The organism is Bacillus sp. S10(2024) (assembly GCF_050473865.1).
Taxonomy (GTDB): Bacteria; Bacillota; Bacilli; order Bacillales; family Bacillaceae_G; genus Bacillus_A.
The window spans coordinates 1,555,078-1,612,748 of sequence record NZ_JBFLUR010000002.1; the positions used below are offsets into that span (position 1 = coordinate 1,555,078).

Consider the following 57,671-nt stretch of genomic DNA (forward strand, 5'->3'; position numbering starts at 1 on the left):
TTTCGTATGCAAGTTGAACTTTATCTACATTCGCACCTGCATATTGTAACATCATCGTTACTGATGTTATCTCACAACCGGATACTAAATTTCTTGATGGAATATAAGGATCACGTTGACTAATAATTGGTACATCCAAATATGGGTAAGTAGAACCTTTTACAACCGCTTTACTATCTATCCAATTTAAATTACCACTAGAATTTTTAAAACCATACCATGTTACACCGTTATAGTTTATAGATAATTTTACATTCAAGTTTTTATTAGTAAAGTCTGAAGCCGAACCTACATATGAAGCATTTTGCATTCCGTAAGGTCTAGTCCATACTGTATGACCTTGATTATTTTCCACATGATAAGTCTCATTCATTTCTATTATGTTAGATGCATTAGAAACTGTTTTAGAGTCAATCCAACCAACTTCTTTACCGTCTACCATAAAATGATACCAAACTGTTTGTTCCCTAGTTAAACTACCAATTACTTTAATAGGTTTATTTACATAGTTATTTGCAGAACCAACATATTTAGCGTTCTCTTCACCATAAGGTAAAGTCCAAATTGCATGACCGTATGTATCTCCTAATAATACAATTTTATTTTCATCATTAATCACAAGATTAGATAATGTTCTTGAATCAACCCAACCTAGTTCTTTATCCCCTAATTTGATTTTACTCCACACAACATTATTTTTCTTTACTTTTTGGATAACTTTAACTTGTTTAAAGCTATAATCACTAACTGATGCAATCCAGTTAGCACCATATTCTCCATATGGTACACTCCAAACACCGTCAGAAGGTTTTGCTGAACCACCAATTAGTACTGAACTGTTTTCGATAGGTAAATTTTCCAAGTCAGTTACAGCTTTATCACCATCTATCCAACCTATTACCCCTTTATCATTTTTAACTTGATACCAGTTTGTAGCTCCCTTTTTAACTGTCTTTATTACTTGTAATGTTTGATAAGCATAAACATTAGTAGAACCTATGTATTGAGCACCCATCACACCATAAGGTTTTGACCATATCCCATTACCGTTGGTCGTTCCAATTGTTACAGAGAAATTAACAGGTTTTACCTCATCTTTTGCCAATGCCTTTGAATCAACCCAACCGATTACTTTACCATCTACACTAAATTGATACCAAGTTGTATCTCCAAACATTGCTTTTTCGGTTAATTTAATGCTATCATATGCATATTTATCTGAAGTATCTACATAGATTGCACCCTTAACGCCATATGGTAAAGACCAAATGCCATTATTATATGTCGCACCCATTATAGCGTCTTGATTTATTTCTTGTATGTTGGATAATTTACTTAATACTTTACTATCTATCCAACCTATTGTTTTACCATCTATACTAAATTGATACCAAGTTGCATTGTTTACTATCATTTTTTGAATCAGTTGAACTGATTTTCCTGCATACTTATTAGTAGAATCAATATAGTTTGCACCTTGTAATCCATATGGTACAGACCAAATACCATTACCTTGTGAAAACTCAATAATTTGAGTCTCTTGTACATTTGTTGTGCTAGGTTGTGAGTTAGATGATTTAGCACTGTTATCTTGTTGGCTATTTGATTCTACATCTATACCTTGTACATTTTCGGATTTAATATTACTATCTTGTGGGTTTTGCGGATTATTCGATTTCACTCCGTCAGTTAGTGAATTATCTGTTGTAAAACTATTATCTTGTAAATTATTTGATTTAATATCTTTACTTTGTAAGTTATCACCAACTTGATTATCTTGTACTTTTATATTATTAGATTGTAAGTTTTCAGCTTTTATAAACGTTGGTTCTGATAAAAATAAACATATCCCAGTTACTCCTATTACCGCAACTGATTTGTTACATACCTTTAACGTGTTACTTTTACTCATTATTCTTATCCCCTATTAAATTTATAAGTTAAGTTGATTTGTTATTGTTTTATTCGAATCTTTAAAGAGTATAAAATATTTTGTATAAATGAACAAAGACGTATAAAAGAAGACCTTTTCTTCGTAGAATTGATCTCCCCCACCAAATTCACAGAAAAGAATCTTTCCTATAAATCAGTTTACATCAAAAATTACTAAACCACTAGCCCAAAAACAAGATATTACAGTGATTTTCATGAGCACTTAGAAAAAGTAGTGAATACACTACTAGTAGCAGAATTAAAAGCGTTTTTATACTATGAAAAATATAATCGTATTGTTTCCAATTCGCGCAATATACATAATAGTTTTTGTGCCAAAGCTACGGCACTTCAGTCAACTATAAATGCTTTAAATCCCTTTATTTCGGATTCGGAAACGACGAAGAATTCTGCAAGCATCTGATTAAACGTTCTCATACGGATTGAGAAAAAATAATCTCGTTCCTTTGAATGTTATCTTCCCTTAAAAGCTTAATGTGTTTCTCTTACCCCAAGCTTAATAGGACATTTGTCATATACAACACTTTATAAATACTGTATTTTATAAAGTGTTGTGAAATCATAGAAGGTATTTTGTGTAAAGTCTAGCCTTTGCGCTTTGACGTATAAAGGTATCTTAAATGAGTACGTTGATAAGACTTTTTATAAAAGGCGGCTACAAAAACTAACTATATTTGGAGGATTACTATGAAGTACGAAGTTATAATATTTGATGCAGATGAGACGTTATTTGACTTTAAAAAATCAGAAAAAGACGCTCTTAAAAATACGATGCTGGCATGTAATATAGAATATGATGAAAGTTATCATTTGAAAGTATACAAGTCTATCAATACAGCCATATGGAAAGAGTTAGAGAATGGAGTTATTACTCAGAAAAAATTAAATGTTGAAAGATTTAAACGGTTATCAAATCAATTAGATGATGAGTTTGACGAAGTTGAATTCGCACAATTATATATGAAACATTTATCTAATGCATCTTTTTTATATGATGAGAGTATAGACCTTGTAGAGAGTCTACATCAAGACTATAAACTTTCTATCATTACCAATGGCCTTAAAGATGTTCAAGATACTAGAATCCGGAAATCTGTTATAGCAAAATATTTTGAAGATATAGTAGTTTCTGAAGATGTTCATGTATCAAAGCCAGATTCTAAAATATTTGAATACGCTTTAAACAAATTAAAACATACTGACAAGAGCAAGGTATTGATGGTAGGCGATAGCTTAACTTCTGATATACAAGGTGGAATCAATTTTGGTATCGATACGTGCTGGTTTAACCCTAATCAAATCGTAAATACATCCGACTTAAAACCCACTTATGAGATTTCAAATTTGCTGGATCTTAAAAATATACTAAAAAGATAAATATATACAAAGAAGAGAAAGGAATTGATTCATATTAAATCCCTTTCTCTTTTACGTCTGTTACATCTCCTCAGGCGCTTCCATCCCAAGTAAACGCAAACCTTCTTTCAACACAACTGCCGCCGCATATACGAGCGCAAGTCTGCTTTCTCTCTCTGCATTTTCTTCTAAAATACGAACATTTCCGTAATATTTATTAAATGCTTGCGCTACGTCTAATAAATATTTCGCAATATGAGATGGCTCATATTTGGCAAACGCTGTTTCAATGACTTGCGGAAAACGATGCAACAGTTTTATAACAGTCCAGCTTATATCGTCTGTTAACTGTAACTCTTGTTTTTCAATATCGATATCGCTTTTTTTCAATAACGAACAAGTACGTGCATGTGTGTATTGTACATATGGTCCTGTTTCTCCTTCGAATTTCAACATATTTTCAAGTGAAAATTCGATGTTATGCATGCGTTCATTTTTCAAGTCATGGAAAATAACTGCGCCAACCCCAACTTGTCTTGCTACTTCATCTTTGTTCTTTAAGTTCGGATTCTTCTCTTCAATATTTTGTTTTGCTAGCGTAATTGCTTCTTCTAACACTTCTTCTAATAAAACAACTTTCCCTTTACGAGTAGACATTTTCTTCCCATCTTTTAAAATAAGTCCGAATGGAACATGAGACATGCCTTCTACCCACTGAAATCCTAGTTTCTTTAGTACAGTGAAAAATTGTGAGAAATGTAAGCTTTGTTCATCTCCAACGACATATAGTGCTTTATCAAACTTATACGTGTTTTGACGATATAGTGCAGCCGTTAAATCACGCGTTGCATAGAGTGTAGCACCATCTGACTTTTTAATTAAACATGGCGGCATTCCTTCCGCTTCTAAATTAACAACTTGTGCTCCGTCTGATTCTTCTAGTAAATCTGTTTCTTCTAGAAGCTTAACGAAATCATCCATCTTATCATTATAAAATGCTTCTCCTTGAAAATTAAAGAATTCTACGCCAAGCAGCTCATAAATGCGAGAGAACTCTTTTAACGATTCGTGACGAAACCAGTTCCACAAATATACCGCTTCTTCATTGCCATCTTCTAGCTTCTTAAACCATGCACGCCCTTCTTCTTCGAGCTCTGGATACTCTTTTACTTCTTCATGAAAGTGTACGTACAACTTAAATAACTCACGAATCGGATCTTCTCTAACAAGCTCTTCATCGCCCCATTTTTTATAAGCAATAATGAGCTTACCAAACTGTGTTCCCCAGTCCCCAACGTAGTTAATACCTACAACTTCATAACCACATTTTTCACATATCTGTTTTAATGCATTTCCAATCATTGTCGAACGTAAATGCCCCATCGAAAATGGCTTCGCGATATTAGGAGATGAATAGTCAATGACAACCGTTCTTTCTTGCCCAAAGTGTAACTGCCCATATTCTTCCTTTTCGTCTAGTATTGTATTTAACACTTCATTACTTACAGTTTGACGATTAAAGAACACATTTACATATGGTCCAACCGCTTCAACTTTTGTAAAAAATGGGTGTGATAATTTATCTGCTAGTTCCTGTGCAATAACTGCCGGTGCTTTTTTATATTGCTTTGCTAATGTGAAACAAGGAAAAGCAGCATCTCCAAACTCATCTTGCTTTGGTGTTTCAATTAAAACGGTAATTTGTTCTAATGATAAACCTGGTTCTAATACGTCGAATACATGCTGTGCGAACTTCATTTTATATTCCATCAGTATCTTCCTCCTTTTTATCAATAAAAAAACTCGCCTCTTTTCTAAAAAAAGAGACGAGTTTACACCCGTGGTACCACCCTTGTTGTTCATAATGAACCACTTTCCCGTTTATAACGAGGTTAGGGAGCCCCGGCTTACTCTACTACACTGTTCAAGCAGCATCTCCGAAGTGCGCTTCATTATTTTCTCTGCACTAGGCTTTCACCATCCCTAGCTCGCTTTTGCTTCTGAAAATAATTACTCTCTTCATCCAAGATTTCCTATAAAATTTATTATAATCCATTATACATCTTGCCAAATAATTAGCAAGTTTCAATTACACCAAAATGAAATTTTGCGCTTTTTCGTTTATAGACAAAGAAGTTATGTTTTTCAAAACGCATACTGCGAAAATGATCCTTTAACACAACACGTTTTCGTGCTACACGCTTAGCCTCTTTAATTGTTTCGTCCGTAATATCGTTGTACAACGCAAAATGTTTTAAACCACGAATACCATCTGATTCTAATACCGTTTCTTCAAACATCGGATCTAAATATACTACATCGTAGCTATGATCTTCACATTGTTGTAAAAAAGATAAGTGTTCCGTATTCTTAACTGTAATTCGCTGCATTGCTTCGTTCATTTCTGTTACACTTGTATCCCACTGCTGAAGACCTTTTTCAATCAAATATGCCATATAGCAATTACCTTCTAATCCAGTGATTTCTCCCGCTTCTCCTACAGCATAACTTGCCACAATGCTATCAGATGCCATACCGAGTGTGCAATCTAACACTTTCATCCCTTCTTCTAGCTGCGCGGCTTGCAGAAACGGATCATGTTCACCGCGCATTAATCGTTTCACGCGAAACATAGCTGAATTCGGATGAAAAAAGAACGATTCTTCCGTTCCTTGCGGATAAATTGCTAATCGATTTTTCTGGGCAACAAGTATATCTTGTTTATATTGTTCATGTAATTCATAAATAGGACGGTCATTTCTCACAAGAAAAGAGCTTTGCAAGTCGGTTGCTATTTTTTTTGCATATGCGGTCATTTCTTTATTTGTTCGGCCTGCTGTCGTTACAATCATTCTGTCACCTCATTACAAAGAAAAAGGGAGAAAATCTCTCCCTTTTTAGCAATACTTTTCAAAAGCTTGTTCTAAGTTGTGAATAATCTCTTCCATTGTTGCACCTTCAATTTCATGACGATGAATAAAGTGAACAACTTCTTTTCCTTTTAATAGTGCCATTGATGGTGAAGATGGCGGGATATCATCAAAGTAAGAGCGCATCATCGCTGTTGCTTCTTTATCTTGACCTGCAAATACAGTGACAAGATTATCAGGTTGCTTCTCAGAACGTACAACCGCTTGACCAGCTGATGGACGTGCTAAGCCTGCCGCACAACCACAAACAGAGTTCACAACAACTAATGTTGTCCCTTCTGCATTTTCCATGTATTCTTGTACATCTTCTGCTGTTGTTAATTCTTTAAATCCCGAGCGTACTAATTCTTGACGCATCGGAATTACCATTTGGCGCATATATTCTTCGTATGCATTTGTCATGTTACCAATCTCTCCTTCAACTTTCATTCCAGATTCATCATATCACGCTCTAATACTAGACGCAAAAGAAACATGTTGACTTTCTTATTTTTCCCTTTGGATTTCACAAGCACCATTTTTACAATGTCCAACAGGAACAATTTCTCTCTTTGTCGCAATATAATCATATAAGACGTGACCAAACCCGAAAAGAATCGATAGTTTAATAAAAGGTACGATTGCCCAGTATGCAGGAATTCTTTTCGCTAAGACATATATACTTTGAATCCCTTTATACCAGCGGGCATCCTTATAAATGTATAAATGTTGTTCCATGTTTTGCTGCATCTCTTCTGATAAACAATAGTGCCGAACAATTTCATCTTCACGAAAAGAAACAAATATTATTTTTCCCTTTTTATCTAGTTCCTTCGTTCGATTTGCAACCTTTGTACACATCGGACACCAACTATCGTAAAAGACAATCATAGTTATTATTCTCCTTTTCGGTACTCTGTCATTTGCTTCCAAACAGAACCTTTTGCTTCTTCACCGCCCTCAATGCGTTCAAGTGCTAAACGCGCTTGCATTGCTACTTCAAATTCCGGATCCTCTTGTGCTACGCGAAGTGCTGGGATTGCACTTTCATCACCAATTTCAAATAGAAACATTGCCGCGCGCCAGCGTACAAGTTTACTTGAATCTTTTAATGTCTTAATCATCACAAACATTGCTGCAGGGTCACCGATATCTGATAAGCAATCACCTGCTGTGCGGCGTACACTGACTGATTTATCTAATAATGCCTTATAGAGTAAAGGTAAGACACGATCCCCTTTAACCATTCCTAAATAAGCAGTTGCTAAGCGACGAATCGATACTTTTTCATCTTCTAACGCTTTCTCTAGTACAGGAATATCTTCTTCTGTTGGATCCATTTGTTCTAGTGCTGCATAGCGTTTTGTCCAATCAGAATCTTTTATCATTTCCTCTGTTACTTTATATGGCTCACGCTTTGTAATCGTTACTTCTACCTCTCCTGCTTGCTCTAATAATTCTTGGACAATCGCATCTACACGATCGGCTGGATATGCCGCAACAACCTCTTCCACAACTTCTTTTCCAATCTCTTCAAAACTACCATAACGCGTACTTTGCTCCACCCATTTACGCTCTTTCACAACATTTGGCGCTGACATTTGCACTTTCATAATTGCTTCCTTAAAACGATCTGGTAGTCCGACGCGTTCTTCAGTTGTACCATCGGTTAATTTCACTTGCATCGGGATCGTAAAGAACATTTGAATGAATACTTTCACTTCGCCAAAATGGGCATTCTGTTCTTGTTCACTCTCCGTTACGACTTCTTCACCAAAGACTGCGCGAACTTGCTGTAAAATATGTTTCCAGTCATATTTCGCATTACGCTCTACTGCTAAAAAGTCCGCTACATGATATACACCTTTTACACCTTCAATTTGCAAAATTTGCTGTACTCTCTCTGGAGCCTCTATTACATTATTACGCGTATAATTGTTACGTGCTCCTGCTGGTAATACTTCATTTAAAATAACCTTCATTGTATTTGGGCTCGGTGTCGGTTCAATTCCTTTAATCTTCACGTAAATTGTCTCTCCTTTATTGCTGTTCTTAGCTGTATTGTAACATGTTCTTAAATAAGACTCCTACTGAGGTGCTTGCTCTTTTTTCTTCTCTAAAAATGTAATTCTTTCAATCACAACTTCTGTCTTATATATTCTCTTACCGCTCTCATTATTATATTGACTCGTATGAATATGTCCTGTTATACCAACAAGTTCCCCTTTTTTACAGTACATCGTTACATTTTCCGCTGATTTCCGCCAAATCATGCAATGAATAAAATCTGCTTGTTGCTCTCCTAAACTGTTACGAAATCCTCTATTTACCGCAACACATATACGTGCATAAGCAATTCCTTGTTTTGTATAGAATAACTCTGGATCTTTTGTTAATCTGCCAATTAACGCAACTCGATTCATCATACGGTTCATGCCACCTCTTCGTTTTTTCTTTATTGTAGAAAAAACGAAACGTGTAGTAAAAAATGTAAAAAATTATTTTTTACTACGAAAAGCCAACTTTCTCTCTATAAATTTTCAAAAAGAAATCCTGCATGTTACAATCATGCAGGATTTCAATACGTTAATCATTTTTTACAAAATAAGAAACGAAGCGTAAAATTTCTAAGTATAACCAAACTAATGTCATCATTAAGCCCATCGCACCGTACCACTCCATATATTTTGGAGCGCCGCCACGTGCACCGCCTTCAATGAAATCAAAGTCTAACATTAAGTTTAATGCAGCAACAACAATTACAACTGCGCTGACAATCATACCAATTGTTCCACCTTGATGTAAAAATGGAACTGGTACGCCAAATAGTTGTAAAACTAAAACGATTAAATACATAATCGCAATTCCAAACGTCGCTGCCATCACACCCGTACGAAACTTATCTGTCACCTTCACAACACGCGTTGCATATAACACTAACATTGCTAGTAAAATAGAAACTGTTAATAATACTGCGTGTAAAATAATATAATCACCAAATTTCATTGTATATACAGCAGAAATACTTCCTAATACAATCCCTTCTACTGCTGCATAAATCGGTGCTGTAATCGGTGAAATACGCGGTACAAAGATCGATACAAATGCAATAATTGCCGCAATAATTAAAGCACCAATTAACACTGGCATTTGCATTTTATTTTGTATCATCTGCATATATGCGTACACTGACGTTCCTAATAACAAAATAAGCATAATGAACGTTTTCGCAACTGCACCACCGACTGTCATCGCTGAAGTGCTTACGCCTTCTTTACGAAACGCATCTTTTTTTAACATTGGATTAGATGTGCGCATGATTTCCCTCCTAAAATAGTTTCTACCAATAGTGTAAAGATTTTCCCTTTACATTTCAACATATGCGGCTTGTTTTTACTTTAATCCTTCAACAATGTCAGATAATTCACTCCAACGCTCCATTGTCCGTTCTAATTCTTCTTCTGTTCGCTGCTGCTCTTCAGAGAGTTGCTGTGCTTTCGTATAATCAGCACCCACTTTTTCTAATTCTTCTGTAATACTTTCAATTTTCGCTTCTAATTCTGCAATCTTATCTTCAATCGTTTCCCATTCACGCTGTTCATTATAGGAAAGCTTACGTTTCCTTTGTTGTTTTGGCGCTTCTTCTACTTTCTTTTCTTTCTGAACTTCTGCTTTTACCAGTGCTTCTTGTGCTTTTTTCTCATCTAAATAATCGCTATAGCTGCCAAAGAAGATGCGAACGTTTCCGTTCCCTTCAAATACAAACAGTTCTTCTGCAATTTTATCAAGGAAGTATCGATCATGCGATACAGTAAGGACAACACCAGGAAACTCTTCTAAATAGTCTTCAAGCACTGTTAATGTTTGCGTATCTAAATCGTTCGTCGGCTCATCTAAAAGTAAAACATTCGGCTCTCCCATTAAAATACGTAATAGATATAATCTTCTTTTTTCACCACCTGATAATTTACTAAGCGGTGTACCATGTGTATGCGGTTCGAATAAGAAACGTTCTAACATTTGCGATGCACTAATCATTTTTCCATCTGTCGTATGAATAACCTCAGCTGCTTCTTTAATATACTCAATCATCCGCTGATTTAAATTCATGTCTTCATTTTCTTGCGTATAATATGCGATTTTTACCGTTTGTCCAACTTCAATTTCACCGCTGTCTGGTGTGATTTTACCAGCAAGCATGTTTAATAGAGAAGATTTCCCGCTACCATTCGCACCGATAATCCCAATGCGATCTCCCGGTTTCACAATATATTGGAAATGATGAAGAACAGTTTTATCACCAAATGTTTTTGTCACATCTTTTAATTCTAGTACTTTCTTTCCTAATCGGCTGCCTCCAAGCGCAATATCAACGTTTTGTTTTGCACTTGGTCCATCTTGCTGTTGCAATTCTTCAAAGCGCTGAATACGTGCCTTTTGCTTCGTAGAGCGTGCCTTCGCACCGCGGCGAATCCAAGCAAGCTCACGGCGATATAAGTTTTGGCGCTTTGCTTCCTGTGCCATTTCTTGTTCTTCTCGAAGTGCTTTCGCTTCTAAAAAAGCACCGTAATTTCCTTCATAGCTATATAACTTACCATTATCTAATTCAAAAATACGGTTCGTTACACGATCTAAAAAATATCGATCATGCGTAACAAGTAAAACGGAACCTGTATAACGTGATAAATATTCTTCTAGCCATTCTACTGTTTCATGGTCGAGATGGTTCGTCGGCTCGTCTAAAATTAATAAATCTGGTGTTTGAATGAAACATTGCGCCATCGCAACGCGTTTTTTCTGCCCACCCGATAAATTTCCTACTGCTGCAGAAAAATCAGTAATGCCGAGCTTCGTTAGCAATGACTTTGCATTTGCATTCGCTTCCCAAGCATTCATTGCATCCATACGCTGCTGCACTGCAAATAATGCCTCCTGCGCTTTTTCACTTGTTGGATTTCTTTCTAAGTTCAATAATGTTTGCTCATACTCACGAAGAAGACGAATTAACGGTGTATCCCCATGAAACACTTGCTCCAGTACAGTTAAATTTTCTTTAAAATCAGGTTGCTGTGATAAATAACTAATTGTATATCCACGTGTATGCGTCATTTCCCCTGTATCTGGAATTTCCACACCCGCAATAATTTTTAATAGCGTTGATTTCCCTGTTCCATTTACACCGATAATACCAGCACGCTGCCCCTCCGCAATACTAAAAGATAGACCATTAAATAATGGTTTGTCTCCATATGATTTCGATACATTTTCGACTGTTAACATTCTCATATTTGTGCATTCCACTCTTTCATAAATTGATCAATAAATTGTTCCATATAGCGATGACGCTCTTCTGCCTCTTCCTTCGCTGCAACTGTATTCATTAAATCTTTTAACTTTAACAGTTTTTCATAAAAATGATTTAGCGATGGTTCATCGTTTTTTCGATATTCTTCTTTCGTCATCGTTTCACGCGGTAGAATGTTTGGGTCATACAGTAAACGGCCCTTTGCCCCTCCATAAGCAAAAGTTCGTGCAATCCCGATTGCTCCAAGTGCATCAAGACGATCTGCATCTTGAACAATTTTACCTTCTAACGTTGCCACAGTTCCGCCGTTTCCACCTTTATAAGACATATTTGCAATAATATGAACAATATGCCGTGCCTCTTCTTGATGAACCCCTAATAGTTCAAGCCAATCTGTTACTTTCTTCATGCCAGTTTCTTCACTCTCATTTAACTTCTCATCTGCAACGTCGTGAAGTAAAGCCGCCATTTCAATAACAAAGCGATTCCCACCTTCTTTTTCAAACAATGCAATCGCTAATTTATGTACGCGTTCAACATGATACCAATCGTGACCACTTGCATCCTTTTCCAATATGCTTTTAACAAATGTAATCGTTTTTTCAATTTGTTCTTGTTTATTCATAATATCTTCACCCAATTTAATATTGTAACACGCTCTCATTTTTTCATCACATATTTTCTTGTCCGCCCATACTATATGCTGTAACTAGTATCTTGAAGGAGGAAAAAAAATGTTTTATAACTCGCAACAGCCTTATCCGCAGCAACCCTATTATCAATCACATCCTGATCAACAGCCATACTATCAATACAATCCACGTTTCCCTCAAGCCGGCCCTACAATGCCAACGGAACCAACTGAACAACAAATCCAACAATACGCTGCACAATTTCAACACTTAAAACAACCCGTATTAAGCCTCGTTAAACCTTGGGTAGAATATGGTGTAAAAGAAGCAAAATATACATCCGTATCACACGCAATGACGGAAATTGCTGCAATCACATACTTAATTGGAAAAGGTTACAATCCAACAGTTGCTCATTACATTGTTGAATCTTGGGAGAAGAATGAACAGTTTTAAATCTATTTATTTTGTAGCACATACAAACGATAAAAGTGCCAAAAAACCTTAAATATAGGGATTTTGGTGCTTTTTCTTTCTATAATCTATTTTATCACAAAAATATTCCCCATATTTTCCGTGTTCTTAATCCGTTTATTCGATAAATAATAAAACAGAATCTTACAAATAAAAAAGAGGACCCGATTTAGTGGATGCTCTCAATGCGACAAGGAGTGTAAATATTGATTAGAACAAGCGGTTAGCTTGTCCTAATCAATATTTGACAAAAGCACCCATATTGGATGCTCTAACTTCTACTATTCTTTTATCTAATCAACATACGATATGTGAAATTTCATTCTTTTCCTAGTCACCTAATGTTGGTTTATATTTTGCAAGTCGAACGATACGACATCAAGTGATTAAGATAAGAACAAAAGCAAACTTATAAAATGCTCCCTTTTATAAAATAAGAATTTTATTAAGCTTTGTTTAACTTATTTAAATTAATTGCTGATTCTATCCGATAGCTCACGATGAATTCCACGTTTACATTTTGTAATTGCTCTTCTGTATAATCGTAAAAATCCACGGCTACACGTTTTGCGAACCTCTCTGCATATTCATCTTCTTTTACAGGAACTGAAACTATAAAGCTCATATGCTCGTTATATACATGGTACTGATAATTAGCGTTAGGCATCTCACCCTTCCTTCCTGTCAAATAACTATTTGGTTAAAATTCAGGCTAAACAATAATACATTATATTAGTTATTTGTTGTTTCTAAAATAAATTAATTTAATAACATAAGAATGAGATATCTATTAAAAAGATTTTATCTTACTAATTTTTTAACACATAAGCGAGGTGATTTTGATAGAAAACATAGATCCAAAAAACAAAGATTTTTTCAATGATCTCCTATTTATGGATATCAATAAAATAATTCTTCCTCATTTGCCACCTGGACCTGCCGGCTCTACTGGTGCTACTGGACCTGCCGGATTAGGATTAACAAACTACCTATATACTTTTGATACTACTAACCAGTCAGTTGCAGTCGGTAGTAATGTTACCTTTAATACAAATGGGCCTATAATAGGAACTGCTCTTACTCATATAGCAGGTACAGGAAATATTATAATTAATACACTAGGAACATATTTAGCAGAATTTCAATTAATGGCCACTCGTGAAAATCAATTTTCCTTTGAGTTAAACGGTACACCAATTTCAGGTGGAAGATATGGAACAGGTTCACCGCATGCCCTAAATCAAGGTATTGTCGCTTTTACAGTAACAGCTATACCTTCAACATTAACTTTAGTAAACAATATTTCTTCATCTGGTACCATTACTCTCTCAAATACTGATGGAGGTTCTTTAACAGCTGTATCTGCGAGTATAAGTATTTTTCAAGTAGCATGATTAATTGGATTAGAAACGGAACAAAGAATAGCTACTATACGTAGCTTTTGTGGTCATGAGATTAAGGTTATATATTTAAACTTTTTTCTTTTGTAGCATAAATACCCATCTAATCACTACAGACATGCACAACACAGTTTTTGTGCATGCTCTTTTCATTTTGATTAGTTGCGATAGGTAAGACTTTGAAGTTATCTCCATCTTTTCCCCCGCTTAGCACTGTACGTGCGACTTTCATCGCATACAGCGCCCCATCTTATCCTTTTATACTAAAGTAACTAGATTACAAACTTTACGAAGTTTGTTTATTTTCTTCAATTGACTATCACTTAGTTGAAGTAATCTCATATATTTTCTAATCGTCTCTACATTTGTAGCGTGTATCAGTCTGTGGACAAATTCATACACAATAATTAGGTTGTTGAATTCATCAGTTCCTCCCATATCTCTTGGTAGTTTATGATGGCAATGCACATCTTCAGCTAGTAAAAAGATTCCTGTGACGGCGCATTTGCCATTTTGCATGGAATATCTTGATATTCTGTTATCTGTGTATTCCACGCTCTGCCCTTTATTGGGGGATAGCAACATCTTCTGCATTTCATTGGCAATGTTACCTTTTAGGCTTTTGATGAGCTTTTGTCTTCCTTTTATAGTGTAGTTGCATATGTCTTGACTGAAACTTTGAGGGAATCTTGTTTGTATGTCCGCTAGTGGATATACATGATTACCTGCTATTTCAAAGGTTCTATAATTATTCCTGTGAGTTCTTTTGTATAATGCATTTGCATTGGTAGGAATCTTATATTTCCCTATTGATTTTAGACGATTAAACAAAGTTTTCGAGAGACGAAAGGCTATTTCAGCAAAGTCTATAGTTACATGTGTTGCAATTTTGTAATAGTTTTTAATGCCAAGCACGTAAGAGTTATAGTCCTGCACTGTTTTCCCTGATGGATTCTTTTGAATTGCTTTAATCCTTATTTTTGATTTTTCAAGGATATCCTTTTTCTTTTTCTCGCTTACATGTGTGTTTGCCACATATCTTTTGCGCTTTTTAACGAATTTAATAGAGAACCCCAGAAAATCCGAAGATTTTCTTTTTAGGTTAGTTATAGTTGATTTTTCATTAGATATGTTAAGGTTTAATTGATTCTCGAGATAACCTTCCACTGCATGGAATATTTTAGTTGCAGATTTGTGATTGTTTGTAAATATTTTAAAATCATCTGCATACCTAACTATATACATTCTCTTCAATTTTGTTTTTGATAGATGATAGTTTTTATTTGGTAGTGTATATGGTTTTCTTGTTTTGATATTATCCCACTGACTAGATATCCACCAATCTAGGTCATTCAATACAACATTACTTAGTAATGGGCTTAGAATTCCTCCTTGCGGAGTGCCTTTTGTAGGAATGCCTTCTCCTTTGATTGGTGCTTTTAACATTTTCGAGATGATTGTCAGCACTCTTCTATCAGTTATACCTATGTTATATAGTTGTTTTAGTAATTTGGAGTGGTTTACGTTGTCAAAGAAACCTTGTATATCAATATCAACTACGTGACTATATCCCCCACGGTTCATCAAGAATTGACACCTAGCCATCGCATGATGTGTTGACCTATTGGGTCTAAACCCATATGAATGCTTGTAGAATTTTGCTTCGCATATTGGCTCTAGAATCTGTTTGAACATTTGTTGAATCAATCTATCTCTCATTGTAGGTATTCCTAATGGGCGTTTCTTTCCATTTGGTTTGGGTATTTCTACCCTACGTACCGCGTTTGGTTTGTAGTCTATAAGAGCATTTCTTATGTTATCAACGAAAGAATCTACGTCTTTCATTTTATAATGGTCGATTGTGATACCATCTGTTCCTTCAGTTTTAGAGCCAGTGTTAGCCTTTATGTTTCTATATGCCAGTAGAATATTTTCTTTTGATATGATGTGTTTATATAAATTTATTCCTTTAGTAGCATTGTTTTTGCTACGTTGATATAAATCATCGAACACTTTTTGCATATCGTAGTATTCTGCATGTCGTAATGTTGTACTCACCGATGTATTAAATCCCCTTTCTTACGAAAAGTCCCATCATCTTACTCGATCCTGTGAGTTACATCTAGTTAATTTAGTTTTCAAAGAACAAGACTAGGGACTATCCCTCCACATTTGTTACATGCTTCGTCGGTACTGTGTCCCCACCTTCACAAGAATGAAGTATTTTCGGTTCGTTAGAACCTTATATACACCTGTCTGTTAGTAGACGTTAGTGACAGTTTCTTGCTTACCACGTTCCGATTGACTTAGCTATACATATATCCTTAGGTGCTTGCTTTAAGCCTGTTATCTTTACATCCTCATTGTTAGATGTTCCGAATTTCATATTAATTACTCTTACTTTTCGGTAGATAACGTCGTCATTGACGACATACACATTTCTAATGTATTAAGCGTTTAGACCCGTACATTCGCAAGTTTGCCAGTCCATTTGGACATTCTCACCATAGATATTTTGTAGCATCCCGACCTATCCATTACCATATGATTTCTCACTTAGGTTTTGTTCAGCCGACTTCACCTAGCTTCATACAATTTATGACTACTATCACGCCTTGCATGTAGGAGTATCAGATAAGTAGTTTCAGCTCAACCTGACGGCTTTCATTCCTACTTTCAGTCAATCAGTTGTTGTTATCAAATTGATAACCCTCCTATTTCGTGTTTACACACTTATGAGGAAACGTGTCGCACAAATAACGCTTTTGTTATAAAGTTACTTCTTCGACTAATGAACAATTTTAAACTTGTTCGGTTCGTAAAACATACAAACTATGAAAGTGCCAATTTACCGTCTCATACTAGGTTCATTGGTACTTTTTCACTGTACAAAATAATAATTCTTCTTCATTTTTATGTAATTTATAAATAAAGTTCTAAAAAATCAATTAAGTCAACTTTTTACTCTTTTATGTAAGTATCATCGAGTTAATAATGGATATTTGTATATAAAAATCATCCAGTACTTTAATTTATAAACTACACCATTTCTCCTTTCAATTATTCGTAAGAAAAATAGCATCTACTTTCTTCAACACCAAATTCATTAATTATTTCACCATATTTTTTTCAATGAGCTTATAATGATGCTCTTCATGTATCGCTAAAAGGTGAATACCTTGAATTAAGTTAGGATAGTTCGCAAGCGGATCCAAAAATATAATATGTCCAGCAATATCCTCTTCAATATTCGCAACTAATTCTCTCAATCTATTCGTTTCATTTAACAGCAACTCTATTAACTCTTCTTTATCCAGAGCATAAATCACCTTTTTCGGCGGCACCAATATAAAAGGAGCTTTCATCCCTTTTCCACGCTTTTCTTTATATTCAGCATATATATCATGAATTTGATTATGAAATGGTTTCTTCCTTCTCATTTTTGCATACGGAATTAGAACAAAAGAAAGTTTTGTCGCAACTTTAAGCATTCTTATAATTAAATATAAATGATATAAATGCTCTCCAATCGACCATTTCCCTTCTTTTTGATGCCATAGTTGTTCACTTGAAATATCTTCTATTTTTTGAAAGAAACAATGTCGCTGCTGTTGTAAAGTTTGAAAATGGTGTGATATACTTTCAGATTTCATCTCATACTCCCTTCATTTTAACTATAAATTTGATTCATACACATATATTGTAAAATTATACCACGATTATTTTTTATAAACAAAACGAACAAACATGTTGAACGAAACCACAAGCTGCTCCAGCTCAAAGCAATGGAAATGTATATTATAAAAATTGCTCAGAAGTAAAAGCTACTGGAAAAGCCCCTTTACACGCTGGTGATCCTGGCTACAGTAGTAAGTTAGATAGAGATGGTGATGGTATTGTATGTGAAAGATAATGTACATATGTGAAATTTTAAAGTGAGATTTTGGGGCTTATATTCATCTCGTTGAAGTTTTTTACCAAGTATAAAATTAATGAATAATAAAAACCCCGATGCCTTCCCAAGCATCGGGATTTTCATTATTTTTTTTCTTCTTCTTTAATAGCTGTTTTGATCGTTCCTGATTTTACTTTATTTCCATCAAAGAAGCGTAGCAAGTCACCTTGAATAATACTATCGGACATTTTCAATTCTGTCTGCGCTCGATCAATAAGTGATTTCGCCTCTTGCTCTGGTACTTGAACGACTTGGCCATTTTGACGATTATAGAATGTGTTGTTGTAATAAATATATTTGTCTGTAATAAAGCTTCCATCACGTTCTACAACAAATGGTTTGCGTTCTGGTGAAAATAAATCATGACCAAACTCAATATCATTAGAAGTATCAACTCCTAATAAGTGAAGAATCGTCGGTTTTACGTCTACTTCACCAGCAGGAGCAGTCATTGTTTTCCCTTCTGTTTGACCTGGAACGTGAATAAATAATGGTGTACGTTGCAGTTGCATGTGGTCATATGGATTAATTTCATTTTTCCCTAAGAATTGTGCCATTGCACGATTATGGTTATCTGAAATACCGTAGTGATCACCGTAAAATACGATAACTGAGTTGTCATATATTCCTGTTTCTTTTAAGCGTTCAATAAAACGTTTTAAAGCTTCGTCTTCGTAACGTGCTGTAACAAAATAGTTATCTAAAGTCTCGTCACCTGAATTAAATGGTTCAATCATTTTAATGCTGTCATCATACGTAAACGGAAAATGATTCGTTAAAGTAAGAAAACGAGTATAGAACGGCTGTTGTATCTTTTGTAATTTATCCACAGATTGATCAAAAAATTCTTTATCCTTTAATCCCCATCCTATTTTATTCTCTGGAGTAACTTTATAATCTAATTCATTGTAGAATCGATCATATCCTAAAGACGGATACATCATATTACGATTCCAGAACGTAGCGTTATTCGCATGGAATACAGCTGTATAATAGCCTTGCTGATGTAAAATTTCTGGAGTTGCCTCATATTCGTTTCCAGCATTCGTAAAGAATACAGAACCACGATCTAACGGATATAAAGAATTATCAATCATAAACTCGGCATCAGATGTTTTTCCTTGTCCTGTCTGATGATAAAAGTTTTCAAAATAATAACTTTCTTTTTTAAATTGGTTCAAAAACGGTGTAACTTCTTTTCCATTCACTTTAGAATCAATTAAAAACGACTGCGTTGATTCTAAAGAAACAACGATAACATTCTTTCCTTTTGCCATACCAAACATATTTGGGTCAGGCTTCGTGTCAACTGTTTTCATATAGTTCTCAGCTTCTTGAATTTTACTTCCATCCGCAAATACCTTTTGTGAACTTGTTTTTGCTTGTAATCCAAGATCGTATAATTGATGAACATATAATCCAAGGTTTTTCACAAGCATCACGCGGTCAAATGAACGAGTTAACAATTCAGGGCGTTCTTTTTCCGCAAAACTAAGATTTACCATGAAAATGGCAATACAGATTAAAAAATAAAGTGACTTCATAGAGCCAGAAACACGTTCTGTTTTTGCAAAGTTTGGCTTCTTTTTAGCAATGTAAAATAAAACGATAATATCTAAAAACATTAAGATAAATTTAACGTTTAACAACGCTTTGACACTAGATCCTAATCCATCCATATTCGATGTTTGCATTAGTACCGGAAGTGTAACAAAGTCATTATAAAAACCATAAAACATTACATTACCGATTAAGATAATGGTCATAATAAGGTTAATAACGATAGCTATATAATTTCGTTTTTGACCCTTTGCAAATAATGCAAGTCCAACTAACACTAAAGAAGACGCTAATGGACTAATAAACAGAATCCATTCTTGCATAGTAGATTCTAGCTTTAAATCAAAACTAGTTCGCGTAACAATATATGTTTTTAACCAAATCAAAACAGCGACTAATAACGGAAAGCGCATATTTTGAAATTGTTTTTTTAACGCTTCTTTCATTTTTCTCTCCCTCTCTGACTGAACAGCAGTAGTATAATACTTTTTCATTATATTTATGGCTTTTTTCTCACCGCCACATTGTATCGAATACATTTGTATTCCGTGTGAACTTTTTCTTTTTTTTTTGTAAAATGAACACAGTAAAAAGAAGCTTTTCTATATGAGCATCTTTTTACTATAGTTCCTTCAAATTCCAGCCTTTTAGAAATTTACAATCATCTCCAAAACGAAGAATCATCTTACTTATTACGCGCATATTAATTTTTCTTTGCTTCTATTTTTTCTTTTACTTTTTCAGCTTTATCTAAAGATTCTCCGATATCTTTTTGTTTTTCCCTTATTTCATCAATGCTATCTACCGCTTTAATTGCTTTATCAATTCCTTCTTCTTCTATTTTCTTTCTCTTTTCTTCTCTCGTTATTTCTTTTTTCTCTATATCTTTTGCCTTTTGCAACATATCTTCAGCATTGGACTTTACAGCTTTTTCAAGTGTCGCATCTTTTTTTATATCTATCACTTGATTTGAGTCTTCCAGCGCTTGTTTATAATCTCCATCTTTTAACGCTTTCGCACCATATTCCATCCAATTTGCAACTTTCATATATGTTTTGGTTTTATCTGTAGATTTTTCTTGGTCGGCTTTTTCAAACCACATAATTGCATCACTATACTTCGCATCTTTCAATGCTTTCATACCAGCTTCAACATGCGCGTCATAATTACTAGTACTACATCCAGCTAACATGATTAAAAAACATCCTATTGTAAAAATAAGTTTTTTCAAGCTCTTTTCCTCCTACAACCTTATACTACTATATTATTTTCGAATGCTCCTATTATCAAATAAAAACTGTTCTGTATTAACAATTAAATTTATTTCATATAAGTCCCTGATATAAATTTTCAACTTTGAAGGGCACTCATCGCTTCTATGAATGGTTCCACACAAAAAGAAGCTCTTATAAATGAGCCTCTTCTTTCTATAATACCTTTTCAATTTCCTTTTCTAACTGCTCTGGTTTCGTCTGCGGTGCAAAGCGATTTACTACTTTACCATCACGCCCTACTAAAAATTTTGTGAAATTCCACTTTACCGCTTTCATTCCTAATAATCCTGGTGCTTGCTCCGTTACATAGTGAAATAATGGATGGGTGTTATCGCCTTTTACATCAACTTTCATAAACATGGGGAACGTTACACCATAATTTAACTCGCAAAATTCCGTAATTTCCTCTTCTGTTCCAGGTTCTTGACTTCCAAATTGATTGCATGGAAATCCCAGTATTTCAAAGCCTCGTTCTTCATATTTTTCATACAAAGTTTGCAATCCTTTATATTGCGGTGTAAAACCACATTTACTGGCAACATTCACAATTAATACTACTTTTCCTTCATATTCGCGTAACGACTTCTCTTCTCCTAAAATTGTTTTTGCCGAAAAATCATAAATTGTCATATTATATCGACTCCTTAAGTTCATACACTCTCATATATTTATCATAAAATGTATGGTGCACATTGTCTAATAAGAACGCTTTATTTCCGTTCAAAAAATTGTCACAATTAGCTAGACATTTTCCTTGGAAAGTTTTACAATAAAGATGTGAACAAAATGTGACATTTTACATTCTAAATTGTGACATTTTCAATTCCATTATTAAAAAAAGGGATGGTGTTGATAATGAAAACTGCACAAAGTGAAAAGCTTTCTAATCGCGAATTTTATTTCGTACTATACATGATGATGTTATTTGTTTTAGGTTGGTTTATGGATGTTAACGGTATTTTCTTAAGCAAATATTTCACACTCGCAGGAATGATTACTGTTCCAGCAGTTGGTGGTCTTGTCGGCTTCTTTATTATGGCACTTAGCAAACAACAAAATAACTAAACGTATTACATAAAGGCAGAAAACGATGTTTCGTTTTCTGCCTTTTCTTTTATAATAAAAGAATAATAGCCTACAAGGAGTGATAAGTTTGAAAAAAGTAGAAAAACTATCTTCACAGCTATATCTTATCGACGATTACGACTTACAACATGAACAACGTACAGGTACATATGTTTTACTCGGTGATGAAATTACGATCATTGAAACGTGCGCCTCACCATCTGTTCCTTATCTGTTAGATGGATTACAACAGTTGAATATCCAACTGACAGATATAAAAAATATTATTGTTACACATGTTCACTTGGACCACGCTGGTGCTGCTGGCTTAATGATGGAAAAATGCCCAAATGCAACGCTGTTCGTTCATTCCAGAGGCGCCCGTCACATGATTGATCCAACAAAACTCATTCAAGGTGCAAAAGCTGTTTACGGTGATTCATTCGATAAACTCTTTCACCCTATTTTACCTATTCCAGAAGAACGTGTTCACATCGTACAAGATGGTGAAACATTACAAATTGCCGAAAACCGGACACTGACATTCTACGATACGCCTGGTCATGCAAAACATCACATTAGCATTCATGACTCTTTAACAAACGGTATATTTACAGGCGATACGATTGGTATTTACTACCGCCAATTAGCCGAGCTTGGTGTTGAACTTTATTTGCCAACAACATCTCCTACACAGTTTCAGCCTGAAGCTATGTTAGCTTCAAAAGACCGTATTCAAAATATGAATGTTGATTTTATTTATTTCGGTCATTACGGTGCTTCTTCTCATATTTCTGAAATTTGCAATCAGCTAGAATATTGGCTTCCAATATTTGTTGAAGCAGGAAAGCAAGTGTTTGAACATCAACAAAACTTTGAAAAAGCAAGCCAAGAGCTGTCCCATTTATTACTTGAAAAAGTATCATCACATCTTACAAACCAAGGTGTCCCATCGTCACATTCTATTTATGACTTGCTAAAACTCGATTTAGAAATCGGGGCTATGGGAATTATTGATTATTTGATAAAACGAGAACAAACAGAAACAACTCCAAAATAAGGATTTTACTATCTTGACCAAAATGTTTGTCGCTGTAACAAAACAGAGTCCATTTTTCTTGTCATGGACTCTGTTTTGAAGTTTATTCGATATGTTACTTTTGTACTTTTTCACTAACATAATTCATGAAATGATCTGCTTCTTGAAATTCTGCTTTATATTCTTCAGGAACCTCATCTATCGTTATAGGTTCACTTGATTTCATTTTTGCTTGTATTTTTTCATATGTCATTTGAGCATGTATATATTGCTTAAATTCTTCAGAAGTTAACACTTCTTTACTTGATTTCTCTCCGTTTAACTTATCAAAATACGGTTGAATTACCATTGAAGCCTTCATCATTTCCTCTTGTTTTTCTTGAGAAAGTTGATCGTAATCAATATTACCATTTGCATCTCCATACTTCATTTTTGCATCTAGTAGTACTTTTAACAATGTTGTAAACTCTGTATACTCTTTGTCTCCCATTTCACCTGTTGCTTGCGATAACTTCGCATTTACATGCATATACCCTTCTAGTGTTGCATTTGCAAAATGTTTCTTTACATTATCAAATGATCCATACACACCATCTGCCACAAGAGATTGATACGCAAAAGCACTCGTTGGAATAAGTAATGTTGCTGCTAACACACTCGTTATAAGACGTTTTTTCATTGGTTTCCCTCCGCGTTCTATTTTTATTTGATTCATTACTTTTTCTTTCAATTCCGGTGATGGTACAATTCCTTTTGCTTCTTCTTGCAAAGATTCTCTTACTTCGTAATCAAGGCTCATTATGCATCCCCCACTTCTTTTAATAAAATATTTCCCTCACGCTCTTTTTGCCGTAATTTCTTTAAGGCTGCATGAATTCTAGATTTAACTGTTCCAACTGGTACATCTAAAATATTTGCTACTTCTTCTTGAGAATAATCATGTAAATACCGCAGGATGATGACTTGTTTTAATTTATAAGGTAACTTATGTATCGATGTAATAAGTTCTTGATTGGACAGCTTGTTGACAAGATCAGTAGAAAAATCAAATTCAAATGGTTTTCGCTGTTCTTCTGCTTTTTTCACAATCCGTAGACGCATCCATCTCTTTCTCCTATAGGAATGAATTTGTCTTACAGTAAGGCCAATTAACCATGGCCTAAAGGAGCGCCCCCGATCAAATTGACTAAGCGATTGATACAATTGCATATATATTTCCTGAACAACATCATCTACATCCGACTTTTCCTCCATTAAAAAGTGAGCTGTCTTATACACATCTTCAATTGTTTTATCGTATAGTTCACTATATGCTTCCTGATTTCCTAATAACGTCTGCTCGATAAGATAACCATATTCAGCTTCTTTCTCCATCCTTCATCCCCTCCTTCCTTATGTCGTACACTATATATTGGCAAGAACAGAAAATTTCGTTCGATTTTTTTGAAATAAAGTGAAACTTTAATCAGTGGCGGGGGTTTTTCATCCTCCACTGATTAATAGTTGAACCAATCGGGCTTTTACAGGCAGTTTATCTCCCACCTAACTTCTTTACTTTTACTGAATTTTGAGATGGGAGTATTACTGTCCACGAATAGCGGGATAAATTTTTCATAACGTTTTCTTATAACTCTTCATAACCATTATATAATTTTCCAATTCATGATGACCTTTTAAAATAAATTATAGAATCTACTTTAGGAGGACATATCATGAAAGCAATTATTGTAACTGCCTTTGGAGGCCCTGATATGATGAAATATACAGATGTAACTATGCCGTCTATTAACATGAATCAAGTTTTAATTCGCGTTGTCGCAACAAGTGTGAACTTTGCTGATATTAAATCTCGATATGGAAAAAAGGGCACTGGAAATCTTCCTTTTATACCTGGTATAGATGCTGCTGGAATTGTAGAACAGGTTGGGGCTAACGTAACAAATATTAAGGTAGGACAGCGCGTTATTGCTTTTCCAGTTAACGGATCGTACGCCGAATATGTTGTAGCAAATGAAGAACTTACTTTTGTATTACCAGATGAAATTGATTTTGAAACGGCTGCAGCCTGTCCGATTGTTTCGTTTACAAGTTATACACTGCTAGCAAATATTGCAAGGTTACAACAAGGCGAAACTGTACTGATCCATGCCGCTGCAGGAGGAATTGGCACAACAGCTATTCAACTCGCTAAAATTTTAGGTGCTGGAAAGGTCATTGGAACCGTTGGAAATGAAGCAAAAAAGAAAATTGCTTTAGAAGCCGGAGCAGATCATGTTATTTGTTATAAGGAAGAAGATTTTGCGCAGAAGGTAAATGAGATTACAAATGGAGAAGGTGCAGACGTTATATTAGATTCTATTTCTGGTACCATATCAGAGCAAAGCTTACAATGTCTTGCATTTTATGGACGCCTTATTCATTTTGGAAATGCAAGCGGTGATATCGGAACATTTGAGACTAAAGACTTACATACAAGCTGCCGATCTGTTCTTGGCTTTAGCTTTGGAACAACTCGAAAAAAATGCCCCCATCTACTTCGGCATACTGCAGACCAAATATTTCCACTTTTAGGAAATGGTGATTTACAAATTAAAATTGGAAAACGTTTTTCACTTCAGGATGCAGGGAAAGCACATGAATGGGTCGAAAGTAGACAAAGCACCGGAAAAGTTTTATTAAATGTTCAGCCAACATAACATAATTCTCTTTCAAGCGGAGGTACCTTTCATGGGATCAAGAATTATGCATGTAATTGTAGCGAATTTGGTTGCAAAAAAATTAGAGATTCAAGACAAAACCTCTTTCCTACTCGGAGGAATTGCGGCAGATGCAGTCCATTCACGAGAGGAAAAAGAAATATCGCACTTTTATAAAGGCACAGTAAAGAATTATACAAGAAAAATTGATTATGAAGCATTCCTACATAAATATAAGGCGTACAAAGATTCTCCTTTCATATTAGGATATTACACACACCTCATTGCTGATGATATATGGTTGCAGGGATTCTATCTCCCTTGGCTCAAAAATCGAATAGAGCATGATCCTAATCTTCTTTCTTTATACCATCACGACTTTAAGCTTTTAAACGGAAAACTGCTTCAATATTATGATTGTGATAAGAGCCTATTTCATACTTTAAATATGAATGCGAATTTGATATGTATTGATGAAGTATCAGAAGAAAACATACATTCTTTCAAAACATTAGTTTTTGAAGATATGATGTACCCACAGCAAGATTTATTTGAACCACTACAAGTATTTACAATGAATCAAATTATTGGTTATATAGAAACCTCTCTTTATAAAAGTACGTTCTATATAGAACAGCTGCATATTTTCTGATAAAAAAAGCCGTGGCTACATCATATTCGTAGCCACGGCTTTTCAATTTATCTAGGCTTTTTCTTCCCATTAAACGCTGGTTTCTTTTTCTTTGGCGCTTTCGGCTTCGAATCAACAAACGAACCTTTAAACATTTCTTGCTTATTGAACTGAATGCCTAGCTTCTTCGCAAATTGAAGTAACTTTTTCTCTTCTTGCGGTGTTACAAGGGATACAACTGTCCCCTCTTTCCCCATACGACCTGTACGTCCCGAACGATGAATATATTGATCCAGCGTATCTGGCAATTCTAAATGAATAACGTGTGTTAAGTCATCAATATCTAATCCACGCGCTGCGATGTCTGTTGCTAATAAAATTTCTATTTTACCTTGACGGAATGCACGCATTGTTGCTTCACGTTCTTGTTTGCTTGCTTCCGCATGAAGAGCCGCTGCTTTCATCTTACGGAATTTCAGCTTCTCAGCAATTTCATCTAAACGGAACGGATCGTTTAAGAAGGCAACTGCTTTTACATCACCAGTATACATAATTTTACGAACAAAATCATTTTTTTCTCGGCGTTCACAAACGATATACGTATGTTCAACAAGACTCTTCGTGTCTGTGCGTTTCACACGAATGAATTGCGGCTGAACTGCAAAATCACGCGCTACTTCTTCTGCATCTTTTGTCATTGTTGCCGAGAAAAATACGACTTGACGATCACGCATTGTCGATTTAATTACATCGGAAACGGCATCGATCATCTTTTGTTTTACAATTTGATCAAACTCATCAAATACAATTGTTTTCACCTCATGCATTTTCAATTTCTTCATACGGATTAGTTCTAAAATACGTCCAGGCGACCCAACGATTACTCGCGGATGTTTCTTTAACTTCTCTACTTGACGCTTAATATCTGCACCGCCAATTAAAGATGCACCTGAAATCTCAGTACCCGCAGTAAACTTTTGTACTTCTTCATGAATTTGCATCACAAGTTCACGTGTTGGTGCTAAAATAACCACTTGAGGTTGTTTCACTTCAGGGTTAATTTTATGTAAAAGTGGTAATAAATACGCTAATGTTTTACCTGTTCCTGTTGGAGATTCAGCAATAACGTCTTGTCCTTCTAAAATTGTTGGAATAGCTTGCTTTTGAATTTCAGTAAACTCTTTAAAACCAGCTTTCTCCCAAGCTTGTTGCAAAAATGGTTGCATCTCTTTTATCATTTCTTTTTCTCCTTTATCTCTATTTTTGAAGAAATTGTTGTATTATTCGCATCGCTTCTATCATATGAGGAATAACTGCTACTAAGTCATCAACATGGTCTTCTGTAATCACTTTTTGAAATAAGATGTCTACTTTATTATGATATGAAATCGCTTGCTTATTATATTCGTATGAAATTTGCTGCGTAATCATTCGTTCTTTTCCCCATATGGATTGTAGCAACGCTTCGATTTCTTGGCAATCTTTTTCTGGATGCCTAATAGGAAATTCAAAGAACAGTTTCATTTCACAACCAGGAACAAAATTTGGTACCTCTAATATCTCACCTGATAAATTCTTTGCATTAACCGATAATAAAAACGTCGCTTCTACTAATGGCTCAATATATTCTGTAAGCTGAAACGAAATGGTATATGTACGACTAAGTGATGCTAGATCCATTATATCTTTTCGATTCGTTACAATGATATCAGCATGTAAATCAAAATCATATACAGCTCCTTCAACGACAACTTTTAAATTTTCAAAAGCAGTTGGATCAAACATATATTCCTCCAAAAAACAAGCGCCTTTCCATCGAAAGGCGCCGAATGATGTACGTATAGTTTACCGATAAAAGAGAAGAAATACAACCTTTTAGAATAAACCTACTGCTTTTCCATCTTCATTTACGTCCATTTGCAGAGCAGCTGGTTTTTTTGGAAGACCTGGCATTGTTAACATTGTTCCTGTTAATGCGACGATAAAACCAGCACCAATAGATGGTTTAAATTCTCGAATTGTCACTATAAAGTCTGATGGACGTCCTAATTTTGTTGGATCATCAGAAAGAGAATACTGTGTTTTCGCCATACAAATTGGTAAGTTACCCCAACCCTCTTCAGCAAATTGCGTTAATTGTTTGCGAGCTTTTGGCGCAAATTCGATATCTTTTGCACCGTATACTTTTTGGGCAATTGTACGAATTTTCTCTTCTAATGGAAGCTCTAAATCATATAAAGGTGCGTATGTATTCTCACCTTTTTCAATTACTTTTAATACTTTCTCAGCAAGGTCAACACCGCCTTGACCGCCTTTTTCCCATACTTCCGTTAAAGATACTTCGTAGCTGCGCTCATTGCACCACTCTTGTAAGTATGCCACTTCTTTATCTGTATCTGTAATGAATTTGTTAATTGCAATAACAAATGGAACACCAAATGCTTGAATTGTTTCAACGTGTTTTTGTAAATTTTCCATACCTTTTGCTAACGCATCAACATTCTCTTCTTTTAATCCATCTTTCGCTACGCCACCATGCATTTTAAGAGCACGAATTGTTGCAACAATAACAACTGCTTCAGGTTTGATTCCTGCTGCACGTGCTTTAATGTCTAAAAATTTCTCAGCGCCTAAATCCGCACCAAAACCAGATTCCGTAATCACATAATCACCAAGTTTTGCTGCCATTTTCGTTGCGATTACACTGTTACAGCCGTGTGCAATGTTAGCAAATGGGCCGCCATGTATGATTGCTGGTGTATTTTCTAACGTTTGTACTAAATTTGGTTTTAACGCATCTTTCAATAATAGTGTTAATGCACCTTCTACACCTAAATCTTTTACTGTTACTGGTTCATTATTCATGTTATAAGCAACAACAATGCGTGCTAAACGTCCTTTTAAGTCTTGTACATCTGTTGCTAAGCAGAATACAGCCATGATTTCAGATGCAACTGTAATATCAAATCCGTCTTCACGTGGCACACCTTGTACTGGTCCACCAAGGCCGATTACAACATTACGAAGCGCACGATCATTTAAATCTACACAACGTTTCCATACGATTTTACGCGTATCGATGCGCAAATCATTTCCTTGTTGAATGTGATTGTCAATAAATGCTGCAAGTGCATTATTTGCAGTTGTAATCGCATGAATGTCACCTGTAAAGTGAAGATTAATATCTTCCATTGGTACAACTTGCGAGTAACCTCCGCCTGCTGCACCACCTTTTAATCCCATAGTTGGTCCAAGAGATGGTTCACGAAGCGCAATCACTGCTTTTTTACCGATTTTATTAAACGCTTGTCCTAAACCAACTGTTACCGTTGATTTTCCTTCCCCTGCTGGAGTAGGGTTAATTGCTGTAACTAGTACAACTTTTCCATCTTCTTCGTCTTGTAAGCGCTTAAAAACATCAAGAGATAACTTCCCTTTATAATGACCATATGGCTCTAATTCTTCTTCTAAAATGTTTAATTTCGCTGCAATCTCTTGAATTTTCTTCATGCTTGCTTCTTGCGCAATTTCAATGTCAGATTTTACTGTAGTTATTGCTGTCATATTCCCTAATCCCCCTTTAATTATTTCTAAAAATATTGTATCAGTTTTTTGTATTTTCTGCACTTATATTCCAACTTTAAAGCGAAACTTCCATAAGTGCAGATTTAGTACCCATTTTCAGCAAGAAAAGTTACTTCTTTTGGAACATAAATACCCACATAAATGTTAAAGCTTGCTGCAATTCAAGCGGAAGTTGCCCAATCATTTTTTCATTTACTCCTCGTTTATATACTCCCATTCCATCTATCAAATATAACCCTTGCTCCTGTGCAAGTTTTTGAAATTCCCATGGCATCATTGTATTACAAATGACATTTTTCCCATATAAACGCGGATAGCTATTCTCACGGGGCTTTGCAGTTGGTCCTAAAATAGCAATACAGGCATAACCTTCTTTTCCTAACACTCGTTTTATTTCCTGCAACGCTTGAAGAGGTGCTTCAGTCCATTCTAATGAATTTACCGCTAAAACAGATGCAAACTCCTCATCTTGGAACGGCAATGAAGTAAGATCGCCCACTATAAACGATAAATTAGAATGTTCACCTCGCTTTTTTGCTTTTTCAATCATTTGCTCTGATAAATCAATACCACAAGCTTTGTAACCAGCTTTACTTAGTTTGTATGTACCATATCCATCCCCACACCCTACATCAAGAACAGTTTCTCCACTTCGTATGTATTTTTGTAAAAACGGAATAATTGTACTGCGGCTACCATTATCCCACATTTCATGACTATTTTGATTCCAAAAATCCGCATTATCATCCCATTTTTGCTGCGCTGCTTCATGCCAATTAAATCCCGTCATTCTTCTCCCACCTTTCCAATTTACATCTAAGTAAAAGGCATTCTACATCATTTTGCATTTTTCCTGTTTATTCTTCAGAAGAGATGGATAATATAGCAACAGATAATTATTTCTCCATTTTTTTCTTTGGTTGTATATAAATAATAAGCATTTTTTCTTATTTAATAAAAAATACTAAGCATACCCTAATTCGAAAGAGAGGGATATTCCTTGCAAAAAAAACGAACACATCATCTAAAAAGCGGAGAAAAACAGGAAGAATATGCGATAGAAATTACCCCTCAGCGACTTCCAATTAGACGTCGCCGTAAAGAAATTCATAAAGAAGCAGAGCGGACAGACATCGGTGGAATTGTTGGATACGTTGCGTTATTTCTCTCTTTATTTTCAATTGCTTTCTATCCCATTACACTTGGATCGCTTTCTATTTTAATTGGACTTCTTGCTGTTCATTACGAAGCAAAAACACTCGGATATACAGCCATTGGATTCGGAGGATTTTCTTTACTGTTTAGTTTATTATATCCGTTCTTCTTATCAGCACTTTAAAAAACACTTGTTTCATACAAATTATGACACAAAATATATACACACTAAGAAAAAGGAGTGAGTCTGTCACTCCTTTTTCTCATATACAACTTATTTTTTCACCATTCATTTTAAAGCTAGAAGTTTGTCCATTTCAAAATGAATAAGAGTACATATACTAATAAAAAAAAGGAGTACTTTATTAATTTGGAAAATGAAAAAGTAGCCGTCTCCGTCGAAATAGATGGAAAGAAAACAACTGTTGAACGACCAGCACATGAGAAAACGAAAATTGTTGTTGTAATTAATAACCAATTTACCAATGCACCATATACTACACAAATTGCGAGTAGCGCCGGTCGCAGCAGTGCGGCAGGAAATAATGCAGCTTTGGATTCATCAAACACAGAGCAACAAGAAAGTGTTGGTGCAGAAGGAACAGCAAAAAATGAAGGTATGGAAGGTAAGCAACTCGAACCACATGAAAAAGATAAACAATGTTGCGGCGACAATGAAATTGTTATTGTTCTTAATAATCAAATTCATCTTACTGATGAAAGTGCAACTGAATCCCCCTCTTCTGCGACTCAAGTAGCGAGCGGCGGCACATACAGTGCAAGTGGCACAAACTCTGCAATTGAAAGTTCCAACACAAAACAACAATTTTCAGTTGGTGGTGCTAAAGATTCTCTAGCGTTCAACAGCGGAATGGATAGCGATCAAATAGAAGGTTGTTCCAAAAGCTTTAACTCAAAGCAACAACTTTCCGACGGCGGACCTAAACTTTTTATCTCTTAAACGCTTATATACTCTTTCCAACTAACAAAAAAACTTTGCCTATTTCCTTTCAAGCATAAGAAAGATATACTTTCCCTTACATGCCTGGTGTTTATTAACGAAATAACATGACATAACCGCAGCTACTACAATGATAGGCAGTAATTTCTTGAAACACCGGATAGTTCTCCTCATCTCGCTGTTCAATAAATACTTTTTCAAATCGATACATATTCGGTGCATATGCCCAGTCTTGTTTTGTACGAGCATATAAGGTGGACGAAAAAAAGTCTGCTCCCCCGCAAATCATGCAAATCTTATTCAACATAACTCCCCCCTAAGCTTGTCTTATCTTAACTATATGAAGGGGGGTACAAAAAAAAGACCTTCAAGATTAGAAAGTCTTTTCAGAGGAAAAGAGAAACATGCCCAATACTCCAATAGCGCTGTACGTCTTCTTTTTCTCTGTTTCTGTTTGAAACGTCTGCTCTACCTTTATAAAAAATACACCATTTCGAACATCCTTACTAACAAACTCGAATTTCTCTTCTTTTTGATCTTTTTTCTGCGTACACTTAAAATCCACTTCATTACACACTATTGAATATTTGTCTTCTAAATGCTTTTGAAAGTCCGCTTCTTTCGGACATGTTAACAGCAAGATTGCAACAAGTATAATACTACTAATCCCTATTATTATAAAATTTTTCTCCATCTTGTCTCCTTTCCAAAAAAGAAAGAAAACTTGACTCATATCGTCAAGTTCCCTTAATCCATTATCCACTGCCACTCTTGTTCTTTCTTCTCAAAGATAAGCCATCCTGTTTTAGAAGCTTCACTTTTCAAATCTTCTAACCCATCTAAAACTTCATCCGTACTTTCATAAGAACCGATGACATAAACAGGAATCTCTAAACCTCGTCTTGATTCTATTTTTCCTGCTAAGTCTAAGTATAAGCCATCTTCCATAAATGGCAGAAGTTCAAGAATAACCTCTTTTGATATTGCTGGATAAATTTTCGATTTTTGAAAGAATGCAAATCGTTTTTTTCCAAATGAGCCAAGTTTATAAGGAATTACCTTACTAAGCATGCCTACAAACTCCTGCATTCTTCGGTAATATACTTTATTATACCAGCCATCATCGTGAGAAAGATAAACAAATCTATTTTTCAGAAGCGGGAAAAAAGGCTTCCCAAGTGGTTCCTTTTTGTGTGCCAAATAAAGCAATTCTGCAATTTCTTTTGGCTCCAATTCATCCAAGTCATTTACATCATCAAAATCAACCCAGCAAAATCCCTCAAACTCCCCGACATCTGCTGAAATTAATTTATGCATATTCTCTTCTTCTACATATTCAAATAAAGTATGATAATGAAAATCCGTCCATTCAAAACTATGCTTTAAAAGCAGCATTTGATGAAGCGGTGAAGGAATATTACTTGCAAACTCCTCAAACGTAATTCCAGACGTGATAAAACAATGATTGCGACGATTACCATTAATGTAAATCATATTCTTGATTTGGTCAGATCCTCCAGACAAAGCACCTAGCCACCTTCGTTTTATATGTTTCAATACTATAGGATATTTTATCACGAAAATTTTTAGAAATATAGAAAAAACTTCAAAAACTATTTACATTTTTATGAGTTTTATTACATCTCCATTACAAGAAAAAATGCCTGTTTAAAAACAGGCATTTTTCATACGATTTCATCTGGATTTTTTGGATGATGTAAATGATCTTGCTTTTTATTATTTTGAAATATCGACTGGATTTTATCAATGGTTTGCGGGGCAAGTTCAATTACTTTTTCCGCTAGATGTGTTGCATTTTGTAAATGAAGAATATTTACGCCATCCTTATTTACAACAAGAAAAGCAACCGGTGTAATAGAGACTCCACCAGCACTTCCACCACCAAATGCAGGGTTACCTTGTACCTTTTGTACATCATTTGTGGAAAAATCTGATCCCCCTGCTCCAAAACCAAACGCTACCTTTGAAACAGTTAATACAACGCCACCATCAGCTGTTTGAACAGGCTCACCGACAATTGTATTGACATCAACCATTTCCTTCAAATTTTCCATAGCTGCTTTCATCAGCCCTTGAATTGGATGATCCACCGTTCATAACCTCCTTTTTCATATCCTTCCTAGTTTTTCCTAAACATTGTGAACTAAACATAAATTTTTTGTTGATTTTTAAAATAATGCGTACTAATATTTAGAAAATACAAAAAAGGAGGGGCAGCAAATATGATTCGCAAATTAACAGAACAAGATCATAAACAAGTAATTTCTTTCTTAAGAAAAGAAGCTGCATTTAATTTATTCTTAATCGGTGATATTGAGGCATTTGGATATAATCAAGAATTTCAAGAATTATGGGGACAATTTACGATAGAAAATAAATTACACGCTGTCCTATTGCGTTTCCATGACTCCTTTATTGCTTATGCTGAGGATTCATTCCAACCAGAAGCATTCATGAATCAATTTCTTAACTATGACCATATTAAACTCTCTGGAAAATCAGAGGTTGTCGAGCAGTTTGAAAATTTTACGAACTTAAATCTTGGTAAAAAACTGCAGACATACTTTTGTGAATGTACAACTGCAAAACAATTAATCAAAGATACAAGCAAAGAGGACATAAAAATAGCAACTGCCTTCGACGTAGATCGCATTATGCATTTACGAAAACAAATTACTGAATTTACGTTGGCAGACAATAGCGGGAAACTCCTTCGCCAAGCAATTGAAACAAACACTGGCCGGACTTATTACATAGAGAAAAACGGAGAAATTATTGCATGTGCGTCCACATCTGCTGAAAACTCGTTATCTGCTATGGTTGTAGGTGTATGTACACATCCAAATCACTGCGGTAAAGGATACGCTTCCAATATCGTAAGTAAAATGATTCAAGATTTTATCGCGGAAGGCAGGACGCTTTGTCTATTTTACAGCAATCCTGCTGCTGGACGAATTTATAAACGTTTAGGATTTGAAGATATTGGAACTTGGACAATGTATCGCTAAAACGAAACTGCCATCAGCATAGAATATCTTCATTCCTACTGATGGCAGTTTCATTATATTCATGTTAAATCCTTTCTCACTTTACATACTGAAAATGCTCTACAATTGGAAACGGCTCATAAAAGTGGTGTAATCTCTTTTTCCATTCTTCATACTCACTTGATTTTCGAAATCCTTCCGTATGATCTTCTAACGTCTCCCAATTCACTAATAGAAGATATTTCCCCTTGGTTTCTATACATTTATAAAGTATATGACCACGATAACCTTTCATAGAAGAAATAATGTTAGAAGCCTCTTGAAAGGCATGTTCAAATTCATTTTCCATTCCAAGCTTCACTTTGAGCATCGCTGTCTCTAATATCACCACCATCATCTCCTAATTTTTTATTACAAGTCGAAATTTGTAAATTCTATTCTTCTCGTAATAACCCAATTGCCACTGCATTGTAATACTTTCTATATTACGTATGCCCTTATTAGATATAATCTTTTATCCCCTTTTCAAATGCTTTTCTATCATTATTCCTTAATCCAAATAATGCTTCTTGCAAAGCAAACGTACTTTTATAAAAATTCATTCTATCCATCACTTGGTCAAAATTCGGATACAACGATGAAAATCTCTCTAAAAAATGACTTCCATAGCTAGATAATAATCCTGCAAAATCGTATGCCGGATCACCAATACTGGCCCCGCCAAAGTCAATAATCCCTGAGATTCTGTTCTTTTCACCATCATATAAAATATTTGTCATCCCAAAATCTCCATGAATAAGACATGGCTGAAATGTAAAATGACTGTTATCACTTAAATAAGCTTCAAAAGATTGAGAGACATCTTTCCTTGCACTTTCTTTCATATAAGAAAACAATTTCTCTTTCAATTGAAAATATAAACTTTCTATTTCACTATATATATCAGCAATATCTCCTTTTAGAATGGAACTAATTTCAGGAACTGGTATGCTATGCAACTCTTTTAAAAAATTTACCAATTGCGCTGTACTTGTACTTTGTTCTTCTTCGGACAGCTGAAAAAATGTTGTATTCCAGAATGGCTCCCCATTAATTTTGTTATAACCAGAAAATACTTTCCCTGGCTCCATTGATTGAAAATGTTGATAGCTTGGACAAGGGATGGGAAGCGAAACATAGCTTTGTATTTTCTCTAATAGCTTTGTCTCAGCAATGAGTTTTGCAATTCCTTCTTTATATTTTGGAAAACGAAATACTATATTTTCATTTACAATTAGTACATCGTTATTTTGACCAATATCATTTACATAGGCAGTCTGCACGTCAAGGTTCGGGTAAATATTTCCCAAGTATTGAACGTACTCATTTTCTCTTACCATTTCTTCACCTTCTTGACTCTAATTGTTGCGAAATTCTACTTTTCTTCCCTATTTATTTACTCTCACGTCTCAAACTCATAACAATTTGTCTTTCAACAAACCCCATTTCTTTATACAACTCTTTCGCAAAATTCCCTGCAAATACATTCAAACGAATTTCTAAGTAGCCCAACTTATCAAGTTCATCAACCGCTGCCCTCATAAGCTGTCTTGAAAGACCTTCCCCACGATAAGGGGGAAATATATACAATTCATAAATAAAACCCAGTTCTTCCCCAGAAAAATAATCCTTATTGCTACCAATCAATACCCACCCTTTTAAAATATTATCTTGTTTAATTACAAGGTAATATGCGCCTTTTTCTAAAAGAGGCATCGTAATTTCTAGTACTTTCTCTTGACTAAACTTACTCGTTTTCATTGTCCCTTCATATAAAGACTGAGCCGCATAAGTTAAAATCTTTTCCGCATCACTTTCAGTTGCTCTTTGAATCATAAGAACCACTTTCCTTCCTCTACTATACATGCAATACCATTCTTAATGTTTTCAGCATATGCCCGTCAAAGTCATCTTCAAACGCATCTACCACTGCAAATCCTTTTGCAGTATAAAATGCTTTTCCAATTTTATTCTCTGATTCTACGTTAATATATATCTTCTTAACACCTTCTAATATTGTAATTCCTTTACGCAATAACGCTGTTCCGATACCATTCCCTCGATATGCGGCCAATAAGTATATCGCTCCTAACTCAGCTTCATTTTGATACTTTATTGGCGAGAAATTGACAAACCCAACAATATTCCCATCTACTTCTCCTACAAACAAATGTGAATGTTGTAAACGATGCTTCATCATGCCATAAGAATAAGCATGCTCTAAAAACTTCTCTTGTACTGCTACTGGAATAATGTCTTTATATGTATCGTTCCAAGAAGTCTTAGCCACATATTGAACAGATGGAATATCTTCTTCTTTCATCTCACGAATCACAAAATTCATAGAGATTCCTCCTACTCCTTTTTATACGTCTTACAAATCATTTATCAAACGTTATAATCACTTGGTACAAACGACTTATCTCTTCGCTGTTTTCATTTCTTCCCATTCCTCACGGATCATTCCCATCCGAATTGAGTCATAATACTCCCCATTATAATAACGACATTTTCTCATTCTTCCTTCTAACTGCATACCGAGTTTCTCAGCTACTTTCATCATACGGCTATTTCCTGACCATGTTGTCAAACCAACCCTTTCAATCGTCATTTGCTGGAATAGAAAGTCAATATACATGCGTAAAGCTTCTGTTCCATAACCTCCATTCCAATATGCTGGATTGTAAATTGTAATTCCAATCTCTAACCAACGTGACGGCTCATGTTCCCAGTAATACGTTACAATCCCTATAATTTCACCATCTTTTTCAATAAGAAACTTTGAATATGGGTCTTTCATTAATTTAGAATGTAGCCCTTCTTGAAAAGCAGCAAACTCTTGTCTTACGAACGGAAAATATGGTGCATCCCATTTTTTCCACTCTGGATGTTCTTCTTTATAAACTTCCTGCCATAACGGGTACAAATCCTCGTCTTCTATTATTCGAACAACTACTTTTTCACCTTTTAAATACATTTGTTTCATAAAATCCTCCTATAAGTACTTTCTTTTCTTTCAATTGCTATATAAATCCATTTAAATTACTCGCAATACAAGTCACTGATCTGACATGCATTTGCTTTCTCCCTTTGTTTGAAACCTTGCACACGAACTAGATAAACATTATATTTTTGCTAGTTTTATTTATTATAATATTTTTTCTGAAAAATCAAAACAAATAGCCGATTATTTTGTATAATATTGTAAAAATGTACTTTTGGAGGGGTTTTATGTTAAGAAAACTAGGGAAATCTTTTATACAGCTACTAACTGTTTTCATTTCGTTACTTATTCTATTGAACATCCCAGCCCTATTTATAAGCGAAAGCAAAAATATTTCATTTCAACCAAGCCAATTCATACAGGCCATCACTAAAATGGGAAAACAAATTTTCTCTTTACAATCGCTTACTTTTCAAACTCCTGCCCCTACAGGTAACTTGAAAACCGTTCCCTTGTTTCCTAATGTATTAGAACCATACAGTTATTCATTTACTATTTTATTTGCCACCCTATTTCTTTCTATATTTGTTGCAGTAAGTATTGCTTATTTTTATTTTTTATCATCAAAACGGCTTAAAAATTTGATTCAGCGCACCGTTTTCGTATTGGAAGCTATCCCTGATGTAATGATTATGATCTGTATACAAATGTTTTTTATGTGGTATTTTCGTCAAACAGGTGAATTGCCAGTACATATTATGACATTCAATGAAAACAAAGCGTATATACTACCTATTGCTTGTTTGTCAATACTCCCTACAATTCAAATGTTCCGAATGATGATATTGTACATAGAGGAAGAGCGTATAAAACCGTATGTTGAAGTTGCCTATGGGAAGGGCCTTTCATCAAGCCATATCATCCGTATACATTTATTTAAAAATATTTTTATTCACCTATTCCATCATTCAAAAATGATTTTTGTCTTTTTACTTTCTAATTTATTTGTACTAGAATGTGTGTTTCACATGTCAGGCATTATTCAATTCCTTATTTTCACAAATCATTTTTCACCATCCATTACATTTATCGTACTTTTAATGATTGTTATGCCTTTTTACCTTTTGTTTCAAATTTGTTCTTATTTTATGAAAAGATGGCAAACACAAATGAATGGAGAGGTTATATGAAGGCTATTTGGAAATCAAAACGTTTTGTATTGGGATTAACATATATTGTCGTACTTGTCATCGCTAGTTTTATTTATGGCCTCTACTTCAAAGAAGATACTTTAAAGCCAATGAGACTGTTATACGATGAGAATGGAGAATTAATTGCCGCTTCACCATTTTCCCCAAAGCAAATGCCTCCGCTTGGTTCGGATCGCTTTGGGGAATCTATCTTCTTTCAAATATTAGATGGAGCAAAATTTACAATTTTATTCGCAATTGGAATTAGTCTATTGCGGGTCTTACTTGGCACAATACTTGGTGTGTTATTAAGCTTATATGTAACGCGATTAAAATCTTTTATAAAAACATGCACAGAAGTATTTTATTATTTACCAACCGTTTTCATTGCATATTTATTAATGCAGCCTATGAACAAAATGTTTTTTTCAAACTTAGATAGTAAACTCGAAGTCAACTTTTCTCTTCTTTCTTATCAAGCTATCGTTCTCGTCCTTGTTGTTTTACCTACTATAACAACATATGTATCTTCTGAAATTGATGAATTTATAAAACAAGAATATATTTTAAGTTCACAGCTGATGGGAGCAAGCCGCATACACATTGTTCGTACACATTTACGCGTATTACTTAAAGATCGTCTCTTCCTATTGTTTATGCAGCATATTATCCAAACTCTTCTGTTAATCACCCATCTTGCACTGGTAAGCCAATTTATCGGAGGGGTACAAAAGAAAAGTGCCGATTTTGGAGAAGATAAATTTATTTCACTATCTAACGACTGGGCAGGACTTATTGGTCTCAACTATTTTGAACTAAATATTTCTATATGGATTGTTTTTAGCACACTTGTGGCTCTATTTCTAACTATCCTCATACTGAAACTAATGACAACAGGAATTCAAGATGCTTTAGCCAAGCAAGAATATTCTATTAAAAAGATTGAAAGAAAAAAAGAAACATCTCAATACAAAAAGGATAAGCAGTCCTTTACATTCGCTAACAAACCTGAACACCCTTATCGGTCTCCTGCAAATATGTAGAAAGAAGGAATTTCTAAGAAAAATAAATTCGGCTTCATTTTGCCATGTATCATTATTACGACAAACATCATCCTATACTTTTTCTTACCACCTGAAGTCGTAACAAAGTGGGATTTCAACGGAAATCCCACTTCTACTCTAACAAAAGGAACACATGGAACAATTGCTATTAAGCAGTCTTCTTCTCTGTAAAGCAACTCTTTGTATAAAATAAAGCAGGAGATTCCCCCTGCTTTATTTTATTTCCTTCCAAAACGAATAACTCACCTTCTCATACCCTTCTCTCTTATAAAAACGATGGGCTTCTAATCTTGGAAACGCTGAAGTTAATACAACACAAGAACAATCATTTTCTTTGCCCCACTCCTCAATATAGGAAAGTAGATTCTCTCCATATCCTCTTGAACGATGTGCTTCTGCTGTAACAAGATCATATATAAAAACATGTTTCTTATTATAAAAATTTGTACAAATTGCCGTTCCTGCTAGACTCACTACTTCCCCTTCACTATTATACAAAGCAAATAGACGATAATTTTCTTCTTTCATCCTTTCTAAAAGAGACAGCGCTTCTTCTCTAGTAAGTTTAGGTCGCAGTTGTTGTAATACCGGTAACACTCTACAAAATTCTTGCTCTGTTTTTACCTCTTGTACATGTGTATTCATATTCTTTCCCCCCAGCTATTTATCCCGCCTTAACGGGGCAGTAAGCCCCCCACCTTAAGATTCAAAGAGAAGCGTTGTCAAGCTCTAGCGGCTAGAATCTCCGGCCGTTTCGCTCCCTCTGACGAGGCAAAAAGCACCTCTCTGTCGGGGGCCCCAACGTCCTGCGATTCTGAGCAAGCCGCCTCCGCTTTTCTAAAGAAGATAGGTGTGGGACAACTATCCGTAAAAGCCCGATTGGTTCAACTAATAATCAGGGGAGGATAAAGCTCCCCACTGATTAAAGTTTCACTTTATCAAAAATTCAAAATGTTTTATGATTGTTATTATAAAAATTACATACCCCTTTTATAAGTGACAGTTTTTTTCTTTTTTACAGGGGCAGTTTGAAAGGTTGATGCCAATGGAACTTACCATCCCATTAGATTCAAAAAGTGAAATACCTCTTTACATACAAATTTATAACTATATGAAAAAAGAAATCTTACAAGGAGGTATTGAAGCCGGTAGCCGCCTGCCATCTCATCGGAATTTATCTTTGCAGCTTAATGTAAGCCGTAATACAGTGGAATATGCATATCAACAGTTAATAGCTGAAGGATATGTAGAGAGTAAACATAGACGTGGTTTATTTGCGGCGAGTATAGATTACGATTTGATTCGAACAACAAATAATAAAAATATAGTAAATAGAAGAACATCTATTCAGGAGAATTTCCGTTTCAATTTCAGTCAAGGAAGCATTGATACCTCTTCCTTTCCATTATCTACTTGGAAAAAGATCACAAATAATTGTCTCTTAGAATATGAGAATGATTTGTTTACAAAAGAAGACCCTCAAGGTGAATGGCAACTACGTTCTGAAATTTCTCATTATCTCTATCAAGCACGCGGTGTTCAATCTACTCCAGAACAAATTATTATTGGAGCGGGTACACAGCCACTTCTTTGGTTACTTTTGCAATTACTTGGTTATGAGAACATTTATGCAATGGAAAATCCCGGCTTCCACCGCGTAAGAGCTGTCATGCAAAGTTGCGGATTACAAATACAGCCAATTTCTCTAGATGAAAAAGGGATTCACATTTCTTCTTTATATGAAAGTGGTGCGAATGTCGCATATGTAACACCGTCTCATCAATTTCCATATGGAATGATTATGCCACTTTCCCGTCGAATGGAACTACTAAAGTGGGCTAACGACAATAACGGGTACATTATAGAAGATGATTATGACGGTGAATTTCGTTACATAGGAAAACCGATTCCTTCCTTACAAGGGTTAGATACCAACGGGCGTGTTATTTATATGGGCACATTTTCAAAATCATTTTTACCTTCATTTCGAATGAGTTACATGGTTCTTCCGCAAACTTTACTAGCAAACTATGAACATGATGGAACCATTTTCAAACAAACCGTCTCCAAAATACAGCAACTTACGTTTGCAACATTTATGAAAGAAGGATATTGGGAGCGGCACTTAAACCGAATTCGTACTGTATATAAAAAGAAACATCACTTCTTAGTACAGACCATCCAAAAAGAGATGGGACCTCTAGTAGATATCATAGGTTCTGATTCTGGTCTTCATATTGTATTACACGTTTATAACGGGATGAATGAACAAGAGCTTATTGATAAGGCAGCTGAAAAAGGCGTCAAAGTATATCCTATTTCTCCATATGATGCAGTAAATGATTTACGAAAGGAATCTTACGTATTGATGGGGTTTGGAGGGCTATCAGCAGACAACATTCTCTGTGCTATACAATTATTAAAGAAAGCTTGGTTTTAGGTAACATACACAAAAAGTGCTGTAAACGATGTATTTCATCTATTTACAACACTTTTTGTGATTCTATCCCATTACATATCTACCTAAAATATCCCTATTTTATCAATAAATATTATATAATAAATTTGAATGAATTTTTCGAAAAGGGAGTTCATATACGATATGATGCTACAAACAATGTTTCCTTCCCCTATTTTACACATAGAAGAATTACATCCTGGCTACGAAGACCATGCAAGTAATGTATGGTTAGTAAAAACAAAAGATGAAGAAGTCATTGTTCGCTCTTCTAAATTAGACGAAGAACCAAATAATGATTTTTGGTGGGGGTGTAAACAATTATTCGGAATTGACCCACGATTTGTTCATAAGCTAGAAATTGTCAATCATACACTCGGACAATATACGACTCTCCCTATTCCTAAGTTGTTAAGCAAGTACGTACTAGATCGAGAGTACATTGTCGTTGAAAAACTAGAAGGACAAACGCTGCAATCTTTCATCAATCAGCCTGACTCTCTACTATATAAATTTGGAAAAGGTTTAGCTGAAATTCATCAATACAAAACAAACTATGTCGGTAATCCATCTAGAACACATCAAATTCCATTACATACATTTCATCAACATATGATACAAACCAGCACAAAACTTATAGAACGATTTCACTCACATAATCCAAAAATTCGTAATAGGTTTAAAAAATTTATTTCTCAAACAGCGTCTCTTCCCGTACCAAAAGAAGCATCATTCATTCTTATTGATATGGATCCAACACAATTTTTAACAGACGGGCAAAAAATTACGGGACTTGTAGATACAGAAGCTTACGCTATTGGACCACGAGAATTTGATTTGATTGGATTAGAATATTTATTTACAAAAACAGAAGCTGCAGCATTTCGAAAAGGCTATGAGACTATCTCCCCTCTTCCAAACTTGACACAATGCAGAGAACCATATCGATATTTATATCGTTTACTTTCTGTTCAAGGAAGTGTGGACCTAGGCGAGTGGATGGAACACCCATCTTTTTTTTAATTATCAAATAACACAATATAAGGAGGAGAATACAAGATGCAAATTCAAAACAAATGGAGTAAAAAAGATAGCGATTATATCAGAAAACAACTCATTTCCTTCAATAACTCACAAGTTTCAGAAAGTAAACCATCACCTCTAAAAGACGTCTGTTTAACAGTAAAAAATGAAAATGAAGAAATCGTAGCTGGTTTAATCGGGATTATTTTTTGGCAATGCCTACACGTTGATATTTTATGGGTCGATGACAGCCTACGTCACCAAGGTTACGGCAGTAAACTTCTGTTAGAAGCCGAAAAAATAGCAAAAGAGACAGATTGTACGCTCATCAAACTAGACACTTTTAGTTTCCAAGCACCCGAATTTTATAAAAAGCATGGTTATGAAGTATATGGTGTTATAGAAGATTTCCCCAAAGGACATAATCACTATTATTTACAGAAGAGAATTTAGTATAGAAAATTTTTAAGCTATACAAAAAGGATAGATAACACAGAGACTGCTCTGCTTTATCTATCCTTTTCTTTTTTCTCCTTTATAGAGTGTAGCATTATATAGGAGAATGTAATGTCTTAATTATTTATGCATTATTTTCTTCTTAATGGATTTTTGACACAAACAATTTTATCATTTTCTTTATATACACGCGGAATTCTTCGATCTAACATACATGTTACTTCATAATTAATTGTTCCTAACATATCAGCAACTTCTTCTATCGCAATTTCTTCATTACCTTGTTTACCATATAGGACAACCTCATCCCCAACATGTACAGGCATCACTTTCGTTACATCGAGCATAAGCTGATCCATACAAACACGACCAATAATAGGTACTCTCATCCCATTAATAAGCGCATACCCTTTACTTGACAATTGACGACTAAATCCATCTGCATATCCGATTGGAATCGTAGCAACCCATTCTTCCCCTGTCGCAACATACGTATTGCCGTAGCTTACCCCTCTTCCTTGTTTAGCTCGTTTCACATGAGCCACTTTGGACTTTAATGTTAAAATCGGTTGAAGTGCTACTGTCTTATGATTCACTTCATTCGATGGATACATTCCATATATCCCTATCCCAACGCGAACCATATTTTGAAATTCGTTATTTAGCTCCATTGTTCCCGCACTATTCGAGCTATGAATAAATGGCAAATGAATCCCCATATCTTTTGCAATATTTACAGCCTTCTCAAATAAATCTTTTTGCATCAACGTATATGTTTTATCAACTTCATCAGCTGTAGAATAATGAGTAAATATTCCTTCTACTTCTACATGTTGCATCTTTTTCAATTCTTGAAGAAACGGTACCACTTCTTCTTCTTGTAAACCAATCCGGCTCATACCTGTATCAATTTTCATTTGAATTCGCGCCTTCTTTTGCAAACGCTCTGCTATACAATCAATATTTTTCAAATCTTCAATTCTGTATACAGTTATCATAATATCGTATTCGATTGCGTCTATTACAGCTTCCTCTGGCGTATATCCCAGAACTAATATCGGTACTGTTATACCCGCTTCACGAAGTTCAATTCCTTCATCCACAAAAGCAACTGCAAGATGACTTACTCCAGCTTCTAGCGCCGCTTTTGCAACTTGAATAGCACCATGACCATAACCATTTGCTTTTACAGCTGCCATCATTGCAATATTTTCATCGTTTACACGTTTTTTAAATTCTCTCACATTATGTTTTACAGCATCTAAATTTATTTCAACTATTGTATCTCTTCCGTATCTTGAAATCATTATTCTAACTCCTAACTCAATAATTCCATTCTATTTATCGTTCAATAGGACCTTTAACACTATAATACTTTTCATTTTCCTAGTCAAACTACTAGAATTTTCAGAACATTAAGTGTGATATAATACCCTTAAAAACTTATTATAAACAGATGTGAGGAGAAATACAATGTTTGTTCAAGCTGCACTGCATCAATTAGAAATTGCGATTGATTCTACAATACTGATGTTAGAACAGGTTACTTACGATGAATTACAGCAACGACCGCTCGAAAATAAACGATCTCTCTTTGAAATTTGTACGCATCTATCTCTGATTTGCCATGCTGATTTTCTCATTTTAAATGAATCATCAAAGGAAGAGTTAGATACATTTTACAAACAACATACGCCGCACACGCTTGAAGAAGTACAGCAGACAATGATAGAAGGTTTCCAGCTTCTTTCTAAAATATTTCAAGCCTATTCCTTAACAGAACTTGAAGAAGTCACCCATTCCTACTGGGGCGCCTCCTACTCTCGGTTTGAATGGTTATTGGAAATTGTTGCACATTTTTATCATCATCGCGGTCAATTACATACCCTATTAGTAGAACACGTAAAGGATCTGCTAATTCCCTTATTCGAATAAGAAATAAAGAAATTTGCGGATCACATTACTACCTATTTACCTTCTCCGCATCCCAATAATACTTGCTAAAAGCTTCTGCTAATACATCTATTGAGTTATACAACTCTTCTAAATTATTATCAACACCACCAACTTCTACGAGTAAAGCATTCGAAGATAAATCTTGATTATATGTCCCATCGCCCTTTCTTTTGTCTTTTTTGAAAATTCCTCGGCTAAGTCCATAATAGTGTTTATCCAAATAAGCGTTAATTGCGTTTGCAATTTTCATATTTTCTTCTCGTCCTTCATTTTCCATTCCAATAATGAAATAAAGTCTTGCGTACGACTTTCCATTTATCACTTTTGTTGTAACATTCTTACGCTGATCATCTCGGTGAATATCAATCGGAAATACGATTTGCTTATTTTGGGCTAGTGCTTCTTTTACATATCCATGTGATGCTTTATAAGCCTGATACCACTTCATCTTTTTCTGCGCTAATAAGTCTCCCATGTTTGTCTTGTCATGTAAGGCTTGAATTCCTTGTCCTTCTAATTGCTGTTTTAACCTATCACCGAGAAGTGATACATTTACCTCTGGACTTGATGCCTCATCTGGATTTTTCGCTTCAGGTAATAACGGTAAAAATGACTCCCAACTATGTGTATGATAGATAAATACAGCATTTTTTCCCTCTATAGCGTTTCCTTTCTTTTGAACAGGATTATCCTTTTCTGCTTCCTGAACTTTTTCTTTAGCCACTTCACGCTCTTTCGTAATTTCTTCTAGCGGGACACTCGATTCATTTGGTATATTTGTATAATCTGTTCCTTCTCCAGCTACAAGAATGTCAGAATAATAGTTTGCCATTCCAGGTATTTCTTTCCCCATAAATGTTCGAATATCTTGCAAACGCATATCTGTTGTTAATGAAAACAATAACGCCCCTACTGATTCTCGTTTCTTTGTTTGAAAGTATTCAAAAGAAAAATAATGATTTTCCATTTCAATCATTTGCATAAATCCTTGTGAGGAAACTTTTCCAAACCATTGATTCACATAAAATGATTTCATTGTATGTAACATTGTAGTAACTAAAGATGCAGCCACTAAAATAATAAATGCATAAGAACACAATAAAATGATAATCTTCTTACTATGTACTTGAGAATGTATAAAATGCTTTTTCATCGTACCACCCTTTCTATACATGGGTATGTACAAGCTTTATGCGATATACATTCTGATTTACACTATTATGTCCTACACGTTTTTAAGTTTGAAAATATACCTATTATCTAATTCCTATATATTTTCAGCCTCATTTTATTCGAAAAAAAGGTATTACAAATATCAACTTCAAAAAAAGAAGAGAAATGACAACCATTTCTCTTCTTCGTTTCTATTGTTCTCTTGTTGTATCTATAGAAGGCAGCTTTTTCTCTTTAAACAACTCTCCAATTGCACCTAAGCTTCCTAATGTTTCAACGGCATTTGACGGAAGGAATACTTTATTTGCAGGTCCTTTTGCAATCTCAGTTAGCGATTCAAATGACTGGTATGCAAGTACTCGCTCATCAAGTCCGGACTGGCGTAACATTTGAATCCGACTTTGTTCTGCTTTTGCAATTTCTTCAATTGCTTTCGCTTCCCCCTGTGCTTCTAATTCTTTTGCTTGTCGTAAACCTTCTGCCTCGCGAATGCGCGCTTCTTTATCCCCTTCAGCCATTAGAATTTTACTTTGTTTCTCTCCTTCAGCTCGAAGAACTTTATCTTGTTTTGCTGCCTCAGCTTCAAGAATAATAGCACGTTTATTACGCTCTGCCTTCATTTGTTTTTCCATTGCTGCTTGTATATCTTTTGGTGGGTTAATATCTACAACTTCAACGCGTTCAATACGAACACCCCATTTTTCTGTTGCTTCATCAAGTGCTAAACGGATTTCTGTCGAAATTTTTTCACGTCCCGATAATGTTTCATCAAGCTCCATTTTCCCGATGATTTGTCGCATTGTTGCAGATGTAATATTACGAACCCCAAGTTCATAATTGGAAATACCATACGTCGCAAGCTCTGGATCAACAACTTGATAGAAAATAATTGTATCAATCTCAACTTGTACGTTATCTTTCGTGATTACTTTTTGCGGTGGAACAGTCGTTTGTTGAATTCGTAAATCATGATAAAGACGTACACGATCGATAACCGGGATAATCATGTTTAACCCCGGATGCATAACACGCTGAAATTTACCTAACCGCTCTACAACACCTACTCTTTGCTGCGGAATAATTTTAATTGATAATGCGATAAATACAATAACAATTAATGCTAAAATAATTGATAATGTTAAACCTACCATTATAATTCACACTCCCTTTTCACGTGCACTACCGTGCTACTTCTCTTTACAACAATAACGCTTTCTCCATCTAAAATTGGTTCATCTGACACAGCAGTCCACATATCTCCCTCTATTTTCACAATACCATTCGACTCATTTGTAATCGCTTGCACAATTATACCTTTTTTTCCAATAAGCTTATCTACTGCATCTGTATATCCTTTCGCTTCTCGAAAATTTTTAGAAATTCGTTTTGTGAAAAATGTCAAACTAAGGCTGACAACAGATGCAATCACAACTTGAAGTAGCAAAGAGTTTGGTACAAATAATCCAATTAGACCTCCGACCACAGCACCTATCCCAAGCCATAATAAGTAGAACGTCACCGTCAACATTTCCGCAATAAATAAAAGACCAGCAATGACAAACCAAATCACCCACCCTGTCATGTGCAACCCTCGCTTCCATCCTATATTTTATATGTATATGAGAGAAAGAAAACTTTATCACGTTGCATCCGCAACATCCATTAATAGATAAAAAATATATTAAAATTATATATTAATATATTCTTTATTATACATGATAAATCCTTTCAAAAAGTGACAAAAAAAGAAAAATTTTCTCTAAAAAAGGAAATTTCTCATTATATAATATGCACTTTAAATCATAACAATAAAAAGCAATGTTCCATCAAGATAAAGTAATTCAGATAACGTGGACAAATAATAAAACTAGCATATGAAATCGAGTATGAAATCTCAAAGGTTTTATACTCGATTTTTTGCTGTTATATAAGAGTTTATCACTCTTTTTTTTAGTAAATTTACATGATGACAATAGTTATTGTCACCGGATATATTGGAATGCAATTTCGCTTGTTATTTATAGCATTAAAAAATCTCAAAACGAATAGGTAATATATATTAAAACATTTAAAGGAATAATAATAACATGTATTCCTTTAAATGTAGCTTAATGGGATATGCCTCTAAAAAATTTAAGCTCGGAGCCATATGACTCTGAGCTTTTTTACGTGCTATTTACTATGTGATTTAAGTTGCGAATTCCAATATTATTTAGACTGTTATTTTAGATTTTCTCCACAATAACTGAACTACTTCCTCTAAGACATATTGCTTTTTTGTTTATACTTGTACTTGTTCTTACATAAAACATCTGTTTGTAAAGGATAAAGACAAACACTAACGGATACTCACTTTATAGCTTCTTCTAAAGTAAGTTGATTTTCATATAAATAGGTAGCGTATGGATTTCCAACATAGCGAACATGCCACGGCTCATACATATACCCTGTTACCTCTTCTTTTTCTTTTTCATAACGGATAATAAACCCAAACTTATGGGCATTTTCAGCAAGCCACTTTCCTTCTTTCGTTTCTCCAAAGGAAGGCTCTAATTGAAACTTTGCCGATTGTGATGTAATATCAACTGCTAATCCTGTTTGATGTTCACTTGTACCAGGAATTGCACTAGACATCGCTGTTTTTTCTTCTCCATCTTGTTTTTTATACATCGTATTTAATGCTTTTTGCCTTTCAAATGAACGAAATGCCGAAACAGCAAATAAAAAGATTTTTTCATGCTTTGCTTGTTGAAACATACGTTCCAATGCTAAAGCTGCTTCTTTACGCATTTTCTTTTTTTCATTATCGCCTTCATATAGAAAACGAACTTGTGGTATTACTAAATCTTGCGGCTCATACAAATCAGGTAAGCGTCTCTTCTTGTTTACAAGAACAAGAGTTGAATCTGGATTGTTAACAACTGCAAGCCTACCTTCAATTTTTGCAATTGTTTCTTGTACCTTTGGAAAAATAACGTTTCCTTGTGCTTCTATCGCTTGCTTTTCATTATGATGTTCTATATATTGAAGCAATGTAATTATGCAAATAGCAATCGCTATACTCAACAACATCCATTTTTTCTTCATATAACATCCTTTTATTCTAATAATTTTTCTCGATAAAACTCATCAACTTTCGCTATAACCGTAACAGTCAATTCTACAACTCATCATATACCATATATTTTTTCCCATTCTCTCATCGATTTAAACATTTCTCTCCACATTATCAAAACGATTCTAATTCTCTCTTTACCATTTATCCAGCCCTTAAGTTTACATAATATTATTATTTGCGGAGATTTCTTGATACATGAACATTCGATACTATTTTTCTAAATTCCTTTTCCATTTTCATAAGATAAAGAGACAAATTTCGATACAAAACAAACAGCGTAAGCAACGTTTGCTTACGCTTATCCATTCACTTTTTCAGCCTGCCAATAATACTCACTAAATGCATCTGCAAGTGCATCTATGCTACGATTGACCTCCTCTTCTGTATTATCAACACCACCTACTTCAATAAGAGTAGCTTGACCGGATAAATCTTGATTATATACACCATTTCCCGAACTAAAATCCTTTTGAATAACACCTCGGCTTAATCCAGGATATTTTTCCTTTAATGATTCATGCAGCGCTGTTGCCAATTGCAGGTTTTTCGCATGATTTTTATTTCCCTTGCCAATAACAAACGCCAACTTCGCATAGGATTTATCACCAATTGTTTTCGTTGTGACCTCTTTCCGCGCACTATCTCTATGCAAATCAAAAAGGTATTGCAGCTCTCTATTACTTGTCATTGCCTCTTGCACAATCTCACGAGATATTTTATAAGAACTGCGATCATTTAACCCTCGATTCACCAACATGTTTCCAACATCTGTTTTATCATTCGTTGCACCTATTCCATAATCTTCTAGTTTTTCACGGAATCTATCTCCAAATATAGAAATGTTCTTTACTGAGCTCGTCGCTTTATTTGAATCTGGGTTATTCGTTAAATTTAACAATGGTAAATATGACTCCCAACTATGCGTATGATAAATAAATGCCACTTTTCGACTTCCTGTCGTTTGTGCTGGCTTCTTTTTTTCTTCATGTGATTCGTTATTTTTAGATTTCCCTTGTTCCCCCGCCCGCTCTTTAACAAGCTCTTCTAAAGGTACACTCGATTCAATAGGTAAATTTGTATAATTTGTTCCTTCCCCAGCGATTACAATTTCCGTGTCATATTTCGAAAATCCAGGAAGCTCTATTCCAATTAAACTGCGAACGTCATCAAAACGAATATTTGTCGCGGCAGATAAAACAAAAGAAGAAATCGAAAAATCTGTATTTAAATGTCGATATTCTTGTATAAAGTAACGATTTTCTGAACCAATTACATACATATAGCCATTCATAGACAGTTCATTTAGCCATTTATATAAATACGTTGACTTTGTTTCTTTTAGTGATGTTACGATCATACTAGCAAATAAAAAAGCTGCCATAATCCCCAATAAAAGTAGAAAAATAAATCTCGGAAGACTTGTCCGTTTCACATAAAAATAGCTTCGATTCACTAAATCACCCTCTCTCTCTAAACATATGTACAAGCTATAGAGAATAGACCAAATGAAATTTGGCAATATTGCTACTTGGGTGAAAAGAATTGAAGCTGATGATTAGATTATTTCCTGTTATGTTATCGTATTTCTTTGTGTTACTTGCTGTACATTCAACATTATTTTTCCAGAAACTGATTAGACTTTCCTCTTGGAATACTTAAACATGTCCATTCTTTCTCCTTCAATAGTTTACCAATATAAATCAGTTGCCCAATATGTGAAGCATAATGGGCAACTTGTCTTTCAATCGCTTGCATCACCGTATGCGGCTCTCGGCGTATATATACAGTTTTTAGAACATCGTTAACTCTAATAGTTTCCATCGCTCGAAATACAAATAACCATCCTTCTTCCCAAGCACGTAACAATTCTTCTTTTGAAGCATAACCACCTTCAAATTCATCATCACGATTCCGATCCTTCTTTTCGCCATCTGTCGTTAAAAAACTTGTCCACCTTGAACGCATATTCCCATATAAGTGTTTTACAAGAATCGCAATACTATTTGCTTCTTCATGAGGAATCCAGCATAATTCTTCATAAGTAAGCTGCGATAACACCCGATCCCCTTGCTTTTTTATAGCTTGAAAATTATCTACTGCACACTGTAAATAAGCTTTTTCTATGTCCATTTTTCTCCCCCTATTTTTTAGCTAATCGTTGTTCCATTCGGCACTTTCATACCCGGTTCTAGTAAAATGACATCCCCTTTTTCAGGAACACCACCAAGGACAAGTACTTCAGATTTAAATCCAGCCACTCGTTTAGGTGGAAAATTAACAACCGCAACAACTTGCTTTCCAACAAGTTCTTCCGGTGTATATCGTTTCGTGATTTGTGCACTTGACTGTTTCATTCCAAGTTCACCAAAGTCAATCTCTAGCTTAATTGCAGGCACCCTGGCTTCTGGAAATATTTCTGCTTGATGAATTGTTCCAATACGGATATCTAATTTCATGAAATCTTCAAAAGTAGCCATTTCAATCCCTCTCCTTACTATTCATATATAAATTCATTTTGAGTATCAACTAATTCGCTTCTATGTAGAACAAAACTTAACCTGCACTTGTTTCAACCCTTACATGCGGTAAGAAAAGACCCTAACTGCTTATATGTATCCAACTATACTGAAAGAGCTTTTTTGTCTTTATTCAATATTATATATTAGACAATCGCCTACATTTTCCTTTGTAAAGAAAAAATGCTTATACATCTTTCTTTTATACTTCCTGCAAGACTTCTGAATATATATATCCATTTTAATTTTTCGACATATAAGTCGTTGCTACACAGAATACGACGTTATCGCTACTTGCTTTCTCCCTTTGTTTTGAACATTGCCTGTGGTAGAAAAATGCCCTGACCGTTTCTATGCACAGCCAGATGCTATCGCTCATCTATAAAGAAATGAAGTTTTTATGCTGTTTTTTAATTTATATATAAATTAAAAATCCATCTCTTATTTTTAGAGATGGATTTCCCTCTTACTCTACAATTTCCACTTCACGTGAATTTTTCATTTCTTCTACATGTATAACGCGGAATCCATGGTCTTCTAAATCCGTTAAAAGCGTTTGTAATTCTTCTGCCGCAAACTCTTCTCCTAATGTAAACATAATTCTACGTACGTATAATGCCTTGTTATCAAATGTCATTAAACTTTGGATCCCGTTATACTTTTTCAATACAGTTGATAGTTTTTGAATTGCACCATTATAATCTTGTGTTCCAATCATGACTGAATATACACTAGAATGAAGACCCCACGCATCTTCTAGTAACTCAAACACTTTTTTATGCGTTAAAATCCCAAGAAAGATTCCGTTATCATTCACAACAGAAATATATGGTAACTCCTTAATTGTAAAGAAAACTTTAAAGAAGGAAGAGTCTTCTTTTACATAGCCATCTTTATTGCGCAATAATTCTTTCACATTATCGTCTAAAGAACCTTTGTATTCTAAAACATCTACCTTGTAAATATTCCCCAAAAACATTTCTTCTTTTTCATCTAAAACCGGAACACATCGATATCCCGTTTTATTCAAATGATCTAATGCTTCTTGTAAAGAATATGTTTCCTTGCAAAATAATACCTCTCTTTTTAAAACATAGTTTCCCTTTACTCTCATAAAAATCCCCCTTATGTTAAAATAATTTCTGTGACATAAATATATAATATTTTCAGAAAAAAATAAATAAATTTATTTAACTTTTCTGAATTATAATTATTACCCGTCACAGTTTCTTCTTAAACCTTTCATTTTTTCAACAAATATCGAAGAAAATATTCTATAAAAATTTTCTTTCCTCCCTAAAAGAGATTGTATATTCTAAAGAAAAACGTTACAATAATAGAAACAATTTTCAGAATATTCTAAGATAAGGTGGGGGTGTATGGCAACTTCTATTATTTCTTATGTATATCGTTGTCTTTTGGGGATGATAGTCATTATCCTTATTAGTCCAATTCCTTCCGTTTTTCTAAACAGTGAACAATCCTATTCTGAAGCATTACATACAATGATTAATCAGTTGATGCATGTTCGTTCCATTACTATTCCAATAACGAATTGGATTCATGAACCATTCTTTTTCTTTTCTTACCATCCAGAACATATGACAAAATCATTTCATTCAACTGCATTGTTCCCATACATATGGAAATTATATTTCTTATCTATGATACGGCTCTTCTTTTCACTTACTATTGGTTTTTTCATCAGTTTTGGGATTGGTCAATTTTTTACTAAATTATCTTCTAAAAATAGAAAACATTTTTTAGTGTTACGTTGGGTTCCATTTTCATTTGGAACTGTTTTACTACAATGTAGCGTCATTATTTTTTGTCTATTCCTAGCATCATACATATCCCTTCCATACTTTTCTTCTCTTTTAATTATTTGTAGTACGTCCATGGTCATTATAATCCAGACCATCAAAAAATGGATTCCTTTCTTGCATACATTCCAAAAAACAGCACATATACTTGATTCAGCTTTTCTTAGCAATACACTGTTCGTTTCTCTACATGCCAATCATAAGTCTATCATTGGATCCATATTAATTTCCTTTACATATATGGAATGTATTTTTCATGTAAATGGGTTATTTCAATTTATTGTGCAATACTGTGTTACTTCCCCTATACTTGTTACGATAGGCCTTTTATTACTTTATATCCCATATATGCTTCTTTCCCTTTTACAAATAGTATGGAAAAGAAATCGCAATACCGAGCACATTCATAGCCTATCTCGCACAACAATAAAATGAACCTTTTCTTCACACTATTCATTAGTTAATCAATTGAGGTCCTTATTAGCGATTCCATTTTCAAAAATTGCAATAAGGACCAATTAATCAAATCTTTTATCAGCCCTCCTCCTCTTATAGCTGTTTTTTTACTAAAACATTATTTTTCCTCTGCTTTCTTTGACTATCCTTTCCTTTTCCATATATTATTAAAGTAAAACTTTTATTCAGGAGGTGACATCTTTATTCTAAATTTAGAATAAAGAATATCCTTGGACATATTAAATCTTTTTCTCATCGCTTTACTTATTCTTATTTCTGGATTTTTCGTTGCATCAGAGTTTGCTGTTGTTAAAGTACGCAAAAGTCGGATTGATCAACTTGCCAATGAAGGCAACAAACAGGCAATTCTAGCAAGAAAGGTTATTTCGAATTTAGACGTATACTTATCTGCTTGTCAGCTTGGTATTACAATTACATCATTAGGTCTCGGTTGGCTTGGCGAACCTACTGTGGAGCATTTATTGAAGCCGCTTTTTGAAAAAATAAATATAACAGGTACAATGGCGCATACGTTGTCTTTTGTTATGGCTTTTAGCATCATTACGTTCTTTCATGTTGTACTAGGTGAGCTCGTTCCAAAGTCATTTGCTATTCAAAAAGCCGAACAAATTACATTAAAGTTTGCAAGACCTTTAATTCTATTCGATAAAATAATGTATCCTTTTATCTGGTTATTAAATAGTACAGCGCTCTTTTTCACGAAACTACTTGGATTACAACCAGTAAAAGAAAATGAACTTTCTCACTCTGAAGAAGAGCTACGTCTTATTTTAAGTGAAAGCTATAAGAGCGGAGAAATTAATCAATCGGAATACAAATATGTAAACAATATTTTTGAATTCGATGATCGAGTTGCAAAAGAGATTATGGTTCCACGTACTGAAATGATTTGTTTATCAACTGAAAACTCATTAGCAGAAAATATGGAAATTATCTCTACCGAAAAATTTACGCGTTATCCAGTTATCGGAAAAGATAAGGATGACGTTGTCGGTATAATTAATACAAAAGAAATCTTCCATGATCAAACAAAAGGAATTTGCAAACCGCTACAAGCATACATACATCCTGTTTTAACAGTATTCGAAACTGTACCAATAAAAAAGGCGCTCATTCACTTACAAAAAAACCGCGTCCAACTAGCAATTATTATGGATGAATACGGTGGGACTGCAGGCCTTCTTACAATGGAAGATATTATCGAAGAAATTATTGGAGAAATACAAGACGAATTTGACACTGATGAAACACCAATGATTGAGAAACGTAATCCGACACTAACGGTACTTGATGGAAAAGTACTTATCTCTGATGTAAATGATATGTTTGGTCTTCATATTGATGATAGTGATTTAGATACAATTGGAGGATGGTTTTTGTCACAAACCATTGACATAAATATTAAGCCTGGTCATATGATTCAATATGAAAATTATCAGTTTAAAGCATTAGAATTAGATGGACATCAAGTAAAAAAAATTGCGGTTAGTAAAATAGATGCACAAAAAGGAGTTATGTCGTGAATTTCTTATTAACTATATGTATTATCGCGTGTTTTATTATATCGTTTATCGCGTTCATCTACCCAATCATTCCAGGTATACTCGCTTTATGGGCTGGATTTTTCATTTATCAATTTGGGATTAACGACTTACAATTAACAAAGTCATTTTGGATCGTTCAAATTGTATTTACAATTATTATTTTCATTGCTGATTTTATTACGAATAGCTATTTCTTAAAAAAGTATGGAAGTACAAAATGGAGCGAACGTGTCGGTATGGTTTCGATAATTGTTGGATCATTCTTTTTCCCGCCATTTGGACTGATTATTATCCCCTTCCTCTCCGTTTTCGCAACTGAATTAATGCATAAAAAAGCACCCAAAGAAGCCTGTATGATTGGGATTGCTACTGTCATCGGATTTTTAAGCAGCACGATCGCTAAAGCGATTTTACAAATCATTATGATTATTATTTTTGTATGTTGTATTATTTTTTAGCCATCCTTATCATAAGGATGGCTTTTTAGTAGGCAATGCCAACTCGTTTTTTATAATGAATATCATAATAAAGTAATTGATAAGCAAAATGGGCTGTATCTCCAACTGTGATCTTCATACCATCTAGCGGTAACACATCTTCTTCAGTACGATAAATAGCTGTTTCTTCTCCATCTATTAAGTGTGTTGGACAGACAATTGTCCATTTTAATTTGCTATTCGCTAAAGCTAAATAGGCCGCTACATGGTCTTCTGCTGCAGCCGTTGTCCTTCGACGTGATTCACTGGATTGAAAGCGATATAATTGCGGATTCACACGTGCCTGCAAAATCCCAGCCGTTCCAATTGTTATAATTCTTATAATCCCTTCCTCGTTCATAGCGTCTATAATATGCGGCAAACTTTTTGATAACGTGCCGTTTCCATCGGTACCAAGTGCACTAATTACAACATCTGCTCCCTTTACACACTCTT

The 57,671-nt window shown here is 34.7% G+C and carries 60 protein-coding genes, 3 pseudogenes and 1 other annotated feature (2 of these 64 only partly in view); of the genes and pseudogenes, 21 read left to right on the forward strand and 42 right to left on the reverse strand.

Features of this window, described 5'->3' with window-relative positions:
* A protein-coding gene (locus AB1280_RS08025; RefSeq protein WP_429755492.1) for a GW domain-containing glycosaminoglycan-binding protein crosses the window boundary here: on the reverse strand, positions 1–1,912 show its 5' portion. The gene continues 344 nt to the left of window position 1, outside the view; only the first 1,912 of its 2,256 coding nucleotides appear in the window; its start codon is at positions 1,910–1,912; its stop codon lies beyond the left edge, outside the window.
* Between the two features lie 728 nt (positions 1,913–2,640).
* Here AB1280_RS08025 and AB1280_RS08030 point away from each other — a divergent pair.
* Positions 2,641–3,330, forward strand: coding sequence for a YjjG family noncanonical pyrimidine nucleotidase (locus AB1280_RS08030; RefSeq protein ID WP_429755493.1), 690 nt, complete (start codon positions 2,641–2,643; stop codon positions 3,328–3,330).
* A gap of 60 nt (positions 3,331–3,390) precedes the next feature.
* On the opposite strand, the gene argS is transcribed toward AB1280_RS08030, so the two are convergent.
* The 9 genes from argS to AB1280_RS08075 form a co-directional block, all read right to left on the reverse strand.
* On the reverse strand, positions 3,391–5,079 hold the full coding sequence (gene argS, locus AB1280_RS08035) for an arginine--tRNA ligase (RefSeq protein ID WP_429755494.1): 1,689 nt from the start codon (positions 5,077–5,079) through the stop codon (positions 3,391–3,393).
* Positions 5,080–5,128: 49 nt separating this feature from the next.
* Positions 5,129–5,344 (reverse strand) — a binding site (T-box leader).
* 40 nt (positions 5,345–5,384) lie between these two features.
* Positions 5,385–6,161, reverse strand: a complete 777-nt coding sequence (locus AB1280_RS08040) for a class I SAM-dependent methyltransferase (RefSeq protein WP_429755495.1) — start codon at positions 6,159–6,161, stop codon at positions 5,385–5,387.
* A 45-nt stretch (positions 6,162–6,206) separates the two neighbouring features.
* Positions 6,207–6,641, reverse strand: a complete 435-nt coding sequence (locus AB1280_RS08045; protein ID WP_429755496.1) for a BrxA/BrxB family bacilliredoxin — start codon at positions 6,639–6,641, stop codon at positions 6,207–6,209.
* Between the two features lie 84 nt (positions 6,642–6,725).
* Positions 6,726–7,109, reverse strand: a complete 384-nt coding sequence (locus AB1280_RS08050) for a thiol-disulfide oxidoreductase DCC family protein (protein ID WP_429755497.1) — start codon at positions 7,107–7,109, stop codon at positions 6,726–6,728.
* 5 nt (positions 7,110–7,114) lie between these two features.
* Complete coding sequence (locus tag AB1280_RS08055) at positions 7,115–8,242, reverse strand: conserved virulence factor C family protein (RefSeq protein ID WP_429755498.1); 1,128 nt, start codon at positions 8,240–8,242, stop codon at positions 7,115–7,117.
* Between the two features lie 63 nt (positions 8,243–8,305).
* Positions 8,306–8,644, reverse strand: coding sequence for a single-stranded DNA-binding protein (locus AB1280_RS08060; protein WP_090995014.1), 339 nt, complete (start codon positions 8,642–8,644; stop codon positions 8,306–8,308).
* Between the two features lie 160 nt (positions 8,645–8,804).
* Positions 8,805–9,536 carry a Bax inhibitor-1/YccA family protein gene (locus AB1280_RS08065; protein ID WP_272190774.1) on the reverse strand — a complete coding sequence of 244 codons (732 nt, stop codon included), beginning with the start codon at positions 9,534–9,536 and terminating at the stop codon, positions 8,805–8,807.
* A gap of 75 nt (positions 9,537–9,611) precedes the next feature.
* Positions 9,612–11,504, reverse strand: coding sequence for an ABC-F family ATP-binding cassette domain-containing protein (locus tag AB1280_RS08070; RefSeq protein WP_429755499.1), 1,893 nt, complete (start codon positions 11,502–11,504; stop codon positions 9,612–9,614).
* Complete coding sequence (locus AB1280_RS08075) at positions 11,501–12,148, reverse strand: HD domain-containing protein (protein ID WP_429755500.1); 648 nt, start codon at positions 12,146–12,148, stop codon at positions 11,501–11,503. The genes AB1280_RS08070 and AB1280_RS08075 overlap by 4 nt, the downstream gene beginning before the upstream one ends.
* Before the next feature lie 130 nt (positions 12,149–12,278).
* On the opposite strand from AB1280_RS08075, the pseudogene AB1280_RS08080 reads away from it, so the two are divergent.
* Positions 12,279–12,611, forward strand: a pseudogene (locus AB1280_RS08080) (hypothetical protein); the annotation flags it as partial.
* Positions 12,612–13,074: 463 nt separating this feature from the next.
* Here AB1280_RS08080 and AB1280_RS08085 read toward each other — a convergent pair.
* The gene (locus AB1280_RS08085) at positions 13,075–13,296 is read right to left on the reverse strand and encodes a hypothetical protein (protein ID WP_429755501.1); all 222 of its coding nucleotides are present in this window, start codon (positions 13,294–13,296) and stop codon (positions 13,075–13,077) included.
* 226 nt (positions 13,297–13,522) lie between these two features.
* Between AB1280_RS08085 and AB1280_RS08090 the strand changes: the two genes are divergently transcribed.
* Positions 13,523–14,023: a hypothetical protein gene (locus AB1280_RS08090; RefSeq protein ID WP_429755502.1), complete on the forward strand. Its 501-nt coding sequence runs from the start codon at positions 13,523–13,525 to the stop codon at positions 14,021–14,023.
* 264 nt (positions 14,024–14,287) lie between these two features.
* Here AB1280_RS08090 and ltrA read toward each other — a convergent pair whose 3' ends face one another.
* Both ltrA and AB1280_RS08100 read right to left on the reverse strand, forming a co-directional pair.
* A complete protein-coding gene (ltrA, locus tag AB1280_RS08095; RefSeq protein WP_429755129.1) occupies positions 14,288–16,087 on the reverse strand; it encodes a group II intron reverse transcriptase/maturase in 1,800 nt (599 codons plus the stop codon).
* Positions 16,088–17,139: 1,052 nt separating this feature from the next.
* On the reverse strand, positions 17,140–17,682 hold the full coding sequence (locus AB1280_RS08100; RefSeq protein ID WP_429755503.1) for a DinB family protein: 543 nt from the start codon (positions 17,680–17,682) through the stop codon (positions 17,140–17,142).
* A 110-nt stretch (positions 17,683–17,792) separates the two neighbouring features.
* On the opposite strand from AB1280_RS08100, the pseudogene AB1280_RS08105 reads away from it, so the two are divergent.
* A pseudogene (locus AB1280_RS08105) lies at positions 17,793–17,942 on the forward strand (excalibur calcium-binding domain-containing protein); the annotation flags it as partial.
* Between the two features lie 125 nt (positions 17,943–18,067).
* On the opposite strand, the gene AB1280_RS08110 reads toward AB1280_RS08105, so the two are convergent.
* The 3 genes from AB1280_RS08110 to AB1280_RS08120 all read right to left on the reverse strand — a co-directional run bounded on the left by AB1280_RS08110 (position 18,068) and on the right by AB1280_RS08120 (position 21,448).
* Positions 18,068–19,990, reverse strand: coding sequence for an LTA synthase family protein (locus AB1280_RS08110; RefSeq protein WP_429755504.1), 1,923 nt, complete (start codon positions 19,988–19,990; stop codon positions 18,068–18,070).
* A gap of 257 nt (positions 19,991–20,247) precedes the next feature.
* Entirely contained in the window at positions 20,248–20,736 is a 489-nt protein-coding gene (locus AB1280_RS08115) for a hypothetical protein (RefSeq protein WP_429757307.1), read from the reverse strand.
* 235 nt (positions 20,737–20,971) lie between these two features.
* Positions 20,972–21,448 carry a glutathione peroxidase gene (locus AB1280_RS08120; RefSeq protein WP_429755505.1) on the reverse strand — a complete coding sequence of 159 codons (477 nt, stop codon included), beginning with the start codon at positions 21,446–21,448 and terminating at the stop codon, positions 20,972–20,974.
* 213 nt (positions 21,449–21,661) lie between these two features.
* Between AB1280_RS08120 and AB1280_RS08125 the strand changes: the two genes are divergently transcribed.
* Together AB1280_RS08125 and AB1280_RS08130 are read left to right on the forward strand one after the other, a co-directional pair.
* Positions 21,662–21,883, forward strand: a complete 222-nt coding sequence (locus AB1280_RS08125; protein ID WP_429755506.1) for a DUF3925 family protein — start codon at positions 21,662–21,664, stop codon at positions 21,881–21,883.
* A gap of 88 nt (positions 21,884–21,971) precedes the next feature.
* Positions 21,972–22,943, forward strand: a complete 972-nt coding sequence (locus AB1280_RS08130) for an MBL fold metallo-hydrolase (protein ID WP_429755507.1) — start codon at positions 21,972–21,974, stop codon at positions 22,941–22,943.
* A gap of 94 nt (positions 22,944–23,037) precedes the next feature.
* On the opposite strand, the gene AB1280_RS08135 is transcribed toward AB1280_RS08130, so the two are convergent.
* The gene (locus tag AB1280_RS08135; RefSeq protein WP_429755508.1) at positions 23,038–23,721 is read right to left on the reverse strand and encodes a DUF3600 domain-containing protein; all 684 of its coding nucleotides are present in this window, start codon (positions 23,719–23,721) and stop codon (positions 23,038–23,040) included.
* The gene (locus AB1280_RS08140; RefSeq protein WP_429755509.1) at positions 23,721–24,296 is read right to left on the reverse strand and encodes a sigma-70 family RNA polymerase sigma factor; all 576 of its coding nucleotides are present in this window, start codon (positions 24,294–24,296) and stop codon (positions 23,721–23,723) included. Before AB1280_RS08140 ends, AB1280_RS08135 begins: the two co-directional genes overlap by 1 nt.
* A 338-nt stretch (positions 24,297–24,634) precedes the next feature.
* On the opposite strand from AB1280_RS08140, the gene AB1280_RS08145 reads away from it, so the two are divergent.
* Positions 24,635–25,618 carry a quinone oxidoreductase family protein gene (locus AB1280_RS08145; protein ID WP_429755510.1) on the forward strand — a complete coding sequence of 328 codons (984 nt, stop codon included), beginning with the start codon at positions 24,635–24,637 and terminating at the stop codon, positions 25,616–25,618.
* A 31-nt stretch (positions 25,619–25,649) separates the two neighbouring features.
* Complete coding sequence (locus AB1280_RS08150; protein WP_429755511.1) at positions 25,650–26,270, forward strand: hydrolase; 621 nt, start codon at positions 25,650–25,652, stop codon at positions 26,268–26,270.
* A gap of 47 nt (positions 26,271–26,317) precedes the next feature.
* Here the strand turns inward: AB1280_RS08150 and AB1280_RS08155 are convergent, their stop codons facing one another.
* From AB1280_RS08155 to AB1280_RS08170, 4 genes are all read right to left on the reverse strand, one after another.
* Entirely contained in the window at positions 26,318–27,487 is a 1,170-nt protein-coding gene (locus AB1280_RS08155) for a DEAD/DEAH box helicase (protein ID WP_429755512.1), read from the reverse strand.
* A 19-nt stretch (positions 27,488–27,506) separates the two neighbouring features.
* The gene (locus AB1280_RS08160) at positions 27,507–28,034 is read right to left on the reverse strand and encodes a hypothetical protein (protein WP_272190800.1); all 528 of its coding nucleotides are present in this window, start codon (positions 28,032–28,034) and stop codon (positions 27,507–27,509) included.
* A gap of 90 nt (positions 28,035–28,124) precedes the next feature.
* Positions 28,125–29,813 (reverse strand): formate--tetrahydrofolate ligase, encoded by a 1,689-nt coding sequence (locus AB1280_RS08165; RefSeq protein ID WP_429755513.1) that lies wholly within the window; start codon positions 29,811–29,813, stop codon positions 28,125–28,127.
* A gap of 130 nt (positions 29,814–29,943) precedes the next feature.
* Complete coding sequence (locus tag AB1280_RS08170) at positions 29,944–30,624, reverse strand: class I SAM-dependent methyltransferase (RefSeq protein ID WP_429755514.1); 681 nt, start codon at positions 30,622–30,624, stop codon at positions 29,944–29,946.
* 210 nt (positions 30,625–30,834) lie between these two features.
* Between AB1280_RS08170 and AB1280_RS08175 the strand changes: the two genes are divergently transcribed.
* Both AB1280_RS08175 and AB1280_RS08180 read left to right on the forward strand, forming a co-directional pair.
* Positions 30,835–31,173, forward strand: a complete 339-nt coding sequence (locus AB1280_RS08175) for a permease (RefSeq protein ID WP_429755515.1) — start codon at positions 30,835–30,837, stop codon at positions 31,171–31,173.
* Positions 31,174–31,359: 186 nt separating this feature from the next.
* Positions 31,360–31,950, forward strand: a complete 591-nt coding sequence (locus AB1280_RS08180; protein ID WP_429755516.1) for a hypothetical protein — start codon at positions 31,360–31,362, stop codon at positions 31,948–31,950.
* 94 nt (positions 31,951–32,044) lie between these two features.
* On the opposite strand, the gene AB1280_RS08185 is transcribed toward AB1280_RS08180, so the two are convergent.
* The 4 genes from AB1280_RS08185 to ytfJ form a co-directional block, all read right to left on the reverse strand.
* The gene (locus tag AB1280_RS08185) at positions 32,045–32,257 is read right to left on the reverse strand and encodes a hypothetical protein (protein ID WP_429755518.1); all 213 of its coding nucleotides are present in this window, start codon (positions 32,255–32,257) and stop codon (positions 32,045–32,047) included.
* Between the two features lie 66 nt (positions 32,258–32,323).
* Positions 32,324–32,644, reverse strand: coding sequence for a hypothetical protein (locus AB1280_RS08190; RefSeq protein ID WP_272190809.1), 321 nt, complete (start codon positions 32,642–32,644; stop codon positions 32,324–32,326).
* Positions 32,645–32,697: 53 nt separating this feature from the next.
* Positions 32,698–33,474 carry an oxalate:formate antiporter gene (locus tag AB1280_RS08195; RefSeq protein ID WP_272190860.1) on the reverse strand — a complete coding sequence of 259 codons (777 nt, stop codon included), beginning with the start codon at positions 33,472–33,474 and terminating at the stop codon, positions 32,698–32,700.
* A gap of 161 nt (positions 33,475–33,635) precedes the next feature.
* Positions 33,636–34,061 carry a GerW family sporulation protein gene (ytfJ, locus tag AB1280_RS08200; RefSeq protein ID WP_272190810.1) on the reverse strand — a complete coding sequence of 142 codons (426 nt, stop codon included), beginning with the start codon at positions 34,059–34,061 and terminating at the stop codon, positions 33,636–33,638.
* A gap of 132 nt (positions 34,062–34,193) precedes the next feature.
* On the opposite strand from ytfJ, the gene AB1280_RS08205 reads away from it, so the two are divergent.
* On the forward strand, positions 34,194–34,979 hold the full coding sequence (locus tag AB1280_RS08205; RefSeq protein ID WP_429755519.1) for a GNAT family N-acetyltransferase: 786 nt from the start codon (positions 34,194–34,196) through the stop codon (positions 34,977–34,979).
* Between the two features lie 76 nt (positions 34,980–35,055).
* On the opposite strand, the gene AB1280_RS08210 is transcribed toward AB1280_RS08205, so the two are convergent.
* The 5 genes from AB1280_RS08210 to AB1280_RS08230 all read right to left on the reverse strand — a co-directional run bounded on the left by AB1280_RS08210 (position 35,056) and on the right by AB1280_RS08230 (position 37,983).
* The gene (locus tag AB1280_RS08210; protein WP_429755520.1) at positions 35,056–35,346 is read right to left on the reverse strand and encodes an antibiotic biosynthesis monooxygenase family protein; all 291 of its coding nucleotides are present in this window, start codon (positions 35,344–35,346) and stop codon (positions 35,056–35,058) included.
* Between the two features lie 112 nt (positions 35,347–35,458).
* Positions 35,459–36,337 carry a phosphotransferase family protein gene (locus tag AB1280_RS08215; RefSeq protein ID WP_429755521.1) on the reverse strand — a complete coding sequence of 293 codons (879 nt, stop codon included), beginning with the start codon at positions 36,335–36,337 and terminating at the stop codon, positions 35,459–35,461.
* Positions 36,338–36,389: 52 nt separating this feature from the next.
* Positions 36,390–36,833 (reverse strand): GNAT family N-acetyltransferase, encoded by a 444-nt coding sequence (locus AB1280_RS08220; protein ID WP_272190813.1) that lies wholly within the window; start codon positions 36,831–36,833, stop codon positions 36,390–36,392.
* Between the two features lie 22 nt (positions 36,834–36,855).
* Positions 36,856–37,341, reverse strand: a complete 486-nt coding sequence (locus AB1280_RS08225) for an N-acetyltransferase family protein (protein WP_429755522.1) — start codon at positions 37,339–37,341, stop codon at positions 36,856–36,858.
* Between the two features lie 75 nt (positions 37,342–37,416).
* Positions 37,417–37,983: a GNAT family N-acetyltransferase gene (locus tag AB1280_RS08230; RefSeq protein ID WP_429755523.1), complete on the reverse strand. Its 567-nt coding sequence runs from the start codon at positions 37,981–37,983 to the stop codon at positions 37,417–37,419.
* Positions 37,984–38,228: 245 nt separating this feature from the next.
* On the opposite strand from AB1280_RS08230, the gene AB1280_RS08235 reads away from it, so the two are divergent.
* The 3 genes and pseudogenes from AB1280_RS08235 to AB1280_RS08245 form a co-directional block, all read left to right on the forward strand.
* Positions 38,229–39,131 carry an ABC transporter permease subunit gene (locus AB1280_RS08235; RefSeq protein WP_272190817.1) on the forward strand — a complete coding sequence of 301 codons (903 nt, stop codon included), beginning with the start codon at positions 38,229–38,231 and terminating at the stop codon, positions 39,129–39,131.
* Complete coding sequence (locus AB1280_RS08240; protein ID WP_429755524.1) at positions 39,128–40,174, forward strand: ABC transporter permease subunit; 1,047 nt, start codon at positions 39,128–39,130, stop codon at positions 40,172–40,174. Before AB1280_RS08235 ends, AB1280_RS08240 begins: the two co-directional genes overlap by 4 nt.
* 9 nt (positions 40,175–40,183) lie before the next feature.
* A pseudogene (locus AB1280_RS08245) lies at positions 40,184–40,327 on the forward strand (DUF1648 domain-containing protein); the annotation flags it as partial.
* An 81-nt stretch (positions 40,328–40,408) separates the two neighbouring features.
* On the opposite strand, the gene AB1280_RS08250 reads toward AB1280_RS08245, so the two are convergent.
* Positions 40,409–40,840: a GNAT family N-acetyltransferase gene (locus tag AB1280_RS08250; RefSeq protein ID WP_429755525.1), complete on the reverse strand. Its 432-nt coding sequence runs from the start codon at positions 40,838–40,840 to the stop codon at positions 40,409–40,411.
* 400 nt (positions 40,841–41,240) lie between these two features.
* Here AB1280_RS08250 and AB1280_RS08255 point away from each other — a divergent pair, with 400 nt between their 5' ends.
* The 3 genes from AB1280_RS08255 to AB1280_RS08265 all read left to right on the forward strand — a co-directional run bounded on the left by AB1280_RS08255 (position 41,241) and on the right by AB1280_RS08265 (position 44,129).
* Complete coding sequence (locus tag AB1280_RS08255) at positions 41,241–42,635, forward strand: PLP-dependent aminotransferase family protein (protein ID WP_429755526.1); 1,395 nt, start codon at positions 41,241–41,243, stop codon at positions 42,633–42,635.
* A 165-nt stretch (positions 42,636–42,800) separates the two neighbouring features.
* Complete coding sequence (locus AB1280_RS08260; protein WP_429757308.1) at positions 42,801–43,676, forward strand: phosphotransferase; 876 nt, start codon at positions 42,801–42,803, stop codon at positions 43,674–43,676.
* 36 nt (positions 43,677–43,712) lie between these two features.
* Positions 43,713–44,129, forward strand: a complete 417-nt coding sequence (locus tag AB1280_RS08265; RefSeq protein ID WP_429755527.1) for a GNAT family N-acetyltransferase — start codon at positions 43,713–43,715, stop codon at positions 44,127–44,129.
* A 134-nt stretch (positions 44,130–44,263) separates the two neighbouring features.
* On the opposite strand, the gene alr is transcribed toward AB1280_RS08265, so the two are convergent.
* Positions 44,264–45,439 (reverse strand): alanine racemase, encoded by a 1,176-nt coding sequence (gene alr / locus AB1280_RS08270; protein WP_429755528.1) that lies wholly within the window; start codon positions 45,437–45,439, stop codon positions 44,264–44,266.
* A gap of 166 nt (positions 45,440–45,605) precedes the next feature.
* Here alr and AB1280_RS08275 point away from each other — a divergent pair, with 166 nt between their 5' ends.
* A complete protein-coding gene (locus tag AB1280_RS08275; RefSeq protein WP_272190826.1) occupies positions 45,606–46,067 on the forward strand; it encodes a DinB family protein in 462 nt (153 codons plus the stop codon).
* A 28-nt stretch (positions 46,068–46,095) separates the two neighbouring features.
* Here the strand turns inward: AB1280_RS08275 and spoIIP (AB1280_RS08280) are convergent, their stop codons facing one another.
* The 8 genes from spoIIP (AB1280_RS08280) to cbpA form a co-directional block, all read right to left on the reverse strand.
* Positions 46,096–47,241: a stage II sporulation protein P gene (spoIIP, locus tag AB1280_RS08280; RefSeq protein ID WP_429755529.1), complete on the reverse strand. Its 1,146-nt coding sequence runs from the start codon at positions 47,239–47,241 to the stop codon at positions 46,096–46,098.
* Between the two features lie 211 nt (positions 47,242–47,452).
* On the reverse strand, positions 47,453–48,412 hold the full coding sequence (locus tag AB1280_RS08285) for an SPFH domain-containing protein (protein WP_429755530.1): 960 nt from the start codon (positions 48,410–48,412) through the stop codon (positions 47,453–47,455).
* A complete protein-coding gene (locus tag AB1280_RS08290; protein WP_272190829.1) occupies positions 48,412–48,843 on the reverse strand; it encodes an NfeD family protein in 432 nt (143 codons plus the stop codon). The genes AB1280_RS08285 and AB1280_RS08290 overlap by 1 nt, the downstream gene beginning before the upstream one ends.
* A 767-nt stretch (positions 48,844–49,610) precedes the next feature.
* A complete protein-coding gene (locus AB1280_RS08295; protein WP_272190830.1) occupies positions 49,611–50,348 on the reverse strand; it encodes a M15 family metallopeptidase in 738 nt (245 codons plus the stop codon).
* Between the two features lie 329 nt (positions 50,349–50,677).
* The gene (gene spoIIP / locus AB1280_RS08300; protein WP_429755531.1) at positions 50,678–51,832 is read right to left on the reverse strand and encodes a stage II sporulation protein P; all 1,155 of its coding nucleotides are present in this window, start codon (positions 51,830–51,832) and stop codon (positions 50,678–50,680) included.
* Positions 51,833–51,993: 161 nt separating this feature from the next.
* Positions 51,994–52,509, reverse strand: coding sequence for a DUF1572 family protein (locus AB1280_RS08305; protein ID WP_429755532.1), 516 nt, complete (start codon positions 52,507–52,509; stop codon positions 51,994–51,996).
* Between the two features lie 17 nt (positions 52,510–52,526).
* Positions 52,527–52,856, reverse strand: coding sequence for a chaperone CsaA (gene csaA / locus AB1280_RS08310; RefSeq protein ID WP_429755533.1), 330 nt, complete (start codon positions 52,854–52,856; stop codon positions 52,527–52,529).
* A 505-nt stretch (positions 52,857–53,361) separates the two neighbouring features.
* Positions 53,362–54,009: a cyclic di-AMP binding protein CbpA gene (cbpA, locus tag AB1280_RS08315; protein WP_429755534.1), complete on the reverse strand. Its 648-nt coding sequence runs from the start codon at positions 54,007–54,009 to the stop codon at positions 53,362–53,364.
* A 265-nt stretch (positions 54,010–54,274) separates the two neighbouring features.
* Here cbpA and AB1280_RS08320 point away from each other — a divergent pair, with 265 nt between their 5' ends.
* The 3 genes from AB1280_RS08320 to AB1280_RS08330 all read left to right on the forward strand — a co-directional run bounded on the left by AB1280_RS08320 (position 54,275) and on the right by AB1280_RS08330 (position 57,197).
* On the forward strand, positions 54,275–55,153 hold the full coding sequence (locus AB1280_RS08320) for a hypothetical protein (protein WP_429755535.1): 879 nt from the start codon (positions 54,275–54,277) through the stop codon (positions 55,151–55,153).
* A 251-nt stretch (positions 55,154–55,404) separates the two neighbouring features.
* Positions 55,405–56,718 (forward strand): hemolysin family protein, encoded by a 1,314-nt coding sequence (locus AB1280_RS08325; RefSeq protein ID WP_429755536.1) that lies wholly within the window; start codon positions 55,405–55,407, stop codon positions 56,716–56,718.
* Entirely contained in the window at positions 56,715–57,197 is a 483-nt protein-coding gene (locus AB1280_RS08330; RefSeq protein ID WP_429755537.1) for a DUF456 domain-containing protein, read from the forward strand. The genes AB1280_RS08325 and AB1280_RS08330 overlap by 4 nt, the downstream gene beginning before the upstream one ends.
* A gap of 25 nt (positions 57,198–57,222) precedes the next feature.
* Here the strand turns inward: AB1280_RS08330 and AB1280_RS08335 are convergent, their stop codons facing one another.
* A protein-coding gene (locus AB1280_RS08335) for an NAD(P)-dependent oxidoreductase (protein WP_272190848.1) crosses the window boundary here: on the reverse strand, positions 57,223–57,671 show its 3' portion. 172 nt of this gene lie beyond the right edge of the window; only the last 449 of its 621 coding nucleotides appear in the window; the start codon falls outside the window, past its right edge — the gene reads right to left on this strand; its stop codon occupies positions 57,223–57,225.

Coding starts and splice junctions, on each gene's coding strand:
- AB1280_RS08135 (WP_429755508.1), bottom strand. CDS start 23,721: ATGAGCCTTGATTACGAAGTAAGAGAATCTTTGCAAGAAGAAGCAAAA.
- AB1280_RS08155 (WP_429755512.1), bottom strand. CDS start 27,487: ATGATAAAAGAGATGCAACCATTTTTGCAACAAGCTTGGGAGAAAGCT.
- AB1280_RS08285 (WP_429755530.1), bottom strand. CDS start 48,412: ATGGTAGGTTTAACATTATCAATTATTTTAGCATTAATTGTTATTGTA.
- AB1280_RS08265 (WP_429755527.1), top strand. CDS start 43,713: ATGCAAATTCAAAACAAATGGAGTAAAAAAGATAGCGATTATATCAGA.
- AB1280_RS08030 (WP_429755493.1), top strand. CDS start 2,641: ATGAAGTACGAAGTTATAATATTTGATGCAGATGAGACGTTATTTGAC.
- AB1280_RS08160 (WP_272190800.1), bottom strand. CDS start 28,034: ATGTTTGATCCAACTGCTTTTGAAAATTTAAAAGTTGTCGTTGAAGGA.
- spoIIP (WP_429755529.1), bottom strand. CDS start 47,241: ATGAAAAAGCATTTTATACATTCTCAAGTACATAGTAAGAAGATTATC.
- AB1280_RS08250 (WP_429755525.1), bottom strand. CDS start 40,840: ATGAATACACATGTACAAGAGGTAAAAACAGAGCAAGAATTTTGTAGA.
- AB1280_RS08085 (WP_429755501.1), bottom strand. CDS start 13,296: ATGCCTAACGCTAATTATCAGTACCATGTATATAACGAGCATATGAGC.
- AB1280_RS08295 (WP_272190830.1), bottom strand. CDS start 50,348: ATGAAGAAAAAATGGATGTTGTTGAGTATAGCGATTGCTATTTGCATA.
- AB1280_RS08255 (WP_429755526.1), top strand. CDS start 41,241: ATGGAACTTACCATCCCATTAGATTCAAAAAGTGAAATACCTCTTTAC.
- AB1280_RS08165 (WP_429755513.1), bottom strand. CDS start 29,813: ATGACAGCAATAACTACAGTAAAATCTGACATTGAAATTGCGCAAGAA.
- AB1280_RS08050 (WP_429755497.1), bottom strand. CDS start 7,109: ATGATTGTCTTTTACGATAGTTGGTGTCCGATGTGTACAAAGGTTGCA.
- AB1280_RS08100 (WP_429755503.1), bottom strand. CDS start 17,682: ATGAAATCTGAAAGTATATCACACCATTTTCAAACTTTACAACAGCAG.
- AB1280_RS08185 (WP_429755518.1), bottom strand. CDS start 32,257: ATGTTGAATAAGATTTGCATGATTTGCGGGGGAGCAGACTTTTTTTCG.
- AB1280_RS08290 (WP_272190829.1), bottom strand. CDS start 48,843: ATGACAGGGTGGGTGATTTGGTTTGTCATTGCTGGTCTTTTATTTATT.
- AB1280_RS08220 (WP_272190813.1), bottom strand. CDS start 36,833: ATGATTCAAAGAGCAACTGAAAGTGATGCGGAAAAGATTTTAACTTAT.
- AB1280_RS08260 (WP_429757308.1), top strand. CDS start 42,801: ATGCTACAAACAATGTTTCCTTCCCCTATTTTACACATAGAAGAATTA.
- AB1280_RS08070 (WP_429755499.1), bottom strand. CDS start 11,504: ATGAGAATGTTAACAGTCGAAAATGTATCGAAATCATATGGAGACAAA.
- AB1280_RS08215 (WP_429755521.1), bottom strand. CDS start 36,337: ATGGTAAGAGAAAATGAGTACGTTCAATACTTGGGAAATATTTACCCG.
- AB1280_RS08170 (WP_429755514.1), bottom strand. CDS start 30,624: ATGACGGGATTTAATTGGCATGAAGCAGCGCAGCAAAAATGGGATGAT.
- AB1280_RS08230 (WP_429755523.1), bottom strand. CDS start 37,983: ATGAAACAAATGTATTTAAAAGGTGAAAAAGTAGTTGTTCGAATAATA.
- AB1280_RS08120 (WP_429755505.1), bottom strand. CDS start 21,448: ATGACAATTTATGATTTTTCGGCAAAAACAATTTTAGGAGAAGAGAAG.
- AB1280_RS08275 (WP_272190826.1), top strand. CDS start 45,606: ATGTTTGTTCAAGCTGCACTGCATCAATTAGAAATTGCGATTGATTCT.
- AB1280_RS08060 (WP_090995014.1), bottom strand. CDS start 8,644: ATGATGAATCGAGTTGCGTTAATTGGCAGATTAACAAAAGATCCAGAG.
- AB1280_RS08125 (WP_429755506.1), top strand. CDS start 21,662: ATGGTGTTGATAATGAAAACTGCACAAAGTGAAAAGCTTTCTAATCGC.
- AB1280_RS08090 (WP_429755502.1), top strand. CDS start 13,523: ATGGATATCAATAAAATAATTCTTCCTCATTTGCCACCTGGACCTGCC.
- AB1280_RS08190 (WP_272190809.1), bottom strand. CDS start 32,644: ATGGAGAAAAATTTTATAATAATAGGGATTAGTAGTATTATACTTGTT.
- AB1280_RS08225 (WP_429755522.1), bottom strand. CDS start 37,341: ATGAATTTTGTGATTCGTGAGATGAAAGAAGAAGATATTCCATCTGTT.
- AB1280_RS08150 (WP_429755511.1), top strand. CDS start 25,650: ATGGGATCAAGAATTATGCATGTAATTGTAGCGAATTTGGTTGCAAAA.
- AB1280_RS08075 (WP_429755500.1), bottom strand. CDS start 12,148: ATGAATAAACAAGAACAAATTGAAAAAACGATTACATTTGTTAAAAGC.
- AB1280_RS08205 (WP_429755519.1), top strand. CDS start 34,194: ATGATTCGCAAATTAACAGAACAAGATCATAAACAAGTAATTTCTTTC.
- AB1280_RS08115 (WP_429757307.1), bottom strand. CDS start 20,736: ATGTTAGCTGGATGTAGTACTAGTAATTATGACGCGCATGTTGAAGCT.
- argS (WP_429755494.1), bottom strand. CDS start 5,079: ATGGAATATAAAATGAAGTTCGCACAGCATGTATTCGACGTATTAGAA.
- AB1280_RS08145 (WP_429755510.1), top strand. CDS start 24,635: ATGAAAGCAATTATTGTAACTGCCTTTGGAGGCCCTGATATGATGAAA.
- AB1280_RS08305 (WP_429755532.1), bottom strand. CDS start 52,509: ATGGACATAGAAAAAGCTTATTTACAGTGTGCAGTAGATAATTTTCAA.
- AB1280_RS08235 (WP_272190817.1), top strand. CDS start 38,229: ATGTTAAGAAAACTAGGGAAATCTTTTATACAGCTACTAACTGTTTTC.
- AB1280_RS08110 (WP_429755504.1), bottom strand. CDS start 19,990: ATGAAAGAAGCGTTAAAAAAACAATTTCAAAATATGCGCTTTCCGTTA.
- AB1280_RS08320 (WP_429755535.1), top strand. CDS start 54,275: ATGGCAACTTCTATTATTTCTTATGTATATCGTTGTCTTTTGGGGATG.
- AB1280_RS08045 (WP_429755496.1), bottom strand. CDS start 6,641: ATGACAAATGCATACGAAGAATATATGCGCCAAATGGTAATTCCGATG.
- AB1280_RS08040 (WP_429755495.1), bottom strand. CDS start 6,161: ATGATTGTAACGACAGCAGGCCGAACAAATAAAGAAATGACCGCATAT.
- cbpA (WP_429755534.1), bottom strand. CDS start 54,009: ATGAGAGTAAAGGGAAACTATGTTTTAAAAAGAGAGGTATTATTTTGC.
- alr (WP_429755528.1), bottom strand. CDS start 45,439: ATGATTTCAAGATACGGAAGAGATACAATAGTTGAAATAAATTTAGAT.
- AB1280_RS08140 (WP_429755509.1), bottom strand. CDS start 24,296: ATGGAGAAAGAAGCTGAATATGGTTATCTTATCGAGCAGACGTTATTA.
- AB1280_RS08240 (WP_429755524.1), top strand. CDS start 39,128: ATGAAGGCTATTTGGAAATCAAAACGTTTTGTATTGGGATTAACATAT.
- AB1280_RS08065 (WP_272190774.1), bottom strand. CDS start 9,536: ATGCGCACATCTAATCCAATGTTAAAAAAAGATGCGTTTCGTAAAGAA.
- csaA (WP_429755533.1), bottom strand. CDS start 52,856: ATGGCTACTTTTGAAGATTTCATGAAATTAGATATCCGTATTGGAACA.